The organism is Nostoc sp. DedQUE12b, assembly GCF_034530835.1.
In the GTDB taxonomy this organism is placed as follows: Bacteria; Cyanobacteriota; Cyanobacteriia; order Cyanobacteriales; family Nostocaceae; genus Nostoc.
This window is the reverse complement of sequence record NZ_JAVRCI010000042.1, coordinates 1-57,671: the sequence shown is the minus strand read 5'-3', so window position 1 is coordinate 57,671 and position 57,671 is coordinate 1. Positions and strand designations below refer to the sequence as shown.

The following is a 57,671-nucleotide window of genomic DNA, read 5'->3' as shown; positions in this document are numbered from 1 at the left end:
CCTCCAAAGCATCAATTGCATTCGCCAGTAGATTCATAAACACTTGGTTGAGTTGTCCTGCATAACACTCCACAAGCGGTAGGTCGCCATACTCTTTAACGAGTTGAATCCCTAGTTGGTTAGAGCCAGCTTTAAAGCGATTGTGCAAAATCAGCAGCGTGCTATCTAGCCCTGCATGAATATCTACTGGCTTCATTTGGGCTTCATCGACGCGGGAAAAAATCCGTAACGACTGAATAATTTCGCGGATGCGGTCAGCCCCAACCTTCATCGAACTCAGCAATTTGGGTAGGTCGTCACTCAGAAATTCTAAATCTATCGCTTCAGCCAGTTGTTGAATTTCAGGTAGCGGCGAGGGAGTGTACTTGGCATAAAGGTTCAAGAGGTCGAGCAAGCCTTCGGTATATTCATAGGCGTGAGTCAGATTCCCATAGATGAAGTTGACAGGATTGTTAATTTCATGGGCGACACCCGCCACCAATTGTCCCAGACTGGACATTTTTTCACTATGAACCAGTTGGCTTTGAGTTTCTTGAAGTTGGCGAAAGGCAAGTTCTAGCCGATTGGCTTGTTCTCGATAGCGTGCTTCTGATTCTTGCAATGCTTGTTCTGTACAAATTCGCTCTTGGATTTCCTGTTGCAGCAGCTGATTAGATTGCTCAAGTGCAGATGTCCTTTCTTCCACCCGTTCTTCTAACTCAGATGTCAGTTTTAAGAGGGCGTTCTCTGCCTTAGTTCGCTCTTGAATCTCCTGCTCTAGATGCACATTTTGTTCTTGCAGTCTCTTAGTCAAATTTCGTATGCTTAAATGGATTTTGACACGGGCTAAAACCTCTTCATGCTGAAGCGGCTTAGTGATATAATCAACCGCCCCAAGATTCAACCCTCTAACCTTATCCACCGTCTCAGAAAGCGCCGTCATAAAAATTACGGGGATGTCTTTAGTTGATTCTTGAGCTTTCAAATGCTGGCAAGTTTCAAACCCATCCATACCAGGCATGAGTACATCTAACAAAATCAGATCGGGGAGAGCATATTCTACTTGTTCAATTGCATCCTCGCCATCCTGCGCTACTAAAACTTGGAAGCCAGAATCAGCCAAGAAATCGAATAACACTCCTAAATTTGTCGGGTTGTCATCAACGATTAAGATAATGCCATTTTCAATGTTGGAAAGACTCATTAATTTACTCCTATATTTTTTAAAACTTCACGGATTTTTTTAACTTGAAAACCTTTAGCTAATTGACGCAACTCTAAAGAAAAAGGTGCATATTTCACATCCATTTCTTCCAATTGATTAACTCGCTCTACAATACTTTTGAGATCGCCTTTCATTGCTAAATTTAATAGAGTGGCTATTTCCTCTGCCGAGGGAGTTACCAATGATTGTTGAGAATTTTCTGCTTGATTACCTTTAGATACTTGAGTTTCCCCGTCATCATAAATCCATTCCAATTTTAAGTGATACTGTAACTTTTCTAAAAGCTCTGTTATACGGATGGGCTTAGGTAGAAAATCATTGCAACCCACCTCTTTACTTTTGTTGAGATCGAAATCAAAAACACTGGCAGAAGTGCCAATCACGATCGCATTCTTTAGTTCAGGCGATCGCCTAATGCGACGTGTAGTTTCAAAGCCATTCATTTGAGGCATCATCAAGTCCATTAGGATACAATCTGGATTTAATTCAAATGCCTTATTGAGACAATCTTGACCATCTACTGCTTCTATCATTTCAAATCCTAAAGGCGATAGCATCTTGACCAAAATTGCACGATTTTCTGCTCTATCATCTGCTACAATAACTTTCTGCATACTGCCTTTAAAACCTTGAATATTTCGTTGCTCTTTTTTGATAACATCAGCGTATTGAGAAACTTCAGTTAAATCTAAATCAAAGAAGAAAACACTCCCTTTACCTAAGTTACTCTTCACCTGGATTTCACCACCCATCATCTGAACTAATTGGCGGGTAATTGCCAGTCCCAATCCCGTTCCTTCTGCTTTACGATTGCAATCTCCTACCTGCTGGAACGGTAAAAATATCTCTTCTAATTGCTCTGGTGCCATGCCAATTCCTGTATCTTCCACCTGAAACCGAATTTTACCTTCCTGATAGCCGACTTTGAAAGCTACGCCTCCAGTTTCAGTAAACTTAACGGCATTACCTAGTAAGTTAATCAAAGCTTGTCGCAATCGTTTTTCATCAGCCTTGACACCTATAGGAAGTTGAGTAATCTGTTCAAAAATTAAGCAAATACCTTTTTGCTCGGCGCGGATACGGCAGATTTCGGCAATGCCTTCGAGAAAATCTAGGAAATGAAAATCCGTTAGGTGGAGTTCCATTTTTCTCGCTTCAATTTTAGAAAGGTCTAAAATGTCATTGATTAGGTTCAAGAGGTGGTCGCCACACTGATGAATAATATTTACACCATCTTTTTGTGAGTTAGTTAAACTTTTTTCACGCTTGAGGATTTGAGCATAACCCAAAATGCCATTAAGTGGTGTTCTCAGTTCATGGCTCATGTTAGCAAGAAAATCACTTTTAGCACGGTTGGCTGATTGGGCGATTTCTTCTGCTTTTTGCAGATGCACATTTTTTTCTTGTAACTCTAAAGTTCGCTCTTGTACTTTGGTTTCTAAGTTAGTGTTGGCTAATTTTAAGTCTTTATAAAGACGAGCATTCTCAATGGAAATCGCCGCTTGAGAAGATAACAGTTGTAATACTTCTAAGCGATCTGATGTAAATGCGCCAATAGTGAGATTATTTTCTAAATAAAGAATGCCACTAAGTTTTCCTTGATGGATGAGCGGTGTACATAAAACCGATTTAGGTTGATGGGTGACGATATATGTATCTGTGGTAAATTTTCCTTCACTACTTGCATTGCTGAGGACAACATTTTCTTTAATTCGGGCTACATAGTTAATCAGTGAAATTGGTAATTGCTGACTGGTTGATACTGGAATTCCTTGTAGCACAGTTACATCGTTTCTGTCTACTGCTCCTGATGCTTCTATTAGCAAGTTCCCTGATTTTTCTAAAATTAAGTACCCTGTTTGAGCGCCAGCATTTTCTATCACAATTGTCATTAATTTAGTTAGCAAATTGCTCAAAACTATTTCTCCAGAAAGAGCTTGAGATGCTTTCATAACTGTAGCTAAATCGAGCGATTCTGAAGCATTTTCGCTTGTAGAGCTAATGATCCGGGTTACGTTCGTACTGACAGTTTCTCGCTTCGATATCCGAAATAGTTGAGGATATCTTTTTTCCAAGTCTTTGACTTTTGCCTTCGCTCCCCAGCAACCATATCCATAGTAGGCATCGTTGAGATAGGTATTAGCAACTTTCTCTCTGCCACAAGCAAAATAGAACTCTGCTGCTAGTTCCGAGGCTAGGGCTTCTTCCTGAATATATCCATGTTCTCTGGCTCCAGTTATGGCTCGATCGTAAAATGCGATCGCTTTGGCATCTTGTTGCAATACTCGTGCTTTTTCTGCTTCCACTAAATCGTACTTATGCTGATAGTTGGCAGGAGAATGCAATGCCCATTGCTTCATTTTTTTCTGCTGCGCTACCACTTGGCTAAAATATTGTTGGCGTAGCTTGCCGCCGTAGGCATCGGTTTTTGATGCACTGGGATACAAAGCTAGGAGAGTAAGAGAGGAGTAGAATTTATGTTCGGCTCTATACATCAACCCTCGTCCACCTTGTTCATATTTTTCTGCCAGCAAGGCATCCTCAGCAGCGCGATCGTAATTTTTAAATAAATAACCCAGAATCAGTTTAGAAACATAGATCGGATAAATAGCCATATAATTATTGCTATTTATTAGAATTGGCAACATTTTATTTTCATCAAAACTTTCGCCAATTAATCGATATGGTTCCGATGTTTTTTTAATTAAATTCAAACCAGTTTGTCGGACTATCTGAGCATAAATAATTTGAAACTCTTGTTTGGTTCTTTGCATTAAAGCAATATAATGCGCTTGTTTTTGGAGAGCGACTTCTAGATTTTCACCGATAAAAAACAAGTGCGTACAATAAAAACAAGCTGAATAAGAAGCATATTCTAAATCTCCTGTTTCCAGCCCTCTTTGAACACCTTCAATTAAGGGTTCTATAGTATTAATAGCTGGTTCTTTCCAATGCCTGATAAAATAATTAAATGTTTCATAGATTTTCGCCGTCATTTCCTTAGCATTAAATTGATTTAACAGCTTTATGCCTAGCTGACCAAATTGATAACCAGAATCCATGTCTTCAAAAGCGCCACATAGCAACATTCCATAAAGTACATACGTATAAGCTGACAGTGGGGAGTTCCCATATTTGAGACAGAGATTGGTCATTTTAAAAACGACCTGGGGATAAAGTTCGGGAGCTGCAATATAAACCGGAGGAATCAGATTTATCAAAACTCGCAGTGCGGCTAATTTATAAACATCAGTCATTTCTGGCAATTCTGTTAAATCCTCAATTCGTTTTCCTCCTAAATTCAATCTAGTCAGTCTCGTCGGGGGGTTTTCTGATAAAGGCAACCCTAGCATTTTTAGCACTTGCATTCCGGTATTTAATGCGGCTTGCATTTGGTTTTTAGCAATATAAAACTGCATTTTTGTCTCATACACCTGGACTCGATCGAGCAGGGTTTTTGCCTGTGCCAAAACTATATCAGAAAGCATTTCTGCTCGCTCGAAATTAGTGTTGAGGAATTCTACTGCTGCTGTTTCTACATAGAGGTTGAGTGTCATGTCATACTGACACTGCCAACTATCTGCCGCAAGTAATTCCAAGCCTACATTTAAATATTTAACAGATGATTCATACGCTGTTGCTGCTTTTGCTTTCTGTCCAGCTATAAGATTGAGTTGAGCCAGTCTATCTTTTTGAGATTGTTGGGTAATCAATTCAGCACCAACATTCAGTTGGTTGACAATTTCAAAAATGTTTTCTTCAATGTCCGTTTCCGAGGTATGTATTAGTAGCAATTCACCGATTTTTAGGTGAGTCTGTTTTTTCTGGTCATCTGGAATGAGAGAATAAGATGCTTGCTGTACCCGGTCGTGTAAGAATTTATAGGTAATGGGTGATGGGGGCTGGTTAATGTGCGATCGCCTGTTCTCAGTCTCTATTTGTTCTGAGTCGAAAACAAGCGGTGTTTTGTAGGAATTGTTGAGGGGCAGAACCAAACCTGATTGCAGAGCCTCCCACAAATCGGCTGCTGTTTCTGACTGAGATGTTTTATTAATAATCGCCAATATATCTAAAGTAAATTTGTCTCCAATGCAGGCCGCAAACTTTAACACATTCTGTGTTTTCTCAGATAGCTTTTGAATTTGACTGACCATCAATTCAACGACATTATCAGTTATATTAACTCCCTGAATAAACTCAATATTCCATTGCCAAAAACCGCCTTCAAAGTCAAAGGATAAAAAATTATCTTGATAAAGAGATTTGAGTAATTGAGTTAAGAAAAATGGGTTGCCTTGGGTTTTTGTAAAAACTAACTCAGCTAACGGCTTTACTTTTAAAAGTTCGCTACGAAGAGTATCGGCTACTAACTGATTGACATGAGCGATATCCAAAAGCTGGAGGATAATGTTATTTACGATCGCACCAGTCTGTTGAATCTCCTCCAAGGTCTGAATCAAAGGATGAGTGGCATTTACTTCATTATCTCGATATGCACCAATTAGCAATAGATATTGGCTATCTGGGTCGGTCATAATTAACTGGATAAGCTTGAGGGAAGCTGAATCCGCCCACTGCAAGTCATCCAGAAACAAAACTAGCGGGTGTTCGGGTTGACTAAATACATGAATGAATTGTTGAAACACCCGATTAAATCGATTTTGTGATTCTGACGATCCTAATTGAGGAACTGCTAGCTGCGGGCCAATAATCCGTTCTAATTCGGGAATAACGTCTATAATCACTTGAGCATTGGAGCCAAGGGCATCTATTAGTTTTGATTTCCAAAGGGCTATTTGCTCATCGGTTTCTGTTAGCAACTGCCGCATCAAATCTTGGAATGCTTGAATTAGAGAAGCAAATGGAATATTCCGCTTGAACTGGTCAAATTTACCGGAGATAAAATAACCTCGCTGGCGCACAATCGGTTTGTGAACTTCAGAAACTAAGCACGATTTACCGATGCCTGAGTAACCAGAAACTAGCATCATTTCCGTAGTACCAGAACTGACGCGATCAAATGCTTCTAACAAAGTAGCAACTTCTATTTCCCGTCCGTAGAGTTTTTGCGGGATGGAAAATTGGCTGTATGAATCTAATTGACCGACAATAAAGTGGGAAATCTCGCCATCCGTCTGTAACTGAGTCAGACAGGTTTCTAAATCGGCTTTTAGTCCGAGAGAACTTTGATATCTATCTTCAGCAGTTTTAGCTAATAATTTCATTACAATGTCAGAAACCGCCGAGGGAATTTGGGGATTGAACTCTTGAGGCGCTATTGGTGTTTTGGCAATATGGCAATGAACAAATTCTAGAGAGTCAGCGGCATTAAATGGCAGCGCACCTGTCAGCATTTCATAAAAAGTAACGCCTAAAGAATAGAAGTCGGTACGGTAATCAATTGACCGATTCATTCGTCCGGTTTGCTCCGGTGACATATAGGCGAGAGTGCCTTCTAATAAATTGGGATTGCTGATACTTTGATTTTCTTTTTCTAACCGCGACGCAATACTGAAGTCGATAATTTTAACTTGTCCGGTTTTTGGGTTAATAACGATATTGTCAGGTTTTATATCTTTATGAATAATCTTGGCTTGATGCAGTTGAGTCAGAGTGGATGCTAGCTGAATGGCTATTGTGAGAAATTCGGTTAATGATAATTGGCGATCGCTAATATACTTTTTCAGAGATTCTCCACCAAAGTCTGCCAAAATTAGGGCTAGACCGTTATGATGATTTTCTAAAGCTAGGGACTTGACAATTCCTTCTATATCTACTAATGTCTCTGATATTTTATATTCATGTCTGAGTCGGGTTAGTTCTTCGAGGCTGGGATACTCGGCTTTCAGGGCTTTAACGATCGCAAGGCTTCGATCTGACTGCTTGGAAGCGCGATAAATAACGGTATTCACACCTTCATGCAGAGCTTCAATAAAGTTGTAACCGGGAAGGACAGGTATCATTTTTCTAAGCCTAAGTAGTACGATGAACTGGGCATGATGCTAATGAACGTTATCCACAACTGTCAAATAAAAGGACAATCAAGTGCTTTCTTTAGCATTCCCAGCCAGCCCAAAATTTCTCTAAGGCTAAATAAAGCTCAACATTTGGAAATATAAGCTTGGGTTAAAGGTTATTGGTGTAGATAATTGGTTTTAAAAGACGTGATGCTGCGCGTCTCTATATCTGGGTTTTGTTGCTCATTCTGAACTGTATAGACGCTGCGCTATCTGCTTTTTCGGTCAGAATACCCTTCTTGTATTCTGTATTGATAACGATCTCATATTTTTAATAGACATCTTGCAAAAGTTATTTTTACAAGATATTGAGGTGCATGTTAATGGGGGGCTTCTGCCTCTTGTCAAGCTACTGGAGGCGGAGCCTCCCAGAATGGATTCCCTGCCTAAAGGCAGGGAACCAGTCAGAACGAGTCAGAGCATGGGCTGTATCTTTTCTGTGCCATTCCCCTTTACCCCTTACCCTTTTCCCCCAATGCCAAGAAGTCTATCGATCAAAGCATAATCAAACCCAGTCGTACACCCACAGCAACAGCCTCAGTGCGGCTAGAGACACTGAGCTTTTGAAAAATGGATGAGAGATGAAATTTGACGGTATGCTCAGAAATATGCAAACGTTTTGCGATCGCTTTATTTCCCAACCCTGACCCAAGCATTCCTAAAACCTCTATCTCCCGTGGTGTCAAGCTTTGTACGGGATTCGTTACTACTTTTTCACGGATAGACACTAATTCTACAGCATCCGGGTGCAGCACCAGCAAACCAAAAGCGATCGCTTCCACAGCCGCAACAATTTCTGACTCTGTACTAGTACTGGGCAATATTCCCCGAATACCGGAACGTAACGCTGTCTCTAAGTCGATGCTGTCGAGTTCTTCAACAATGACGATTATTCCTAATGGGTATTGCTGTTCTTGAATAACCAGCAATTTTTCCCATACCGATTGTTGAAAATTCCCGCTCAAATCTACCAGCACCACATCCGGCTGTAATTGCCCGACTTCACTCGCCAATACATCCAAATCGGATGCACTCCCCACAACCGTCAACCGAGGATTGGTAGTTACCACAGTTGATAACCCTGCCCGCACCACAGGGGAAGTAGCAACCACCATCACTCGGATCATGTCGCCTCCACAGCAGTTTTATCGGACTGCACGGCAACATAAATCACGAATTGCTGTCTACCGCGTAGGAGTTGTAGCGGCACAGATCCTTTACTTTCATGGAGATATTTGGTTAAGTCATTTATGCTAGTGAATAATCGCCCCGAAACTCCAATTAAAACATCGCCGATTTGTACACCAGCATTTTCTGCCGCACTGTCAGGTAGAATTGACAGCACCAATAAACCCAAGCTACGCCTACCTAAAAGCACAGGTTGCAGTGTAACTCCCAGCTGCGGACGACTATTTCCCTGTAAAAAACGCTCAACGGTGTTACTGGGAACCGCCACAGCTAAACCATTAACAATCATCGTATTAATTCCCACAACAAGGCCTTGACAATTGGCAAGTGGCCCCCCAGAATTACCAGGATACAGCCGCAAATCGGCCATAACTGCTCGTGAATTATTTGCATGGATAATTCCAGTTGTCACAGCGCCACTGCCAGCAAAGGGATTACCCACCGCCAAGACTAATTCACCCACTCGTAGCGCTTCAGAATTGCCGATAGTTGCAGCAGTTAAATCAGTGGCAACAATTTTCAGGGCGGCTAAATCCTGCTGCGGATCGAATTGGGTACGCACTGCATCAAATACCCTTCCATCTGCCAATTCCACAGCTGCGCGGTTGCTGGTTGCCACATGGGCATTAGTGATAATTAGTCCGTCAGGTTGCCAAATGACACCAGAACCGACTCCTAGAGAGCCACTTTTTACTTTAACAGTGCGCTCGCGTAGTTTAGCAGCTACCTCTGTCAGTTCAGCAGCGACGTTAATTAATGTTGTGTTTGCCATGTTATACAATTTTTGAGCGTGTCAAAGTAAAATCAGTCAAACGTTCGAGCAAAAAGGTCGAAGTTTCCAGTTCAGAAGCTCAACATTCGAGCAAAAAGGTCAAAGTTCCGAGTTCAAAGCTTGAACGTTTGAGCAAAAAAGTCAAAATTCCGTGTTCAAAGCTTGAATGTTCGAGCAAAAAGGCCAAAGTTCCGAGTTCAAAGCTTGAATGTTCGAGCAAAAAGGTCAAAGTTCCGCGTTCAGAGGTCAAAATTTCGAGTTCAGAAGCTCAAATGAATAGAAAATTTAGATAAATCTTCACAAAGCTAGTTAAACCCATCCCAAATTGGGATTATTCCTCCTTTGTAGGTCGTTCGCCAACTGCGATCGCTAACTCAATTAAGACTCCACCCCGGACAACTTGCACGTTGACAGCTTTACCAATGCGATCGCTACTATTGAGCAGCGCCAGCACATCACCTGTATCGCCCACAGTTACGCCATCGAATGTTACCAAAACATCGCCAAGCAGTATACCTGCATTGTCAGCAGGCCCCGCAGCCTCAACGTTGACAACAATTACCCCAGTTGCAGAAGTTAAATTGAGAGCAGTTTTCAGGTTTTTTGGTAAACGTACAGGTTGCATTCCCACACCCAAGTAGCCCTTAGAAATGCGTCCTTTTGCTACTAATTGGTCAACCACGCGATCGACTGTAGCAGTGGGAATTGTCAGAGCAGTACCACGCCGCCCCGATGTATTCATGCCTACAACAAAACCAGCGGCATCTACAAGCGGCCCGCCTGCAAAACCAGAGTAAAGGGTGATATCTGGGCGGATAAATTGGTCAATATTCCCGCCACTCATACTGCGCCAAGTACCGCTAACCACACTTACTGCACCCATAGCCGCCCTTAAGTCACCTTCGCTACCTCTTGCCAGTCCTAGTACCAAATGACCAACTTTGAGCGTTTTAGCATCGCCAATTTTTGCCACAGGTATTTCTACATTTTCTAGCTTAAAAACAGCGATATCGGTGCTAGAGTCATGACCGACGAGTGTTACTGGTGCAGTGTTACCATTTGATAAGGTAATAGTGATATCGTCATAGCGCTGGAGGCACTCATCAGAGGTGATAATGATGCCATTACGCCAGTGAATGCCGCTTGGGGAAACACGAGTACCTCCATTTACTGCAACCACAGCGCTCCCAGCTTGTTCTACGGTATCAGCTAAACTGTTCGATAAAGCCAGTAATGAAGACATAAGATTTTCCGCAAATGTTTTTAGATATTCAGATCGTGCCGTTTTATCAATACAGATGACATCGGAAAAATGGGGAGTAACTTATCCTAGAAAAATGGCTAGGATTTACATCAGCTTTTTGGTCTTGCTGAATAGACATAGGAGTGAAATTAAATATGCGTTATCTAAAACCCTTGTAGAGACCTAGTAATGCTACATCTCTAGATTCTTTTTCAGATTTGAAGCGATGTACATGGTCGGTGAAAGGGAAAATTTCAAGCGTATTGCGTTCTAAGGTGGAATAGCAATGAAATGGGAGATGAACCAATGCACACCGAATCAAAAGAAATCAACCTGTTGACTCCATCTAGAAACTTACCTCTCTATGGCAAAAGAATTTTAGTAACAGCACCGAGAAATTATGCTTATAGGTTATCCGAACAAATCATTAAAAAAGGTGCTTTACCTGTTTTTATGCCTACCATCGAAACCTGCTATTTATCAAACTATACTCAGTTAGATGTCGCTTTAGCTCATATAGACGAATTTGATTGGATTGTCTTTACAAGTAGAAATGGCATCACTGCATTTTTTCACCGCATGAATGATTTACATATTCCCATCTCTGCGCTTGAAAAATGTCACTTATGTGCTTTAGGAAAAGACGCAGAAAGCTTATTATCTTTTTGTGGCAAGGTAGATTTAATTCCAATAGAATCTAGCCCAGCCGGAATTGTAGCTGAATTAGCGAAACTTCCGCAAATTCATGAGAAAAAAGTGCTGCTCCCGGCTCCAGAAGTTGTAGGTTTACCTGAGCCTGATGTTGTACCCAATTTAATTAGGGATTTGCAGCAATTGGGCATAGAAGTAACTCGTGTACCTGCATATATCACACAGGGTTTAGACACAAGTATCTACGGTATTGAATTAAATCTGATACGTCAAGGAATGATTGATGTAATTGCCTTTAGTAGCACGGCGGAAGTAGAAAGCTTTTTGACAATGGTCAACTCACAAAGCGATTATGAACATTGTGTTATTGCATGTTTTGGCCCTTATACAACTGCTAATGCCCAAAAGTTGGGTATGAATGTTGCGATCGTGGCTAAAGATTATAGTTCATTTGAGGGATTTGCTGAAGCGATCGCAGCATTTTTCCTTGTGTGATTTTCCTGTCAAGTTTCTGGTACATGTAAACTCGCTCCACTAAGCGTTTGAGAATCTAGAACAGTCAACTACAATCAACTCTAGACTAGCAGCACATAAACTCGTAGTATCGAATATGGAGTTTATTAGAACTAGGGATTGTTACATGGCAACTTATAAAGTCACATTAAAGACCCCAGAAGGCGATAAAACAATTAATGTTGAAGATGATGTGTACATCTTAGATGCCGCTGTCGATGACGAAGGCATAGACATACCCTACTCTTGTAGGGCTGGTTCTTGCTCTAGCTGCACCGGCAAGTTGATTTCAGGTACGATTAACCAAGACGATCAGAACTTTTTAGATGACGACCAAGTTAACGATGGATTTGTCCTCACCTGTGTTGCCTATGCTACTTCTGACTGTACAATCTTAACCCATCAAGAAGATGAGCTTTAGAGATCGCTAACGAGGAATATGATCTGGACTTGCCTTCTTCCTGTAGCGCTGGTTCTTGCTCTACCTGCACCGGGAAGCTGATTTCAGGTACAGTGAACCAACATGATCGGAACTTCTTAGACGACGAGCAAATTGACGCAGGATTCGTCCTCACCTGCGTGGCCTATGCTACTTCTGACTGTGTAATTGAAACCTATCAAGAGGAAGTGCTTAACGGTTAAGAGTGGGTGAGGATTGAGGGCATTGGTGTCAACTTAAGCCCAAACCCTTTTCAAATCTCGTTTCTCTGGGTGAAAATGCTGCTTATTGGGCTGCTGCTTCCGTTGCTGGTGGTAGCAGCCCCCCATTATGTTCGTCACCCTAAAAAATGTATGGCAATTAAGCTGCGATCGCAAATGAGTTTAGATGTGCAGCAACTTTTTGTTAATTTGCATTGTCTGAAAAATTAATCAAAACTTACAACCGCTCTAAGTCTGGATAAAAAAGGGAAAAGATAAGGGGACAAATGAGTTTGTTGTAGGTGCAGAATTATGGAATATAAGCCCTCACCCCAACCCTCTCCCAAAGGGAAAGGGAGTCAAGAAAAAGAGGAAGAAGAGAATAAATATCAACAAGATAAATCTTGTTCCCCTCTCCCTCTGGGAGAGGGGCTAGGGGTGAGGGTTTAAGAAATAGACGTTTGTTAAATACAAAATTTTGCACACAACATAATATTGGTAGATATATCACTGATTTTTATTGTCACGAAAAATTACTAATTATCATTATCGAATTAGATGGTAGTATTCATGCAAATCAGCAAGCTCAATATCTTATCAGGAAAACTGGTTAAAATCTAATCAATTTACAGTGATTCGCTTTAGTAATGAGCAAATATTTAATGATGTAGAATTACGCCCCTGGGTAGAGAACTTTTAGCCAAGACAATTGTTACAAGAATAGTTTTGCAGGTATGAAAATTGATTTTGGTGCAACTGCTACTGATTATGCAAAACACCGCGCTGGTTTTCCCAGTTCATTATTTAATAGATTGTCTGAATATGGTATGGGTTTACCAGGGCAGAATATTGTTGACCTCGGCACAGGAACAGGAACATTAGCACGGGGCTTTGCCGATAGAGGTGCTTATGTAATTGGCATAGATTCATCAGCATCACTTTTAGAACAAGCGAGACAGTTAAGCGAATCTATGCAACTGAAAGTAGATTATCGAGTCGCAACCGCCGAGAATACCGAGTTACCAGACGCAAGTGCTGATGTAGTCACTGCTGGACAATGTTGGCATTGGTTCGATCGTCCGCGTGCTGTCCAGGAAATTACTCGGATATTAAGAAAAAATGGCTTGATCGCGATCGCACATTTTGATTGGATACCTTTAAAAGGTAATGTAGTTGAAGCAACAGAACAACTGATTAAGGCTCATAATCCAGCGTGGAATCTGGGCGGCGGGAATGGTATGTATCCCTTGTGGTTACAAGACATTGGCGAAGGAGGATTCCGAGAAATCCGCACATTTTCTTATGATGTATTTGTATCTTATACACACGAAGATTGGCGGGGGCGAATTCGTGCTAGTGCAGGCGTGGGAGCCAGTATGACACTAGAAAAGGTTGAAGTATTTGATCAAGAATTGGCAACATTACTCGAAGCAAAATATCCTACACCAATTCTTCAGGTTCACCATAGAGTTTGGGCAGCGATCGCCAAATCACCGCTATGAAAAAGTATATATATAGTTATAGATTTATTAGCAATTGCTTCACAATGGCATCTTAAAACCATTCGGTTAGCTTGTTTTTCAAGGGGAGATACCCCCAACCATTGGTGTCAACTTAAGGTGAAACCCTTATAAAGGCTTGGGCTTGATATTAGACTTCTTGCAAAAGTCCCTTACACCCCACCCCCAACCCCTCCCCGCTCTTCGGGAGGGGAGCGTTTGTGTCAGCAAATGCGGGGTGGGGTTCTTTGCGTTTAATAAGTAATCAAGCGGAGACGATATGACTCAGTTTCTTGCAGAAGTCAGTATATAGCGATTGGCAGTAAAAATGGGAACAATATATATTGTAGGGATAAAAACTTTACCAGATAATTTATGCTTTTATCTCTTACTTTATCAAGGTGAAGTTGACTTATATCTTATATCTAACAATAGTTTTATACTCCAAACATGAAGAACTATGACACATTTATTTACCCGTAATGATAACAGTAAAAATACTATACTAACCGTATTTTTAAGTACAGTATTTTATGGAGGGATCGCGCTTAGTGGGGCGATCGCATATCGGATGATGGGGACGAGTGAAGCAGTTAAACCTCAGCCAGTGGTTGTAACTCCAGTGGTGCTGCAAGCGGTGACGGCTTTGGGGCGTGTGGAACCTGAAGGAGAAGTAATTCAAGTGTTTCCACCTTCTTCAACGGAATCAGCCCGCATTCAACAGCTACGCGTGCAGCAAGGAGATTGGGTGAAGGCGGGGCAAGTGCTTGCAGTGTTGGATAATTATACTCGTCGTCTGGCAACTGTGAATATGGCGCTAGAAGAAGTGAGAGTAGCCCAAGCGCGATTAATGCAGGTACGAGCGGGGGCGAAACAGGGAGATTTACAAGCTCAACAAGCAGCGATCGCTCGTTTGGAAGCGGAATTGAAAAATGCTCAGATGGAGGAGTCACGGTATCGCAGTTTGTACCATGAGGGAGCAGTTTCGGCTTCCCAGTACGATAGCAAACGCTTGGGGATGGAAGCGGCACAACGACAGGTGAATCAAGCTCGTGCCTCTTTGAATAGTTTGGCAGAAGTTCGTCCAGTAGATGTGCAGTTGTCTCAGGCAGAAGTGAAACAGGCAAAGGCAAAGGTGGTGCAGGCTCAGGCGGAATTAGCCTTGAGTGTGGTGCGATCGCCCCGAACTGGACAAATCATTAAGGTGCAAACCTTTCCCGGTGAAATGGTGGGGACGAAAGGCATCGTGAGTTTAGGTAATACGATGCAAATGGTGGTAGTAGCAGAGGTTTACGAAACAGATATCCCCAAAATCCATCTAGGCCAAACAGCAACGATTACCAGTCCCAGCCTCACTAAACCGCTCTTTGGAAAAGTATCCCAAGTAGGTTTAGAAATTGGTAAACGCGATGTTTTAGATACAGATGCCGCAACAGATGTGGATGCTCATGTGGTAGAAGTAAAAATTCTCCTGAATCGGGAAAATAGCCGTGTTGTAGCAGGAATGACAAATCTCAAAGTTGATGTATCTATAGGACTTAAAGAATGATTCGACGTTTTATAATTGAAATTCAAAAAATTCCCATTGCTTGGTTGCAATTGAGATATCAACGCAATCAAACTATAGCGGGAATTGTGGGAATTTTTTGCATTACATTTCTCATTTTTATGCAGCTTGGGCTGAGAAATGCCTTTTTAGAAGGGGCATTGCAATTACCTTTAAATTTTAATGCAGATATTGTTTTAGTTAGCTCTCTCTCTTCAACTGTACTGCAACCAGTAACGTTTTCCTCCAGACCTTTATATCAAGCACTAGCGTTAAAGAACGTTGAATCTGTCGCGCCACTTTATATTACTTCAACCCAATGGTACGATAGAAATCAATCTCTTTATCGTATTAGAGTTAACGTTATAGGCATTCCTTCTAATATAGAAACACTAAATCTTCCCGGACTTAAAGAGAATATTGAAAAACTAAACAAGCAAAGATTTGCTTTATTCGACCGTAATGCCAGAAATGAATTTAATCCCATCATTACTGAATTCAACGAAACAGGAAATTCATCGGCAGAAGTTTTAGCAGGAGCTACTGGATCGTTGCGAGAACTTAGAGTTGTTGGACTTTTTGAGTTAGGGGTTAATAATGCTTATGATGCTAGCTTTATTATTAATCCAACAACTTTTAGTCAATTATTTGGGCGGAGCCTGACAAAAATAGATGCTGGCTTAATTAAATTAAAGCTAGATGCTAATTCAGATGCCAATATAAAGCAAACTGTTGAGCAATTAAGAACTTATCTTCCGGCAAACATTAAAATATTTTCTAAATCAGAATTAATCGCCAGAGAAAAAATATTTCATGAAAGCAACTCACCGATGGGCTTCATCTTTCGGTTCATTTTGATTATTGCTATCATTATTAGTATTTTTATTTTATACCAAATACTTTATGTAAAGGTTACGCATAATCTTGCCAATTATGCAACGTTAAAGGCTTTGGGTCTGAACCACAATTCTTTAGTTTCTATAGTTTTTCAAGAGGCAATATTTTTGGTTATTGCCGGATATATTCCAGGTGCAATAATATCATGCTTGGCTTATGATTATCTAGTTAAAACTACAAAAATATTTATCCAAATGACTGTAGAATCAGGATTATTTGTTTTAGGATTAGTCTGCATGATTTGCATAATATCAGCAGGACTTTCCTTACTAAAGGTTAAAGATGCAGATCCAGTGGATGTTTTTAAGTAAAATTTATTCCTTAATTTTATAGGTTTATGAATCAGGTTATAGCCATTAAAAGGCTGAATCATTATTACCGGGAAGGCAGAAGTCAAAGACAAATCTTATTTGGAATCGATCTGGATATTTACCCAAAAGAAGTTGTTATTTTAACTGGAGCATCTGGTTCTGGGAAAACAACGCTACTATCTCTAATTGGCTGTATGCGTTCTGTTCAAGAGGGCAGTCTCAAAGTCTTGGATCGTGAATTGAAGGGAGCCAACGAAATCCAGCGAATGCAAATACGGCGAGGAATCGGCTATGTTTTTCAGCATTTTAACTTACTAGATTTTATGACTGTCCAGCAGAATGTGATGGTTTCTCTGGAATTACAGGATGATTTCACCCCTCAAGAAGCAAAAAGCCAAAGTTCGCAAATTCTGAAAGCAGTGGGGCTAGGGCAACACTTGAATGCTTACCCCAGGGATCTCTCTGGCGGGCAAAAACAACGTGTGGCGATCGCCCGCGCCCTCGTTCACCGTCCTCGATTACTTCTGGCCGACGAGCCTACATCCGCTTTAGATCGGCAAACAGGGCAAGAAGTCACCGAACTGATGACGACACTGGCGAAAGAACAAGGAAGTGCGGTTTTGATTGTTACCCATGACAGTCGGATCTTTGGGGCTAGCGATCGCATCGTGCGTATGGAAGATGGCAAACTGGATGTGGACTATGAGGGTCAGCTATCTGTTGCTTTACCAACCTTAACGGATAAGCAATTAATTCAGTTGATTCCCAGGTTAAAAATGTTGACCTTCCAGCCCGGTGAAATTGTTATCCGCCAGGGTGATGTGGCTGATAAATTCTATATCTTGATTGAAGGGGAGGTAGAAATCATTCAAGAGTTTTCAGGTTCGGAATCAAAATTATTAAACACATTGGGGCCTAATAACTATTTTGGTGAAATAGGATTACTGCACGAAACCACGCGCAAAGCAACTGTACGTGTGGCACATAACGCAGCGATCAAAGTTATTGCCATCGATCGTTCCGATTTTCATGAAATGATCGTCAGTTCAAAAATGACTCATGCACTTTTGGACTACCAAGCAATAAAATTGTTCTATCAAGACGAGCTACAGGGGCATGATGAATTGAAACTCTATGTTTCATCCAGAGAAAGCCATCACTAGCGACTGGCTATGATGGCTGATTTGCAGTAGATAGACGAATATTGCAATTATTAAAGCTAGTCGCGCTTGATAGGTTTGATTCTAGCGATCGCTTGTAGTAACATTTTTGGCAGCCAAAAAAGATAACAATATACTTGTTTTGCCTGACTATAAAGCGAGAATAACTTTCTTTCACTCAATAAAGTAAATGGCCGAACTGCTCTGAGAATTTCTGCAATTTTATCTTCCGCCGCAGTTTGAACTGAACCACTTACAAAATAACCTTGTAAATGTGGAGGTAAGCGCCAGTTAATATTAGGATCTGGTTGATGTATTACAGGCACAACATTCCCTCGCCATGCAACTCCCATAATTTGCATAGTTTGATACACCATTGTGTTCCACCCTTTCTCTTTTAAGTAGTCCAAACCTTGACCTACGTCGGGAGAAGCCAAATCATGAAATAAAATTAAAGCATCTGCTTCTGCAAGTTGTTCGCAAATAATTGTATCATTGAGCGGTGCTGGTGCTTCGTGATTACCATCTATAAATATCAATGACCATTTACGTTGAAATTTATTTGCTATCTCTTCTACTTTTTGAGGGCTAGATCCTGGTATGAGATTTACAGATTCTTTAACGCCTGCTGACTTTAGTGACTCTGTAACACTTTCATTAAATAATTGTTCAGATAGCATCGGATCGATTACATCTAGCTCTACTCCTCCTAAAGCCAGATGACAAGCTGACCAACCCATCCAGCAACCTATTTCTAAAGCTTTTTTTCCTCGAAATTTTAAGGCTGTATTGTATAGAATATGAGCTTCATCTCTGCTTACAAAACCTACCTTTTGCCGTCGCTTATCCACATACCAGTTATGAGTAATATCCCGCCGCAAGTAAAGCCAAAAAGAATCATATTTATTTCCTAAAGTTATATTGGGAAAATATGAATCTGGCTGAATAGTGGAAAATCCTGACGAAACATAATCTCCTTTTGGCAATAAGTTTCCTTTAATCACGCTTACTGTTTTTTCACTCATAAGTTACTCTCTAAGTATTTGAAATTTTAGGTTTTGGGGTGACAATGCAACTTCACCAACTTCTCGAAAAGCGTCATTGTCCCTACAGATGAACTAGTTAATTTTTTTTAAGCATTACGTCTTTTTTTTGTAATGCAAAATCATTAATAGCCCAGCAAAATAGTCCAGTATGGGGCTATAGCTCCATTCTGAAAACGATTTTCCATCTTAACTCTAGGACAATACTTTTGGGTATAAAGTGCTAAAATACTTACTGTATATACATTTTTGCAGCTTTCGCCCTCTTCTTTTCAGATTTTGTGAGAAATCCGAAAAAGCTGTCCGCACTATTGGCTTAAAAAACACTCGCACAATTTTAGGGAAGATAACCATGATCGATCTTTATTATTGGACAACCCCAAACGGTCATAAAATTACGATTTTCTTGGAAGAAGCCGGTTTGCAATATACCATAATTCCTGTGAATATTGGGGCTGGGGATCAATTTAAACCGGAATTTTTAAAGATTTCTCCTAACAATCGCATCCCCGCGCTCGTTGACCACGAACCAGCAGATGGAGGTGCGCCGATTTCGGTATTTGAGTCTGGTGCAATCTTGCTATACTTGGCAGAAAAAACCGGGAAATTAATCCCCCAAGATTTACGCGATGCCTCCGGCGGGCTACGCCAACGCACTCAAGTTTTAGAATGGTTGTTCTGGCAAATGGGAGGACTGGGGCCAATGGCGGGACAAAATCATCACTTTAGCGCCTATGCTCCTGAAAAGATTGAATATGCCATTAACCGCTATGTGAATGAGACGGGACGCTTATATGGAGTGCTGAATAAGCAACTAGCAGATAGAGAATTTGTGGCTGGTGATTATTCTATCGCCGATATTGCTGCCTATCCCTGGATTGTACCCTATGAACGCCAAAGTCAAAACCTAGAAGATTTTCCTCATCTCAAGCGCTGGTTTGAGGCAATTAAAGCCCGTCCAGCAACAATTCGTGCCTACGAGAAAGCTGAAGCATTGCAAACTCAGGCGCTCGATCCTGATAAGTCACGGGATTTGTTATTTAACCAATCGGCAAAGACTATTCAACCTTGAGCCTAATGAAATTGTCTTGTTACTGTGGCGATCGCTAAGTAAGCTCTAAAGGAGCAATTATGAGCAACAATTTCTCACTATCTTCCTTTCCTGAATTAGAAACAGAAAGGCTCCTTCTTCGTGAGACAACGTTGCAGGATACTGAGGCTATCTTTGCTGTATTCTCCGATCCAGGCGTGACTAAGTTTCACGATCTTGATACCTTCACTTCTATTAAAGAAGCGATCGCTGTAATTGAACGTAGAGCCAAGCGTTTTGAGCAAGGAGATGCTATTCGCTGGGGAATTGTCCATAAGCAAAACAACATTTTGATTGGTTCTTGTGGGTTTCGGGTAAACCCACAAGAACACTCAGCTGAAGTCGGTTATGAGCTTGCTAGTACTTTTTGGAGGCAAGGCATTATGACGGAGGCAGTGAGTACTATCTTGCAATTTGGGTTTCAAAAAATGGGTTTGCGTTTCGTTATTGCCCAAGTCATGCTGGAAAATATCGCTTCAAAAAAGCTGCTAGAAAAGTTAGGTTTTCACAGTCAGGGTGTAAAGAAACAGAATGGCTTCTTCAAAGGGCAATATCACGATCTGGAGCAATTTATGCTTAAAAATAATACCAATTTGGAAAAAGAATGCGACAAATAGGCCATCTGTAAAGACGCGATTCATAACATCTTTACCCAAGAATGTGTTGCAACCATTAATTGAATTAGTATTAGCAAGGGATACAGGATGATGTTGAGCTTAGTTTCTCCGTTTGAGGTTCCTGACTTGCGCCTGTAATTTTCCTTCTACTTGAAACGGTGGTTGATGATAGTTATTAGGTTCATATTCTGGTGTCACTTTCCAATCATATCGTTGCAGCAACATTGCCAAAAAAATCTTCATTTCCATCTTGGCAAACTCCATTCCAATGCATATATGTTCGCCTCCACCAAAACCAATTAAAGCAAAGGAGTCTTTTTTATCTTCTTCGCGGGGGGGAGCAAAGCGTTCTGGATTAAAACTTTCTGGGTTAGTATAAATCTCGCTCATGCGATGCGTTAATCCTTGAGCAACAATCACCACCCAACCGGGAGGAATGCGATAACCTGCGTATTCAATTTCTTTTACAACTCCCCGAAACAATACTACACCTGCGGGATTGTAAAGTCGTTCTATTTCTTTGAAAAAATAAGTCATTTGATTAAGTTGCTTGAGGTGTCCCAAATTCAAAGGTTCATCTTTGACAACTTCTGTAAGTTCTTGGCGGAGTTTGTCACGCCATTGTGGATGCGCAGCTAATTCAACCATTGCCCAGGTTAAGGATGTAGCAGTAGTGAAATGCGCTGCATTTAATAAGTGTATCAGTTCGTCTACGATCTGCGACTGGGCTAAACTATTTCCTTCTTCATCTGAGTCTAGCTTTAACAAGATCGTGCTGTCTCACGCAATCTTCCGAAAATTAGCGCTGGGCTGGAAATAATTAAAGGTTTGGGAAGAAATTGTTTTAGTTTGTCTGGTTGGGCAGCATTAATTCTAAAAGGTTGGTCTATTTGCATGACGACTCACACGCTTTTTTTCTAAATATAAATTAAGAGGTGTTAATTCCCATTGTCTATTTCCCAATTTATTGTGCAAAAGATGAGAAATCCTGGACGCAACCAGTTAAAATACGGTAAATCTTACGAATTACCGTTGATTTGTCCAAAACCAGGCTCAATTATTATTACTTGTTTGTATAATTGGAAACTAAAATAACTGCTTATGTCAGAACAATATCGTTTTGAAACCCTGCAAGTTCATGCTGGACAAGAGCCGGCTCCTAGAACTAATGCTCGTGCTGTACCGATTTACCAAACGACTTCCTACGTTTTTAACGACGCCGATCACGGAGCGCGGTTATTTGCTCTCCAGGAATTTGGTAACATTTACACCCGCATCATGAACCCGACAACGGATGTATTTGAAAAGCGGGTTGCTGCCTTAGAAGGAGGTATAGCAGCATTAGCAACCGCTAGTGGGCAAGCGGCGCAATTTTTGGCGATCAGTACCATCGCTCAGGCTGGGGATAATATTGTTTCCACTAATTTTCTGTATGGAGGAACATATAACCAGTTTAAAGTTTCCTTACCGCGTTTAGGTATTAAAGTCAAGTTTGTTGAGGGAGATGACCCAGAAAGTTTCCGTCAGGCGATCGACGATCGCACGAAAGCGTTATACGTTGAAACCATTGGCAATCCTCAATTCAACATTCCCGACTTTGCCGCTTTAGCTCATATTGCCCACGAAAACGGCATTCCTTTAATTGTGGATAATACCTTTGGTGCTGGTGGGTATCTAGCTCAGCCCATTGAGCATGGTGCAGACATTGTAGTAGAATCTGCAACTAAATGGATTGGCGGACATGGCACTTCCATTGGTGGCGTAATCATCGATTCGGGTAAATTTGACTGGGGTAATGGCAAATTTCCTCTATTTACTGAGCCAGCACCCGGCTATCATGGGCTAAATTTCCAAGAAGTATTTGGCCCTAATGGTTCCTTTGGTAACATTGCCTTTATTATTCGCGCGAGAGTTGAAGGGTTACGAGATTTTGGCCCGTGCTTGAGTCCATTTAACGCCTTTCTGTTACTGCAAGGATTAGAAACCCTCTCTCTACGTGTAGAGCGTCATGTGAGCAATGCCCTAGAATTGGCTCGGTGGTTAGAGCAGCAAGAGCAAGTATCTTGGGTTAATTATCCCGGACTTCCCAATCACCCATATCATGAGCGAGCGAAGAAATATCTTCGGCATGGATTTGGGGGAGTTTTAAACTTTGGCATCAAAGGTGGACTAGAGGCGGGTAGAGCTTTTATTAATCATGTGAAATTAGCGAGTCATTTAGCAAATGTTGGTGATGCGAAAACCCTCGTTATTCATCCTGCTTCTACAACCCATCAACAATTAAGCAATGACGAACAGCTTTCAGCAGGTGTGACACCCGATTTGGTACGAGTATCAGTGGGAATTGAACATATCGACGACATCAAAGAAGATTTCCAGCAGGCATTCCAGCAAGTTAGGATTTAGTTTTCAATTGGGCATTGGGCACAAGAGGCAGAGGGGCAAAGGGGATAAAACTTACTAAGTTGCATAAAAGCAGGGCTGATATTATGTCTGGTTGATTACTTATTAAACCCGAATCACCCCACCCCCACCCCCTCCCGAACAGCAGGGAGGGAAGCACAGCTTTGGCGGGGTGAGGTTCTTTTATTATGGGTAATTTGGCGGGCATGATATGAAGCCCTTACTACAAATGAATCTTTCTAGAAAAATGAATGACGATTAGCTTACAACTCCCCTGCTCCCCTGCTCCCCTGCTCCCCTGCTCCCCTGCTCCTCTGCTCCCCTGCTCCTCTGCTCTAGTTATGATCTACTCAAACTTCATCTCGCCGCAAACCCAGTTTTACCAGCTTACAGTACCATTTCAACTAGAAGGGGGCGAAACATTAATTGGGGTTCAGGTGGCCTATCGCACCTGGGGACAGTTAAATGCTCAAGGCGATAATGGGGTACTAATTTGTCATGCCTTAACTGGTTCCGCTGATGCTGATGATTGGTGGGAACCTTTATTTGGTTCAGGGAAAGCCTTCAATCCAGAACGCGACTTTATTGTATGCAGCAACATTTTGGGAAGTTGTTACGGCACAACTGGGCCAACCACTATCAACCCCATAACAGAAAAACCTTATGGCGTATGCTTTCCTAAGATTACAATCCGAGATATGATTCACCTGCAAGCTGTACTACTAGAATACCTGGGTGTTCAATCTCTGCGGTTAGTAATTGGTGGCTCACTCGGTGGAATGCAAGCACTGGAGTGGGCATTATTATATCCAGAAAAGGTAGAAGGAATTGCACCCATCGCAGTTTCTGGCAGACATTCAGCTTGGTGTATTGGATTAAGTGAAGCCCAAAGACAGGCAATTTATGCCGATCTAAACTGGCAAGGAGGGAACTACACCTTGGATGCGCCGCCGAACCAAGGACTAGCAGTAGCGCGGATGATGGCGATGTCTACTTACCGTTCTTGGGATAGTTTTACAAGCCGCTTTGGACGGCAGTATGATGCATCTGAACAGTTTGCTATAGCCAGTTACTTACAGCATCAAGGTCAAAAACTAACAGAACGATTTGATGCCAACAGTTACATTATCCTCACCCACGCAATGGATCGCCACGATATTGCACGCGATCGCACCAGTTCACATTTATCAGATTATGAATCTATTCTGCAAAGTATCCAGCAACCAACTTTAGTTGTCGCCATTGATTCTGATATCCTCTATCCTCCAGTAGAACAAAAAGAATTGGCAAATTTAATCCCTAATGCTCAACTGGCATGGCTGAATTCAACCCACGGACATGATGCATTTTTAATTGACATGGCTGCATTGAATGAACTGCTGATCTCTTTTCGGCAAACTTTAGATTTCTCAGCCTCCTAACTCAATAATCTCATTTTGTAGGGTGTGTTATCGCGTCAGCGTAACGCACCGTCAGAGATTTTCGGTGAGTTAGGAATAAATTGCATAACGCACCCTATTAAATTAAAGCTTGTGTATATGATAGAAAAAATTTATAGAGTGGCGACAGTCGCGGGAGTTGAGATTTTGCGACAGCGCCAACTAAAAGATAGTGTATCAGATTTGCGGTGGGTATCTGTGGAAACCTTCCAGCTTGGTTGTTGAGCGACTTGCCCTGAATTGTGCCGAGCAAAGCCGAGGTAGCGTAGTCGTACCACTTGCCTACGGCACGCTGCGCGAACGTGGAAGCAAGCTAGCGTCGTAGGGAAGGGAGTCGAAACATCTTTGTAAAAATTCTTTTAATCAGCCCTAGTCAACAGAAGTGGCAAAATATGGGTATTAAGATTAAAACAATTATCGGTAAGTATCACCCAATCTACAGGTTTTTTAGATGATGAAACAGAGATGGGCAAGCATATACAAATGCACTCAGCTACTTTGGAGTGTTTTGTTAGTGTTGGTAATTTGGAATCTACCCCAATACGCTCTGGCAGATGTCAATCCACAGGAGATAAATGCAATTATTCGCACACGGGATATTGCGCTGCAAGCCCTAAACACTCGTGATTTTGCCAAAATACAACCTTACTTGCACCCAAATTTCACAATCACAACAGTTGATAACCAGATTTTTCACAAAGTTCCTGAGTTTGAAAAGTACTGGAATCAGCAGTTTTCCAGTTCTATTAAAGATATCAAAATGCAATTAAAGGGAGATACTCTCAGAACATTTCTCACTCCAGAAATAGATATTGCCTCTGGAGAAGCGATCGCATCTTTTTCTTTCAAAGATGGCAAAGCGGCTGATATGGCGTTACGATGGACAGCCGTGCTGCAAAAGCTCCAAGATAAATGGACGATTCAATCGCTGCATTTCTCCTCCAATCTGTTGAATAACCCAGTGTTGAATGCTGCCCAACAAGCGGGACGAATTCTAGCAATTGCAGCAGGAGTCGGCGGTTTCCTTTTAGGAGCAGTGACGATGTTACTATTACGTCGCCGGACTAAGCCACGAACCGAAAGGATATAACCAATAAAGTGGGAAGAAGTACTTATCAGCTTAGTAAAAATATTAGCTTTCATCGCCGTCTCAAAGCAACCATAGTAGTTTTATTAGTTTGGTGTAGCGTGAGTTTGCTGCACTGGCTACCAGAAACACAATGGTTGATGCTGGTATTAACGGCAATCCTGACTGTGCAAACGTTAAGGATGCTGCTATCAAAACCAGTGGCGGCGGTGATGGAGAGTGAGATTAATTCACCGCCAGTTTCGATTTTAGTTCCGGCTAAAAATGAAAGTTCAGTCTTGGCTAATTTAGTTTACAGCTTATGCCAATTGAATTATCCTAGCGATTCCCTAGATATCTGGATTGTTGATGATGGTAGTACCGATGAAACTCCCCAGATATTGAGAGAATTACAAACTCAATTTCCATCTTTACAAGTTCATCGACGGGAATCAAAAGGTGGTAAATCAGGGGCTTTGAATGCGGTGTTTCCCTTTACCCAAGGGGAGATTATCCTAGTCTGCGATGCGGATGCTCAATTACCTACCAATTTTCTCCAGCAAACAGTACCTTTGTTTCAGAAGCAAGCGATCGGTGCAGTGCAAGTGCGAAAAGCGATTTCTAATGCTAATACCAATTTCTTAACCCGTTGTCAGCAGATGGAAATGTGCTGTGATAGCTTTTTACAAACTCATCGCATTGCTATCGGTGGAATGTCTGAACTGCGCGGTAATGGGATGTTAATTCGTCGGGAATTATTAGAAAAGTGTCAAGGTTGGAATGAGAACACTGTCACCGATGATTTGGATCTTTGCTTCAAACTCTATTTAGCAGATGCGGAAATTGAGTTTTTGACAGTTCCATCAATTCAGGAAGAAGGTGTAACTACTTGGAAAAAACTTTGGTATCAACGCTGTCGTTGGGCTGAAGGTGGTTATCAGCGTTACCTAGATTATTTTCCGCAAATTCTGACTTTAGGTTGGGCGAAAGAAATTGATTTACTACTATTTTTTCTATTGCAATTTCTGCTACCAATTGGACTAATTCCTGATTTACTTTGGACAATATTTTATAGTCATCATCCCGTTCTATTTCCACTGCAAACACTACTCAGTATCATTCTGACAATTGCCTTTATTGCTGGACTTTACCAATTTCAAAATTTACGAAGATGGTCTTTGATTTGGGCAACAATTCAAGGGTCATTATACATGGTGCATTGGATTCCTGTGATGATTATGACTACTTTCAAAATGTGTGTTCAAAGGGAGCGATCGCGCTGGGTTAAAACTGAGCATCGTGGTCGAATTACTTAGGTAAAGTTGCAGTATATTCTATAATTAGGTAGTAAAGTCTTTAACCAGTAAGCTTTTAAAGTAAAAAATCTCCGAATTCAATTTATAGCAAATGGTGTCAGCGATTCTTCATTTTTAGAAAGTAGGGAAGCAATACTACTGTTCCACTGGTGGCTAGTATTCAGAAAACCGTTGGATATGGAGGCATAATTAAAAGGCGATCTTTCGGATGCGTTTTCACACAGAGGGAAAAATATTATTTATTACTTTTACTCGTGTTGTAGATAAAATCGTTCAACTAGATCGACAATTAAATCACATGGATCTTCTCCTCTTTCCTTAATGAAGAGCATTTCCTTCAAATGCTCCTTCGTCATGAAGAGAATGACTCTGCGACGGCGACTGTAAATATTATTTCACTGGATATGAGCGCCATCGTTAGGAAGTTTGTTGCACACCATTATTGCAAGCTTACCCATAGGCTCTGTCAAGTAATTATCAGTTTGAATTACTTCCTCATGTCCAATATCTGTTGCATCATAATTTTTGAACTCAAATAGCACCAATCTTGCTTCCAGTTCACGAAGAAGCAAGCCCCAACTGTGTTTTTCATCAAAATTTCGATTTGGAAATACTGCATCGCGTCGATTTGTACCAGAGTATGTTCGTGGCTGAATAATTGGTCTTACCAACGGCGGGACAAATAAAAATTCAAGAATTTCTACACACATATCTTCAAATTCTCGCCAACCTTTCTGACCAGCAGGACAGTTATCAAGCCGATTGATAAAACCAGTAATTCCGCTCATTAAGCGTGACCTACACTGGCAGTAAAGTACTTGGAAACTAGATCGGTGTTTTGAAGGAGAAGCCGCTTTAACTCTGTTCCATCAACAACACGGATTGGGATACCAGTTAATTTTGGAGCATCGCTTACCCAATCAAGAGCAACAGATGTAAGATTTCCGTTTGTAACAAGCAGTGCCTTATCAATCTTTGGATCGTTCTTTACATAACCGATCAATTGCTTGAGTGTTCGCAAGTCAGCACGGGAATCACGGTAAAATTTTGTTTCAACTGCATATACCTCCCGATTTTCAGCACCAAAAGGATCTTTATGTCGGAATTCAACAATAGCATCAATACCTGAATCACTTTGTTTGCTCTCCGATTGCAGATTGATAAAACCTAGTTTCTGAAGAAGATCCGTAACCAGTTGTTCAAAGGTGTGTGGAGACAATTTCTCAAAATCAATCTCCACAGTAGAGCTAAGTGCGTTAACGAGCTTTTCTAAATTTTCCTCTATTCCACTTCTCATATCAAAAAACTGATATGTAGCAAATGATGATGGAATCTCACAATTCTCTAAAAGAACAGGTAAGAATGTGATATTTCGGTTTTGCAACTCTTTCAGTACAGCTTCAGTTTCTTTGCTTACCCAATGGGAGTTTACCAAATGTTTGGACAAGAGAAGCAGAAAATAGGCACTTGCTGAAACTGCGGAGCGAATAGATTCAGTCCAATGCGTTCCTGGATAGAGTTCATAATCATCTAACCATACATTGATATTCCGCGATCGCAGACCTTCCATAATTACTCGTGCAACTGCTTTATCGGCACTTGCATAACTTACGAAAACTTGTGGTCTTGTCTCCAAGTTATAAATATTGCTCATCTTCCAGTTTTTTGGCTCAGAAGCAGAAGAAAACTACTCATACTACTAACATAACTTATAGGTGTTAGACCTCTCTATTAGCAAAGAATCCGCTCTTGCTCTTTGACCGTTAAAATCCATTCTTCTATAAAGTTTCGCTTAGATTCGATATGTATGAAAGATTTCTCTTCATCGGTTAATAATTTTCCGTGTCTCCACCGCAAACGAATGTAATTTCGTATTGAAAGTGATAAGTACAATACACAGGCTCGTGTTGACAGCGACAAAAGATGCTGTTTATTAAGTGGATTATTTGAGCCTCCACCAGTAACGTTCTGAATTCCTAGAGGAAAGGAATGGGTGCTTGTTGAGAATAATCTATAGAGTGCTGACTGTGCTTCTACACCGATTGAGTCATTGCTTATTTCGCTTAGATTACGGAGAAATGCTTTGTCACCTTTCAACAATCTCTGCTTTAGTTTGTTATCAAGATTTTGATAAAAATTAGATTGCGTTAAATATAATGAAGTACATTGTTTTATCCATTTATAGAAAGAAGATGTACTATTGTCTGAATCAAAACCCAACAATTCTATTATCTTAAGCATGTCACATGATTGATGATGCGACAAAAGATGGATACGAAATTCAAACTCTTCTTCAGATAGTTTATCAATGCAGATGTACTTAAAGACAGAGAACGCCTCCATTACGTCTCTAGTCAAACTAGCAATAGATGAAACATCTATATCTATCCATCTTTCGTTACTAGCCTCTAAATTCGGTAAGAGACGTATAACACTTCCAGTATGTTGAACTATTTTTGTAAATAACATTTCACCATAATAGGTGCGGTTTGTAGTGCAATTTATTCCTGTTTCCAAAATAGAAATTTTGTATCCAATCTCGTATACATTGTGTAGTTTTTCAATAATCGAATATAACCGAGTCATTTTAGTAAGTTTTTAGATGTAGATGGGTTGCGCGATTGTAACACAAGCTATTGCTGCACTAGGCAACAGTTTGAAGCTTACACCTTGGTTGCACAGGATACTTTAAGCTTTGCCATTATACTATTGAGCAATCGGGGTTCAGGAGGTTATCGGTATGTTGACAATATTCAATCACAAGCGATCACCATTTACAATAAATTCCCAGCCTATAATTATTTTAAACAGATCCAATAACAACCAAAAGGCAACAAAGAATCATGTTGGATTTGCTGATTCAAAACGGATTAATTTTTGATGGTTTAGGATCTGCACCTGTTCGCGGCGATGTTGGGATTGAAAATGGACAGATTGTGGAAATTGCTCCATCTTTATCTGTTGAAGCTGCTGAAATAGTTGATGCTTCTGGGTTATGGGTGACACCTGGATTTATCGATATTCACACCCACTACGATTTAGAGTTAGAAATCGCACCAGGATTGAGCGAATCAGTGCGTCATGGTGTTACTAGCGTGGTTATTGGTAACTGTAGCTTGTCTGTTGCGATCGCCCAACCCCAAATCTTGGCTGATATTTTTCAGAGAGTAGAGACACTTTCCCATCGGCTGATTGCAAAATGGCTACAAAAGTCGGTTTCCTGGCAAACACCAGCAGAATATTTACAGCATTTGCAACAGTTATCCCTTGGCCCCAATATTGCCCCAATGTTTGGACACAGTGCTTTACGCGCTTATGTGATGGGATTAGAACGCAGTTTAACAGTTCAGCCGACAAAATTTGAACTAAAACTTATGCAGCGCATAGCCAGAGATGCAATAGATGCTGGCTTTATTGGCATTTCTATTGATATGTTTCCTTGGCATCGGATGAGTGGAGAATGGCAAGGCTGTACAATTCCCTCTCAACACGCCAAATTTAAAGAATATGCAATGTTGGCGGATTTGTGTCGGCATAGCCAACGTGTTTTTCAAGTCACACCCAATTTACAACGACTCGCTTCCTTTGTGGATATTCTGCGTATGGGTTCAGGGATTGGACAAAAACCACTGCGGCTAACTGTCCTCTCAGCCTTAGATGCCGTACACGATCGCAAACTATGGCGAATATTTTCCCCCCTACTTTTTATTTGGAATCGGCTTCTAAATGGTAATGTGCGCTTTCAAACCCTAACTGAACCTTTCACCATTTACTCTGATGGATCTGTAACTCCCTTATTTGAAGAATTCTCCACAGGCGCACAACTCAATGGCTGTCAGTCACGAGAAGAAAGACAACAACTATGGGCATCGGAAATATTTCGTCGTCAGTTTCGCCAAGAATGGCTGAGTAAACGGCGTAAATCATTCCATCGTCAGTTAGATTTGATGGAAGTTATTCACTGTCCCGAAGCAAGTTGGCAAGGGTTAAGTTTTGCCCAAATTGCTCGTCAAAACCAACAAGAACCAGTGGATTTATTTATCCACGCATTACAAAAATACGATACAGATTTGCGCTGGGTGGCGACAGGAGCGAACGATCGCCTAAAACCCCGTTTAGCGATGATGCAGAATCCTCATATTTTGCCTGGTTTTACCGATGCTGGCGCTCACGTCCGTAACCTGGGCTACTATGATGGAGCTTTATCTTTACTCAAACAAGCAGTTGCAACGAAGTTTCTTTCACCGGAAGCTGCAATTTGCCGCGTTACCGGAGAACCTGCTGGTTGGTTCCGTCTTGATACGGGAGTTATCAAACTTGGTGCGAAAGCAGATATAGTTTTACTCGATGCCAATGCTTTAAATCAGCCAATTAGCCCGCAAGTGCAGATATCAGATCCCGTTTTAGATGGTGAACTTCGGATGGTTAAGCGTGGTTCAGATGAGATTGTGCAAGGGGTTTATGTTAATGGGGTTCGGGTTGTTTGTCGGGGGAAAGTGAGCGATCGTTTGGGGCGTGAAAAATTGGGAACTGTTTTGTTTCCTTGTTAGTTCTACTTCAGGTATTGCTACTCCTATCTATTTATCATCCTAGATAGCAGTTGAGTTAAGATTGCGAGAAAGTTTATAACACTGTGATGACCAAGTTACCAAAAGGTACAAAGTCTCAGAGAATCGGCCAAAGTGCGGCGGACTTCCTCAAATCAGTTTTTACTAAATTTTGCATTGTTATTCCTGTTCCTCAAGAACTGGATATTGGCATTGATTTTATCTGTGAAATTACGCAGGGAGAGTACCCAACTGGAAAGTTATTTAACATTCAATGTAAAGGTACAGAAGAAGTTGAAGTAAAAGGCGATTCAATTACAGTTCCTATTGCAGTAACGACTCTTAATTATTGGTTGCTTCAGAAAAATCCCACATTCTTAATTATTGTTGACTGCCAAAATTACATTTTTTATTGGTCTTTTCCAAAAAACTTTCTTAGTTCATTTAATAAAAACTGGCAAAAACAAAAAAAGGTATCGATCCCAGTTTCTATTCAAAACTGTTTTGAGCAAGATATAAACTCTTTACCACCTCAATTAGTTTCAATAGTTAATTCACAGGCTTCTGTTACTCCTCAACATGGCAATTATCTTGGAACGTTGATTCTTGCAGATGCTATAGAGAGAGCTATTAATTCTGGATTAGATATAGTGATTGCACCCTTCCATCGTCCTTTCCAGTATATTGGAATGTCTATCACAGAAGCTGCAAAAGCGGTTGGGGGGAAGCCTAATGAAGTGGGTAACATTATCATTGACTCTGAGCAATCGCACATGGTACTAGAGGCAGAAGGAAACTTTATCAGCTATGTGGATGTTGAAATCAAAAAGACTGCGCCCTGGAGTCAAAGTCGCCCGTTCGATTCTGAGCAAATCTTGGGTGTACTTAGTATTAATCCGTCCGAGTTAGAACTAGTCCGCAAACAGACGCACTTTCACACCTATTATGACCACAAGAGGAAGTTAAAAGTCAGCATATCTTGCCAGTATGAGGGCGCACCTTTGTCAGTAGGATTCAGTAGTAAGTATTATGGAATGTAAGGTGTGGAATCTGGTCAAGTGCGATCGCTTTTCCCATACGCTACCTACGTTAACGAAAATATAACGCACCATTTTTATGAGAGTAATACCTACAGCAGGTGGAGCGATCGTTTTATTCAGGACAGTTATGACTTTGCTATATTAGATAGTGTCTAACCAATAATCACTCCTAAATAACTTGTAAAATTTAAACAGCAAAAAATCCCTACATTACTTATGAGTGAAAAACTTCAGACCGAAAAAGACAAGCTACAGGCAAGCATTAGTATAAAGATAAATCAAGAAACAGAAAATGAAAAAGTTTTATGTTCTCATTGTCAGCGTACTGCTACGAACGGTATTAAATGTAAAGGAATTTGTGTGACTGACAATGACTATTAAGGTAGAAATTATATTGATTCTTCATCTACTCTCTTATGATTAATATCAATTTTAATCTTAAACAAAAGGAGAGAAATGGAATTAATAATCAAATTATAGATCATCCTTTCACAGACTATTGGGATATTTTTGTTCTCAAACATCAACATCCAATTAATATTACTCTACACGTTCTGGGAATATTCTTTTTTTACGGTTTACTCTTTTATACTTGGAAGTCGCAAAATTTTTGGTTGCTCTTGGGCTTACCGTTAACTCAATTGCTTGGATTAACTGGGCATTTTATATTTGAGCGTAGCCATATTGATTTACAAGATGCTGTATTTTCTTGGCGGGCTTCTTATTGTTTAGGTAAAATGTTATTTAGAATTTTGACGGGTAAATATCGAGATGATATTCGCCAACGACAAGAAATATTAAATAATTATCTATCAAACAATTATGCAAATATTCAATAATTGGAATGTAATTGCTCAAGGCTGGTATATTGCCTGTCCTAGTCATGAAATCCCTAAAAAAACAGCAAAATCTGTAGAGGTATGCGGTCATAAAATTGCCATTTTTAGAGGTGAAGATGGGCAAGTACGGGCTTTGGATGCTTACTGCCCTCATTTGGGCACAGATTTAGGAATTGGGAAGGTTGATGGTAATTGGATTCGTTGTACATTTCATCATTGGGCATTTGATGAAACAGGAATTTGTCAAAATATTCCCTGTCAATCAGAAATTCCTACTCAAGCTAAGTTACAAGCTTATGCAACAGAGGAAAAGTATGGATTTATCTGGATTTATCCTGATACTGAAGCACCAGAGAGAGTGGCTGATTTTGATGACTTGAAGGGAAAAGAAATAGTTACACAAGCTGATATTGCATTTGAAAGAAGGTGCCATCATCATATTTGTATGATGAATGGGATTGATGCTCAACATTTAAAAACAATTCATCATTTAGACATCAAAATGGATCTATCGCTACATTGCAGCGAATCAGGAACGCAAATTGACTTTACAATGCGGGGACAATTCCCTCAAACTACTTGGAGAGAAAAGTTAGGTCAAAGATTTCTGGGTTCTACATATCAGTATTCAATGCGTTATGCTCACGGTTGCATTGGCTTGTTAACAATGATGAAAGATGTTAGGCTTTTTCCGCCACTGTATATGATATATGCTTATACTCCAATTGCACTTGGAAGAACTATAATTCAACCGATTTATGTAACTGAAAAACGTCAAGGTATTGTGGGATATCTGCTAAGTCAGTTTTTGCTATTCTGTACTCGCTTGGCTTACTATATGCTTAGAGATGAAGATGGCAAAATTTACGATAATATTTGCTTTAATCCAAATTTACTCCTTAGTATCGATCGGCCGTTAGCTGAATATATGAAGTATGTGAATCAGCTAAAACCGTCTCGATGGTCAAAAAATAGGGGTGTAGAATAGTAGGTTGGATTAGCGATCGCATAACCCAACAAAAGTTTTGGTAATGTTGCGTTTTGTTTCCCAATCTAAATACATCTTAATTATTTTGTAGAGTAGGCGATTTCCATCAACCCTTATTGAGAAGGTGCAAGATGTGAATACGGAATTGTAGCGTAAATAACCATTCTGGAATCTGTCACATTACACCGTAAATTTACCATAATGGTCGATAAAGTTTTAATTAAATATAATACAAATCGAGTTTAGGTAATTTCCGCGCAATGAAGAGTTTGCTGATTCCTGTTGAAAATTTGCAACAAAGCGATCGCACCGCCATGTATGCGTTGCTGCAAAATCACTTTCAAGGTATAACCTGGGATGGGTTTGAAATTGATCTAGAGCGCAAAAACTGGGTTTTGTTGTTGAGAGATGAAACATCCAATACACTCAAAGGATTTTCAACTTTGATGTTATGCCAAAAGACTTTTTTGGGAGAAAAAATTAGTGTGGTATATTCCGGCGACACTATCGTTGATCCTAGTGCTTGGTCGAGTACAACACTACCACGTAGTTGGATTGCCGCCATCAATTTTCTTCGTCAAAATTATGCAGAAAATAAACTTTACTGGCTGCTAATTTGCTCTGGTTTTCGCACTTATCGTTTTCTCCCTACTTTTTGGCAAGATTTCTACCCACGTTATGATATTACAACACCTGCTGATCTTAAGCATCTAATGGGTAATTTGGCACAGGAATATTATGGTAGCTTATATCAAGAAGCAACTGGTATTGTCCGGTTTCCGCATCCCCAAATTTTACGGGAAGGGCTGATTGAAATTCCATCAGGACGACAAACTAATCCTCATATCCAGTTTTTCGAGGAAAAAAATCCTGGCTATCGGTTAGGTGATGAATTGGTTTGTTTAACTGAAATTAATTATGACAATCTCACCCGTTCTGGACAACGGATGTGGAAGTCAGAATCATCATTAAAATTTGTGCAAGATTGTGTTCTTGTTTAACTTGTATGCCATCTACCAACCCACACTTAAACTTTAATAACTCAACACAATTTATAGAGGGATGGTACTGGACATTACCATCAAAAAAATTAAAGCTTGGAAAGGTAAAAGCTATAATTTTGCTAGGTAGAAATCTGGCAATTTATCGGGGAGTTAGCGGTCAGGTAGTAGCTATAGATGCTTATTGTCCACACATGGGCGCTCATTTAGCAGAAGGTAAGGTAGAAGGTGATGGAATTCGCTGCTTTTTTCATAATTGGAAGTATGACAGTCGCGGAATTTGTGTAGATGTTCCTTCTTTGGGAAAACCGCTACCTGTGTGTATTAAAACTTGGCACACGGCAGAAAAATACGGCATAATTTGGGTTTGGGTGGGAGAAGAAAAGCCAAGTTCGCTGCCTTTTATACCAGAACTAGAACAGGCAGATTGTGATTATATATTGGGGACTCGCTTTGTCAAAAATTGCCATCCCAATGTCTTACTAATTAATGCGATTGATGCTCACCACTTCAATACAGTACACAATCTGCCTTTAGAGATTGTATTTGATTCTCAAAACCTCAACCCCAATGCTATTACCTTCAGCAACACTACACGAGGAGGGGATGATTCCTGGTTAATCCGCCTGATTCGTCCTTTCTACCGCAACGAGGTTACTTATAGTATGTGTTATTGGTATGGCAGTACTGGCACTGTGACGCTAGGCCCGGATTTTCTGCACTTCTACATTATATTTACACTGCGAATGATCGAAGGTGGTAAAACTGAAGGGCAAACAATTCTTGTCACTCCTAAGCGTTCGGGATTTTGGGGATGGGTTTTAAATCGTGGTTTGTTATGGTTAACTCAACAGGTTGGTAATTACTTCGCTAAAGGGGATACACAGGTATTTCAAACAATTCAGTTTGATTTAAAGACTCCCACTAAAGCAGATCAATCTATTCTGGAATTTATTCAGCACGTTAATCAACAAAAAGCCTTAACCTGGGGAACTTGGGAAACTGTTAATTATCCAAATATTCAAACCCAAATTGAACAGGAAAAAAATGGATTTAAAATATAACATTGTCGGTTTTGATCTACCACACACAGATTCTGATAATCGTTTGCGACGGATATTAACAGCAGCGTTACCCAATCAGAGTAATTATGTTAATTACCCACAATTAAATTATTGGGATGCTGAATTTTTCAATTTACATAAAGTCAAAATTTTTCAACAATCTAATATTAATGAACAATCTACTATTCTGGAACTTACCAACCGCACCCTGTTAGAAGAATCATATTTCATTGAGAAAGCGGGCGTTGGCTATATGGCAAAAATGGTACTGTTAGCAGAAACAGTTGAAGAACGAATGCTTTATGGACTGTTTACGGCTGATGAAGCTACCCACCTTCACCAAATTAGCCATTTTTTACCAGAAATGGAAGTAACTAGCACGAACGATCCGTTTTTGCGCTTACTATCAGAAGTGGTTGAAAGTGCAGATAAAACAGTTTTGTTGTTTGTGCTGCAAGTAGTTTTAGAAGGATGGGGTTTAAGCCATTATCGGCGTTTAGCAAAGGAATGCCGCTATCCAGTTTTAGCAGAACTTTTTTCCAGTTTTTTACAATCTGAATCCCGTCATCACGCCACGGGAACCACCTTGTTTAATCAAATTAATGTTTCAGCATTCAGTCAAACAACAATTCTTGATGTATTGGCACAGTTTTTGTTTATGGTACAGGTGGGGCCGCAAAGTTTACTTGTAGCAATCGAACAAGTGAAAGGACATCTGACGCGATCGCAAAAAATCAAAATTTTAGAAGAACTAGATACACAAACTCATAGCGGAACGCGATTACAAATATTGCGATCGCTCATGGGGATAAAATCAGCCCAGTCTATCCTGCAAATTTTGGAAGAACGCGGAGCCTTTCAACCCCTCCCCGCCCATCAATGTGTGTAATCAATATCAATCTTATCTCTGCGTGAAATAAAAACGGATATGGAAAAAACTATTCATCGCAAATTACAAATTAACCACACCCGCAACAAACAGCAAGACCATACTGCTTTAATGGATGAAGCAGTTACCCATTTTCGTTACGAAGATTGTCAAAACGAGTATTGGAACCCAGAGGAATTTTCCCTGCTATATGGCACACCTTTATGGGAACAATCCAGCCAACCTCAGCGTATAATTTTGAACCAACTTTACTGGGTAGCTTACTACTCACAAATTGTTTCTGCGGAAATTGCAACTATCTTTTTCAATCAAACTAGTGCAGCCGGACTTTACGCTCAAGAGGATTTTCGCTTAATCTGCGATACCTTAGATTTGGAATCCGCCCAAGAGCGATCGCACATTAACGCCTTCCGCACAATTGCCAAACAGGTTGAACAAGCGTTATTTGGGGAACTTATCTTTACCTACCCCATGCGCGGCCCCTTTACAGAAACGATGGTTTATGCTGACACCAATGCCCTAAAAACTTGGTGGAAAAAAATTCAACTTCAATACTTTGGGCTGATTTCTGCGAATAATACTTTTTTGGCTTGTCAGTATTTTACAGTCCGGGGAGTGCGGACACTAAACGGCAAGTTAGTACAGCACAAACTCAGCAATTATTATCAAAAACATCCTCATCCGGAAGCTGCTCCAATTCCTGCTAAAGTCTCCTATTATCACTTCATGGATGAAAGTTTTCACTTCAATAGTTCGACTATTATATCTCATGATGTTGTCACTTGCCTTAAGCCACCGACTGCTTTTGAACGACTGGTTGCTAATTTAGGATTGCTGGGCTGTCAGCGCGATCATTTCCATTTTTCGGCTGCAATTAATGGGATTTTCTGGTACGATCCGGCGCTGTATAACAAGATTTATCGGGTGTTGCGCTCGCGCATTTTTGAGATGAGTGACAAAGATGCTAAAGAAATGATACGGCGTTGTTTTACGGAGGAGTCGGAAGGATTACAACGCAGTTTTTCAACTCATAAAGAGGCGATGAAATCTTATCAGGTGTATGTTGAAAAACTCGATTATCTTTGGCAACGGAATCGGGATATGTCACTGATGGCTACAAATTCAATTTCTCGATATTTGGCGACTCACAAAAGGGCTTTTGAAAGTTTTGAACAGCATTATACTGATAATTTATAGGGATTTGGTGCAAATGAATAGACTATTAAAAATAAGGGAAATTCAGTTGTGTAAATTAAAAGTATAACAACTTACACTAATTTGTTTGCATTTGGTAAAGAGAATAGTTTGTGTATAACGATATACAACCGATGAGGTTCAAACCCTCTTGCTTTCTGCCTATTGCCTTATCCTAACGATAAATATTCACGCCTACCTACTTATTGCTCTTTTATCACTTCTCATTTATCGAGGATAGCGTTTGTTATGAAAGTAAATGTAATCTAATATGTAGCTAATCCCTCTGTAGATCAGCAAAGCACCTGAATTCTCAGGATATTCGTGGCAATGCTTATTCACTACTTAGGCAGATCAAAAAGTTCTTTCACTTTCCACTCCTCGGAATTTTTTCCTATGCTCCAAAGACTATATATACACAACTTCAGATGCCTAGAAAACTTTGAACTGCCCATAAAGGGGATGTCATCTGCTCTGTTGATTGGAAAAAACGGTTCAGGTAAATCAACTACTGCTTCTGCATTAGAGGTACTTCAGAAGATTAGCCGAGGCATAAATAGAGTTGGTCAACTTGTCCAGTCGAAAGATTTTACTCGTGGAAGGACTGATGTTCCAATCCGCTTTGAAATAGAAGTATTACTTGATGATAAATTATACAAATATGTCCTTGCCTTGGAGTTGCCAGAAAAATTTAAAGAGCTTCGAGTTTCTGAAGAGCAACTGCTAGTTTCAGGAGATCCAATCTACTCTCGAAAGGAAGCCAAAGTCACTCTTCACAACAGTTCGCAAAATCGTGAGGCTCAGTTTTTAGTGGATTGGCATCTTGTCGCCCTTCCAGTAATTCAGGAGCAATCAGAAACTGATCCACTTCGTATTTTCAAGACTTGGCTTGCTCGCATGATTATTTTAGCCCCGATCCCAAGCTTGATGACAGGAGACTCCAATGGCGACACTTTGGAGCCAAAACAGGATGGTTCAAACTTCGGGGAGTGGTTTTCTGGGTTACTCAGTCGTTATCCTGCCGCATACACACAGGTTGTTCAATATCTCCGTGAAGTTATGCCTGATATTAAGGATTTTCTGAATGAACTAATCGGCAAAGACTCAAAAAGCATGATTGTTCGGTTTCAAAAAAATAATGCGAATCTCAGTGTTGATTTTGAAGCCTTATCTGACGGGGAAAAATGCTTTTTTCTTTGCTCTGTTGTCTTAGCTGCTAACGAATCATACGGCCCTCTTTTTTGTTTCTGGGACGAGCCTGATAACTATCTCGCCATATCAGAGGTAGGACATTTTATATCATCACTGCGAAGCTCATTTAAGAATAGTGGACAAATTTTGGTGACTTCGCATGATCAAGAAGCAATCCGGAAGTTTTCAAATGAGAATACCTTTGTACTTGATCGAAAAAGCCACTTAGAGCCAACTTTAATCAGATTGCTCAATGATATTTATGTTCCAGGTGATCTTGTAGACGCCTTGATTAGTGGAGATATAGAACTATGAGCATAAATAAGCATAGACCACACATTCTTGTATTGCCTGAAGACGATGCTAATCGTCAGATTGCAAACGGATTTATTCTTGATCTAAACCTCAATCGCCGCACTATTCAAGTCCTACCAGAGGCTCGTGGTTGGCAAGACGCTGTGGAGAAAATCACGACTAATTATGCCTCTACAATGCGACAGTATCCAGAGAGAATGATTGCTTTACTGATTGATTTTGATGAGGATAAAGACAGATTAATTTATGTTAAGCAACAGATTCCAGATGATTTAGAAAATAGAGTATTTGTTCTTGGAGTCTTATCTGAACCAGAGAGTTTAAGGAGAGACATTAACAAGAATTTTGAAAAGATCGGAGAAGCTCTTGCAAAAGATTGCTCTGATAACACGAATGAATTATGGGGACACGATCTTCTCATACACAATAAAACTGAGTTAGAGCGTATGATTTCATCTGTCAAACCATTTCTGTTTAATTTGAAATAATGTTGGTGAATAGTAGATGTACAACTTTGTGCTGCAATCGGCAAAACCCAAATATCAGTAGTGATGCAAAGGGGATCTGCCGCAGTTTAGCTTGACCGTTATACAATTACTATAAATACTCTCAGTGAATACTGTACAATATATGTCTGAGTTTTGTAATATATCTTTTCCGGGAACTGACTACCCTCCCCTGGCTCTGCAACCCCATAAAAATTTGTCTGAACATCTTACGATTCAGAATTCACCTGTTTTATTTGGTTGTCGGACTGGTATTTGTGGCACTTGTTTGGTTGAGGTTATTGGTGATATTCTTCCTGCCCAACCTGATGAACACGAAATGCTGGAGACGTTAGCAGCTAATTATCCTTATGCGCGGTTAGCTTGTCAGCTTGATGTTACAGGTAATGTTGAACTTCGTAAGGTTTAGATGATGATTAAAAAAACTAAAAGAGCAAGTATGGATTTGTGATATCGCCTTGCAAAAATTTGCATTATTGATATTTTTCAGTCAGATAGTTGATATAATCTACTTCAATATCTTCACTTGATATTTCTGTACCTTTTGCAATTCCTCGCAGTCGGGACAAGTTACTTTTTTTTAAATTCAGAACTAGTTTCTTGCTGTAGCGACTCCAAAAGTATTTGCACTAATGTCCAGCGATCGCTAATTGGTAACTCTAATACCTGCTTTTGCAATTGTTGTAATGTCACGATCAGTTTCCCATCTCAGGTTATCCCACCTTTAATTGTAAATTAGCTCTTTTGGAATTCGATAGATACAGCAATGCAGTTCTACCCAAGACATTGCCATAATTTAAATACGATCGCTCCTACCCACCATGCAATTTGCAGATTTCTGGTACATTGTCGCACTCAGCGAACAGTTACAACCTAACAAGGTATTATCACGCACCGTTTTAGGAGAATGGTTAGCGATATTTCGCGGTGAAGATGGACAAGCCGTAGCTTTGCGCGATTGCTGTTTACACCGCAATAGCCGTCTATCATCAGGTAAAATCTGTAACGGTGCTTTACAATGTCCCTATCATGGTTGGGTATATGACGCGGTTGGAAACGTGATTGCTGTTCCAGCCGAAGGAGATGATTTCAAACCTTCCCCACAGCGTCGAGCCAAGTGTTACGCTACCAAAGAACAAGATGGCTATGTTTATGTGCGGTTAGCCGATACCCCAAGTGTTGCCCCAAATCTTAATCTTGAACCCTTTTCTATGCCTCACTACGGAGAAATAGGATGGGAGACGGTACGGGTAATTAACCGTTTTGCTAACAATGTTACTAATTGTGCGGAGAACTTTATTGATATTCCCCATACGGCTTTTGTTCATCCTGGTGTTTTCCGTACTTCCCGCCAACAAAAGTTAGAGATGACTGTTGAACGCTGGGATGGTTCGGTTTTGGTGGAGTATCGCAACGAAAACAGTAATTTGGGATGGTACAGCCGTTTTCTGAATTTGCAGGGTGCAGAGATTAAACATAGCGATCGCTTTTATATGCCCAATACTACCTCTGTAGAGTATAATATGGCACACAATCGCCATTTGTTCATTACCAGTCAATCTATTCCAGAAACCGATAACTCAACTCTGGTTTACACCGATGTCACCTATAACTATGGTATTTGGAATAAATTAGCGCGTCCCTTTGTGCGGTGGACTGCTCAACACATTATCCGCCAAGACGTGGAAATTTTGGGTATTCAGGGGGAAGCGATCGCTAAATACGGGACACAATTTTATAATACGCCTGCGGACACAATTCATATATTTGTAGAGTCAATTATGGCAGCTATATCTCGTGGAGAAGATCCGCGTTTATTGCCAAATCAATCAGTAGAAGTTACATTTTGGGTTTAAAAATAATTCGTAATTACCCCTCTTGCAAAGGCTACCGTGTATACACAAGTCAAATTACCCCCCTTAATCCCCCCTTATAAAGAAGGGAAACCGGAAAATCTAGTTCCCTCCCCTTTATAAGGGGAGGGTTAGGGTGGGGTAAAACCTTGATTAATCAGCTATTTCAGACTTATGTGTACACCGTAGCTTATAAAGGGGGGAGATCGGAAAATCCAGTTCCCTCCCCTTTATAAGGGGAGGGTTAGGGTGGGGTAAAACCCATGTTTAAAATCAGTGTGAGCAATCAAAAGTGGAAATACAAAGCTTTGCACAATTACTAATTTTTGGTACTTTTATCGGATCAGTTGGTTGGAGTATTATCAATCAGATTGGACGAACTCAATTTAAACTAAAAACTCCTGAAGATTGGTTGCTAGATAGTACAGGATTAACGATTCAAGGAATTTTGATTCCCTTACTACAAGCAACTTTAGTTTATTCGCTATATCAACATTTATTCCCTGTGCAACAAGGAAGTTTAAAAATATCATTAATACAGACTTTTATTCTCAGTTTTGTTGCGGTTGATTACTTATATTATTGGAATCATCGTTTATTGCATACTAAATTGTTGTGGAAAGTTCATCAAGTCCATCATACTGTTACTCAAATGGATGTATTAGGAACTTCTCGCAACACAATTTGGACAAGCTTGTTAATTATATATTTATGGATACACACTTTATTTATATATCTGTTAGCCGATCCCACAGGTTATTTACTTGGAGTCAGCCTAACTTCTGCTTTAGATTTATGGCGACATAGCCGCTTGATGATTCCTGCAAATACCAAGTTATATCAATTTTTATCTTCTTGGCTAATTTTACCACAGGATCATGCTTGGCATCATTGCAGCGAAATCCACAATTATAACTATGGGGCTAATCTGAAAATTTGGGATAAGTTACATGGAACATATTATGAAAGCAAAAACTTGCCATCTATAATCGGAATTCCTAGCTCATTAAACTTGCTCCAAAAACTTTTTTTCCCATTTTAATGACAGTTCTAAGTAAAATTCTTTCGTTTTTTCCGACCTTTATATTATTGCTAACTGGGGCAGCAATAGTCTACCTCGCCTATTCACCTAACATCTTCAGTATTCTGGCGGTGTTCCTTTCTATTTATGGGCTACCAGTGCTAGTTTACCGCTTGCATGAATGGGTTTATCCTGTGCGCGAGGGTATTAGTTATCTACAAGGTAAGGAATATAGTCCTTGGTGGGGTAGTCATCAAATCCAGGTAATTTATATTGCAATTCCGGTGTTGGAAGCAGTGCTGCGACTGATTCCGGGGGTATTTTCTTGTTGGTTGCGATTGTGGGGTGCTAAAGTGGGGCGAGATGTATACTGGACAACAAGATTGGAGATTGCCGATCGCAGTTTATTAGAAATTGGCGATCGCGTCGTTATCGGGCATGGTGTCGGTATCTATTCTCACATCATTAAACCCCGCAAGCAAAATTTAATGTTGTATGTCAAAAAAGTCAAGATTGGCAGCAATGTTTTTGTGGGAGCTGGATCTAATCTTGCTCCCGGTGTAGTCATTGATGATGGTTCTTACTTACCAGCAGCCACCAACCTTTATCCTAATCAAAAGGTGCAATAATGCGTCCGATTATTCAGCTTTTTGGGCAAATTCTCGCGCCAACTGCGAGGCGATTTCATCAAGCTTTAGATAACCCAAAGTTAATGCAGACATCTGTACAGAGAGAGGTTTGCGATCGCCTAATTAAGAGTGAGTATGGTAAAACTTTGGGGATTCATTCTGTAGATGATTGGCAGCGTGTACCAATTGTAGATTATGATGCACTCGAACCCTGGTTAAATCAAAAACAGCAGCAAATTTACCTCACACCAGAACCGATTTTGTTCTATGAAAAAACCTCTGGTAGTAGTGGCGCAATAAAATGGATTCCTTATACTCAATCTTTGCGGCGATCGTTTAATCAGATGTTCTGCGTATGGGCGCATGATTTGATTGTACATGGCCCGAGATTTTCTACAGGCAAACTTTATGCTTGTATCTCGCCGCAATTAGATGTAGCTGATAATCAAAGTTTACAGAACGATTTAGATTACTTAGATGGCTGGTTGCGTTGGTTTTTACGTCCTTGGTTAGTGATGCCAAATAAACTTAATTGGCTGCATGACGCTAACCTATTCAAACATCAACTAGCTTTGGCATTATTAGAGGCTGAAAAACTAGAAATTATTTCTATTTGGAGTCCTAGTTTTCTGCAAGTACATTTAAAATATATTCAAGAAAATCAGGATTTCTTGCGAACGGAATTACACAACCGGATTTCACCTCATCGGCTGCAACACCTGTGCGAAAGTAATATTCCCTGGATGCAACTCTGGCCAAATTTGAAGCTGATTTCTTGCTGGGATAGCGCCAACGCAGCAGATCAAGCTCAGGGATTGCGTTCGCAATTTCCAGGTGTATTAGTTCAAGGTAAAGGACTACTAGCAACCGAAGCCCCAATGACGATTCCCTTGATTGTAGCTGGGGGATGTGTTCCAGTTCTGGATGAAGTGTTTTTTGAGTTCGAGGATGAGACTGCTTCCCTGTATGGTTTGCATGAACTCAACATTGGCAAGGAATACACGATTATTTTATCCCAAAAAGGGGGTTTGTATCGTTATCGAATTGGCGATCGCATCCGGGTAACTCATTACTATCGCCACACTCCCTGTTTAGAGTTTCTCGGACGACATCAAGCTATTAGCGATTTGGTGGGCGAAAAGTTGCAAGAAACCTTTGTAAATAATGCTCTGACTTTGTTGAACTTGCAAGAAACTAATTTTAAAAGCTTGATGCCCATTGCCGAGCCTGCACACTATATTCTATTACTAGATTCGGCAAAAGAAACCCCAGAAATTATCGCTCAACAACTGGATCTGGCTCTATCAGAATCGTATCATTACAAAAGAGCGCGATCGCTCGGTCAACTCGCACCACCACAGGTTTTAATTTCTAGTCAAATTCCTGAAATACTAGTTTCCCATCGTACCCGTACTGGAAGTATCTGGGGAGGTATTAAACATCCAATTTTGGCAAAATCACCCATTAGCACTGAACTTTTACAAGAATTGAAGTTGAAAATTCTCCAAAAATAGCTTACCAAGTATTAGTACCACACGGCGTCAATAAATCACCCATTCCAAATTAATGAAACGCTTACACTGTGTTCATGTTTAATTTTTAATTTTAAATTACAGAAAATAGGGTGTGGGGTTGCAGGTTTGGGGTGTAGGTTTAAAAATAAAAAACTTTAATTATGAGTTGAAATCTCATTTAAGAAAAAGATGTTTTTCGAGACGCGAAGCGCGATAAAAACGGTGTCCAAGTTTTCAATCCCACGTTTGAAAACGTGGATTACCCACACCCTACACCCTAAACCTGCAACCCTTTGAATTCCGCCTTGCGGTACTAGCCTTTTTAAATTTGATTATTTAGCGTGATTCTAATTTAGCAACTCGCTCCTCTAATTTATTGACTTGTTGCTTCAATTCAATCACCAAAGTTGCAAGCCGATCAAACATCGGATCTTGCTGTGATAAGTTCCTTCTAGAACCACTTGACTGTCGTGGGGTAAGTGTTGTTCTTGAAGATGGAGACTGCCGAGTTTTACCTAGCTGAGACTCTAGCTGATTTAACCGCGACTCAACACGATTCAAATCCGCTTCCAGATTGTAGATGCGGGACTCTACTTGCTGCGATGAGGCAGTTTTAGAAAAAAAACTGCCCCAGATTATTGTTACTAAAATCCCGGCGATTACTAGCACCTTGATTTTTTTCATACCAATAGCTGACTTGTTAGAACAGTCTATTTAATCAGACTTGATTGAGATAATTTACAGGCTAAAAATCTGTAAATATTTCATTTTTAATCAGGTTTTAAGTTAGAAAATAAACTCTGCCAATCGATATTGACAGTATTTTCTCCCTGTTTAACCTCAAATGTGACGTTAGACGCTTTTCCTAGTTTTAGCGCTTGTACGCAAAGTTCTGCCACATCCTCACGGCTGATTTTGCCTCTAATATTGTCACCTTGCTCAAATATTAATCCCTTACCCCCTGCGTCTTCAGTTAAAGCACAAGGCCTAATAATTGTATAAGGAATTCCGCTTTCTCTTAAACTATCTTCTCCCTTCAATTTCCAAGTTAAAATTCCTCCCAATTGATCGTTTAATTTCACTGCTGGGGGTTCTTCATCTAAATTAATGCCAGGGCGGCCGGGACGAGTGACACCTGCTGAACTGACGAGGATAAATTGTGGTAAAACTGTCCCCCCATAAGCTTTAATTGATTCCAACTCCAAAGCAAAACCACCTGGGGAAAATTTGGGATTTAAAGCGCCATCATGTTCAAATTTGCTCAACATCAGTTGGAATGAACAAATTCTACTTTCTTCAAGTGGCGGTGCATCTTTGACAATTTTTGCTCGAAATACGGGAATCAAATCTGCAAAAGGAATGTGAATATCTATCCAAGTATTAGCTACAGTATCAAAAGAATAGCTATAGCCAATACCATCCCATGTTGTATCTGTCCGTAGAAAGATTTTATAACGCTGACCGTCACCTTTGACGCGCAATTTCACTCCTTCATAACCAGATAAGTTAAAGGGTGGATCAAAATTTTTCGTTCTGACAGAAGCAAATCCGCCAGAATTAGCGGTAGAGACATTCCCAGCAAATAAAGCTGTATTTTCTACTAATTGGATATTACTGGCACTCACGCCACCCATGACAACATCATCCAGCGCTCCCCAGTTATCCTTTAATTCTGCTGATGGCTTGGTGAAATCAAATATTAGTTTTTCATTTGCTTGGGGTAAATATTTTGCCGCCGCTTCGACTAAGTTTTTGACTCCTTGATATTCTACATTTTCAGGAGTGTCACCAACAATTTCTGGCTGGTAAAATTTAACACCTTGATAATATTTGGCTCTGTCTGCTGTATCTCCCTCAACTGGTTGTACGCGTACTGCTGTACAACAAATTACAGCTTGGATATCAGCCATAACTAAAGGAGTTAAAGTTTCTGGTTGCGTGATATCCGCAACTACTAAATCGATATCATTACCAAGAATTGACCGCGCTTTGTCAATATCTCGAACTAGGGCGCGAACTTTATAACCTTGTTGGAGCGATCGCTGCACTACTCGTTTACCGACACCACCTGTTGCACCTGCTACTAATATTACACCCACATTTCTTCCTCCATTGGGTCTATATTGATTATCCTTAGGACGACCTTGGATTAATTGCTGTACCCAGTTAAGGAAAGGAATTACCTCAAAGTAAGTCAGGGTTTCGATAAACCTGCCTAAGTCCCATTGAGAACGATTTTTGTCAGTCATATTTGCGTCCTCATAACTTTATTTACTCTAACAATTTTGGGGAGAGTGGCGAGTCAATACTTTTCGGTTAAGGGGAAAAGGGGAAAGGGAAAGGGTTTGATATTTACCTTTACCCCTTACCCTTTAACCTTTACCCAGACCAAAAGATTATCCGAAAAGTGTTGAGTGGCGAGTAATGTAGTTCAACTATTTGAAAAGCGCTGTAATTTATTTAGAGCACAAAAGTATCAAAAACAAGGTGTAGGCTGTAGGGGAAGGACGAAATGGTAAGCTGAGATTGTAGTTATCTCCGACAACAGGCATCAATTAGTATCGCTACCAGAGCAATAAAGCAGGCAAAATATAGCTTCCGGGCAACAATGCAAAAACTCCTTTTTAATGACAAAGATAGATTTAGAGCGCAGGCCCTATTCCTTGGTAAAGGTATTAACTTAAAGACGTTGGATAATTACGTTTCCTTGGCGAGTATGCCACTAATGATTAGAGCCGGTGAAGAAGGCTACGCAGTGTTGCTGGCCTATGGTGCAGTTGTCCTGTTTAACCTTGAGCCTAGAGAAAAGGTAGCCTTTTTGACCAAACTATCTTCTCAAATTAATGGCCCTTTTGCCGACCCAGAAACAGAAGAGGTAGAAGTTCATCTCAGTATTAGTGAGAGCGAACGAGCTAAGGAAGGAAAAATTTTACTGCATGAATTGAGTATAGAGCGCTTGCAGATAGTGGCTGATATTCTCGCTAAGAGTGTTGTGCTGTCTCACTATGAAACCAGCCTAGCAACTGTATTCGATCAAATTGAACCGTTTGCAGCTAGTCTTCAGCGTGAAAACAGGAGTAGACAACAAAGCCGAGAATTACTGCGTCAACTTGGGACTACCCTATTAATTCAACATAAAATTGTCGGTCAAGTAGAGATTATCGATAAGCCGGAGTTGCTTTGGGAATCTCCACAGCTAGAAAACTTATATCTGCGCTTGGAGGATGAATACGAAATTCGTGAGCGTCACCATGCTCTGGAACGTAAACTAGACCTAATTGCCCAAACCGCCCAAACGGTGCTGGAGTTCATGCAGCATAGCAGTAGTCAGCGAGTAGAGTGGTATGTGGTGATTCTGATTGTGGTAGAGATTCTGCTGTCACTTTATGACATCCTTTTCAAAAGCTAATTTTACAGCAGTTTTCATGTATTTAGACCACAATTATGAGACCTAACCCCCAGCCCCTTCCCTACAAGGGAAGGGGAGAAAATCAAAGCCTCTCTCCTCGTAGGAGAGAGGTTTGGAGAGAGGTCTACTTGTGGTTCATTTACCTGAAAATCGCTGTAAATTTGGGGTTGTGAGATGGCAAGGGAGCGATCGCAACTACTCAAAATTCAGAGTGACACTATTAATAAGTTGCAAGCTCGGCTACGAACTGAAACTAGGCAGAAAAAAGCAGCGATCGCCTTGCTTGATAATGCTAAGTTGAAGTATCAATTCCTTCTCAAGTCGTATATGTCAGATATGACTAAACAAAATGACCGTACCCAAATTAACTTTAAAAGAATCTTGTTACTTGTTGGACTTGGAGGATTACCGCTTGGGATTTTAACTATTTTTATTCAAGTTCCACCAAGCTGTGGCTGTAATAATAGCAGTAAAAATACAATTGGAAGTTTTATTAGGGCACAACAAGCATATTTTTCTGAAAAATCAGTTTTTGCTCAATCGTATAGCTTGTTAGAGCTTGGAGATGGAGATAGACCAGCAGCTACAACCCACTATCGATATTCTGTAGAAATGGGTAAGAATAAGTCATTTATATATGCAACGCCTACAAAAGAGCTACTGACTGATTTATTGAAATTAGGTCTGACAAAAAAGGATTTTAACAGCCTTGTAGGCGCAGTTGCTTACGATACACAAAACAAAACTACTGTTTCAATAATGTGCCGTTCCGAGAAACAGACTTTAGATGAACCTCCCAAACCTGTTTTCAAGCAAGATAAGTTTAGCTGCCCTATCGGGTTTCAAACTATCAACTAAGATGGGTTGATGAAAATCGCTAATTCTATTTTTTTATTTGTTATAAACTAATGAGTGATATCATGTCCGCATAATTAGTTATGATTCCCACAATCATTGCACCCCGCCCCCAACCCCCTCCCCGCAAGCGGGGCTACCGTGTATACACAAGTTGAATTACCCCCCTTAATCCCCCCGATGCATTGGGGGGAAACCGGAAAATCCAGTTCCCTCCCCTTTGCAAGGGGAGGGTTAGGGTGGGGTAAAACCGATATTTACCACTACCCAGCAATGTTCTTGCTAACTTACTGACAAACTGGAATACGGATTTGAAACTCCGCTCCCTCGCCGGGTTCTGAAGTGCAAGAGAGTGAACCACCATGTTTTTCGGTAACGATTTGGTAGCTAATCGACAAGCCCATACCTGTTCCTTTGCCCACAGGTTTTGTGGTAAAGAAAGGATCGAACAGGCGACGGCGAACAGGCTCTGGTATACTCATCCCATTGTCTGCAATCCGAATTTCAATTTGATGAGCATCAATTTGTTCAGTGTGAATAGTAATGGTTGGAGTTGTAATTTGTCCTTGATTATCTGTTAATGACTCTTCCAAAGCATCGATCGCATTACTCAACACATTCATAAATACTTGATTTAGCTGCCCTGCATAGCATTCCACTTGGGGCAAATTGCCGTAATGTTTAACAAGCTCAATACCGGGACGATCTGACTTGGCTTTGAGGCGATGTTGCAGAATCATTATGGTACTGTCAATGCCCTCATGAATATTAACAGCTTTAATTTCGGCTTCGTCCATACGTGAGAAAGTTCGCAGAGAAGCGACAATTTGCCGAATTCGGTCTGCCCCAACCCACATAGAAGACAGTAGCTTCGGCAGGTCTTCTAGCACGAATTCTAGATCGATCGCCTCTGCTTCTGACTGAATCTCTGAATGGGGAGATGGGTAATGCTTTTGATAAAGTTCCAGCAGTCTTAGCACCTCTTGGGTGTAACTGTTGGCATGGGTCAGATTGCCAAAGATAAAATTGACTGGATTGTTGATTTCGTGAGCAACCCCAGCTACCAGTTGCCCCAAGCTCGACATTTTCTCGGTCTGCACAAGTTGAGCCTGAGTTTGTTGTAGTTTATACAGAGATTTTTCGATTTGTTCGGCTTTTTCTCGCTCTCGCGTTTCGGATGCTTGCAAAGCTTCATTTTTAGTTTCGAGTTCTTGTGATTTAGCTTCCAGTTGTTCTGAGTAAGCTTGCAGGTTGGTGTAGAGGCGGGCGTTGTCGATCGCAATCGAAATTTGTGCGATCAACAGACTCAGCACATTCACCCGTTCTGGGGTAAAAGCACCAGAAATAAGATTATTTTCCAGGTAAATAATCCCAGTAAACTTGCCAGAGTGAATCAGCGGCAAACACAAAATTGACTTGGATTGGTAAGTGGTGATATAAGCATCAGCCACAAAACGAGAGTCTTTAACAGCATTGTCTAAAACCAGATTGTTTCTAGTTCTTTCCACATAGTTGCATAAAGCAACCGGGAGTAAGAATGAATTAGTTTTATCCTCTGTGTTTACAACAACGCTAACCTCCTTACCTATAACTATTCCCGTCGCTTCTAATATCCATTGATTCTCGTGCTTGGCAATAAAGTAACCTTGTTGAGCGCCAGCATTTTCGACGACTATCCTCATCAATTTTTCGAGCAGGTGATTTAGCACCATTTCTTCTGACAGCACCTGTGCAGCTTTCATCACTGTCATAAAGTCAAGAATGTGAGCGTTTTCTGTAGTCGTAGAGCTTGTTTGAAGAGTGTGTAGGTAATTCGTTTCTGTTTTTTCTGTGTTTGACCGCAAAATTAATTGCGGATAGCGTGCTTCTAAATCTTTGACTTTAGCAACAGCACCCCAATGGCTATAGGCGTAGTAAGCATTTGTCATGTATGTTTGGGCGATCGCTTCTTTACGCCATGACAAATAGAATTTGGCTGCGAGTTCGTGGGCGAGTGCTTCTTCGTTGATGTATTGGTTTTGTTTGGCAAGTGCGATCGCCTTGTCATACATCTCGATCGCTTCGATTTTTTCGCCTAAAACCCGATGCCGTTCTGCCTCTACCAAATAGAATTTGTGTAAATGATTCATTGGGGCATAATCCGCCCATTTTTGCATTTTTTCTTGATTAGCTTGGACGCGATCGAGGATGGCCTTTTGCTCTGACTCTTGGCGATCGGCATATACTGCTAGCCGTACTAAAGAATCGTAAAAATTTAATACCGGAACAAAGGGCATTCCTACCACTACATCTAAATACTTCTGGGCTATAGCAAGATTCTCAATCGCTTGAGAGTAATTTTCAAACCAATAACAAAGCAAAAATTTGTTCAAATATATGTAGCCAACTCCCCCGTTGTCGTTTGCTTGCTGGTGCAGTGGCAACCCGATCTGTTCATCGCAGGCTTCACCCTTGAGCAGGCAGGGATTTTCACTTTTTCCCAGTAGATTTAAGGTAGCCTGCCAATAAATTTCTATATAATTAAGCGCTGTTTTTTGCTTAATTTTATGAATAGCATCTCTGTTTCTTGCTATTTCTCTTTCAAGAACAGTTAGTTCTTTACCGCTAAAGTAAGCTAAACAGGAGTACTGGAATAGACTATAGCCTGCATATTCTAAATCTCCTGTCTCCATTCCGCTAGAGTAACCTGACAGCAAAGGCTCTAAGCTTTCTTTCAGATGCTCTTTCCAATGTCGGATAAATAGATTTACGATGAAAACTGTCTTGGCTTTGATTTCTTGAGCATTTAACTTTGACACTAGATTTAAAGCCAACTGACCAAATTTATAACCTGAATCAATATCTCCCACAATGGCACACAGAAGAAAACCATAATTGGCATAAGCAAAAGGAGAAACGGTAGCATTACCATATTCGACGGATAATTGTACTTGTTTGCACACCGTCAAGGGCAACAGTGTAGGAGCAACAATATATGCAGGAGCAAAGATACTTGACAAAAGTCTAATGGCTGCTAATTTATAGCGATCGCTCATTTGAGGTAGTTCAATTAAATCCTCAATTCGCGTTCCACTCAAAATTGTCGCAGTGTCCGCCAATCCTTGCCCAATATCTGACGCGTTCGGTTCTTGAGGAAACTCCACCCCTAACAGCTTTAAAACTTGCAGTGCTGTGTTAACCGCTTCTAGTAGTCTGTTCTGCGCCATATAAGCTTGCATTTGGACTTCATACACTCTAATTTTGTCCAGTAGCGTCACAGCACAGTTTTGGACGATCTCAAACAATCTCTGCATTTCTTCAAAATCACCGCTCAAAAAAGCTGCCTCTGCCGCTTCTGAGTGCAGTGTTAATGTCAGTTCATATTCACACTTCCAGCTTTCTTCTGCTAACAGTCCCAAACCAACTTGCAAATATTTGATGGCGGAATCATGGGCTGTGGCTGCTTTTGCTCTTTGACCGGCGATGAGGTTTAGTTCTGCAAGTTGATATTTTTCTGTTTCAGATATCAGTAAATCAGTACCATAATTGAGTTGATTAACTAAAGCAAATATATTTTCTTTGCGTTCTTCTAGTGTTGTATTTTGTAGCAGTAATTGACCAATTTTCAGATGCGTTGCTTGCTTGCGATCGTCGGGAATCAGAGAATACGCCGCTTGCTGTACTCTGTCATGTAAAAACTTGTAATCAACCTTGACATCAGTTAAAGTAATTTCGTCAGATTCTTCCTGACTAAACACTAAGGGAATTTTGTAATCCTGATTTAACGGTAGAATTAACCCAGCTTGCAGGGCTGACCACAATTGCGCCGCAGTTGTAAGAGAAGATACTTCGTTAACGATCGCCAATACATCCAAGTTAAAAGTATTACCAATACAAGCAGCCAGTTTAAGAACTTGTTGCGTTTCTAATGACAGTTTGCGAATATTTCTCGCTGTCAGTTCAACAACATTCAGGTCAGTAATGCCAATTGCTTGAATATGTTGGATATTCCATTGCCATACTCCTGAATGGAAGTCGTATGTTAGTAAGTCTTCTTGGTGTAGGGTTTTCAGCAGTTGTGTTAAGAAGAAGGGGTTTCCTCCAGTTTTGTGGAATAGTAATTCTGCTAGTGGCTGACTGTGTTCTATGTGATTCAATGTATCGCCAATTAACGCTTCCACATCCGTTAACTGCAATGATGACAAGACGATGTTATTCACCACCGCACCAGAAGATTGAATTTTGGACAAACTCATCATCAATGGATGGGTGGGCGACACTTCATTATCACGGTATGCCCCGATTAGCAATAAATATTTGCGCTCAGTATCCGTCATCAATAGCTCAATTAAGTTCAGTGATGCCGAATCTGCCCACTGCAAATCATCCAGAAAGACAACTAAGGGATGGTCTTGGTTCGTGAATACCCCAATGAATTGCCCAAAAACGCGATTGAAACGGTTTTGAGATTCTGTCGCTCCTAATTGTGTTACAGGTGGCTGAGTACCAATAATGAGTTCAACTTCAGGAATCACATCAATAATGACTTGCCCGTTTTCTCCCAACGCAGTTAACAGTTTCTCTTTCCACCCTTGGATTTGGGCAACGCTTTCGGTGAGTAATTGCTGACTCAAAGATTGGAACGCCTGAATCAACGATGTGTATGGAATATTGCGCTTGAATTGGTCAAACTTGCCTGCAATGAAATAACCCCTTGCCCCAACAATCGGTTTATGAACTTCATTGACGACACTCGTCTTACCAATGCCCGAATAACCAGAGACGAGCATAAATTCGCTGCTACCACTTGCTACACGCTCAAATGCAGTCATTAATGTTGCTACTTCTGCTTCGCGTCCGTAGAGGTGTTGTCCAATCAAAAAATGCCCAGATTTATCCTGTCTCCCTGGTACAAAGTTTTCAATCTTGCCAATCACTTGAAGTTGAAACAAGCATTCCTCTAAATCCGCTTTCAGTCCCCAAGCGCTTTGATACCGCTCCTCTGCTGTTTTCGCTAACAGCTTCAAAATAATTGCACTAATTGCCTCTGGTACATCTTCTAGAACGCGGCACACGGTTTCGCTACAGGGTGCAACTGGCATTTTGGCGATGTGACAGTGGATCAACTCCATCGGGTCACTAGCATAAAACGGCAGCGTCCCAGTTAGCATTTCATACAAGGTGACACCCAACGAATAAAAGTCGGTGCGATAGTCGCACACTCGGTTCATTCTGCCTGTTTGCTCAGGCGACATATAGGCAAGAGTACCTTCAAGCAAATTTGGATTGCTCAAGGTGGGATTTTCTCGATCGAGGCGTGAAGAGATACTGAAGTCAATCAGTTTTATTTCTCCTGATTCGGGATTAATTAGAATATTGTGCGGCTTAATATCTTTATGTATAATTTTTTGGGCGTGTAGCTCTCCTAAAGTGTGCGCCAAATTAATCGCCACCTTGAGAAAAGTAATCAAAGTAGTTTTTTGAGTTGCAATCATTTCTTTGAGCAAGCAACCTGGTATATCTTCCAAAACCAAAGCCAAACCATGCTGATAATTCTTTAACTCGTAGGCTTTAACAATGCCAGGAATTTGCAGCGGCTCAATGATTTGATATTCGTGGCGCAGTCGAGCCACATCTTCCAGGGGTGGATGTTCGCACAGAAGAGTTTTGATCACTACAGAGACATTATCAGTTTCTCGCCGCCCACGATAAATGACGGTTTTATTACCGGAGTGAAGGGTTTCGAGGAGTTGATAACCAGATAAAGTAGCTGTCATTGTTTTTTCTTGCAATATAAGCATTCTTAATTTGCCCATGCAAGTTTAGCTTTGTAACATGTGAGACAAAAATAAGCATATTTTTACGAGATGTTACATAACTAATTTTGGTTAAAAGTGTATATTATGACTTAATTTGACGATGCTTTACGTGTTTTTCTCTTGTTATGAAGCTAACGCTTATCTGATCACAGCCGCAGGTGAAGAGATGACACAACGAATCAAAGCCAACGCCTATTTTCTCTTCAAATTGAATAATTTAGGGCGCACCAAGAGACTCCATGAGCTGCGCTCACAAAGAACAATCAAAATAATCTGGGAATGATTTTGCGTTGTTTCAGCCTCTATTTTTAAGGCAGGTTTATATATTGAATTATATTTACTTCATTACCTCTGGAAATAGTCGCGCCAACTTTGGGGTAAGGCTTCAAGTTGAGCAGCACGGCGAAGTAACTCTGGATTATCCTGCTCGCGCACATAAAGTCGAGTGATATCGGCAACCGTGATGTTATTATTATCTCGGCTCACCAACTCTAAAGTGTCTCCGGCTCCAACTTCGCCCTCTTGCAAAACACGAAAGTAAAATCCGGTTCGACGACTTGCGAGAAATTGCTTAACTATATCAGGTCGTCCAAAGCGAATCCCCAGTTTGTAGCAAGGTAAGCGAGGTTGTGTCACCATTAACCTGACATTGCCAATCTGAAAGCGATCGCCAATGTTGACTTCCTCTTCTTTCAATCCAGTGGTCGTAAAATTTTCACCAAAGATGCCTAGCGGCAGTTCTGTGTCAGGCAATTCACCCCGCCAATACTCGTAATGCTCGAATGGGTATAGATAAACTGCTTTATCTGCTCCTCCATGAACGGTTAAATCAGCCTGTCCATCCCCGTCTAAATTAAGCGATCGCACAGTAACGCGATCGCTAACTGGCTCTTTGAAAATTCCAGTGCTAACTGTTTTCCCTTTCCAGGTAACTTCACGTGGAAGTCCGACGTTGACAGAGATAAGTTTCATTTTCAGATAGATGACCCAGTATCCAGTGGTATTTGCGAATAAACAAGTGGATATTCGTTAATCATACAGTTTTCTGAAATGAGGCGATCGCATTCGTGCATTCTCCAGGTATGAATACTGCACCCAAACAAGCAGAAAAGGTGGATGTGTGGCATGAATATGTCGGATATTGTTTAATTCATCGGCAACAGTAAAACTACTGACTGCTAATTAGTTCCTTGATTTTCAGCTAAGTAATTACACAACTTCAGCAATTGCATATTTTAGAAGGATGCGAAAACGATGATTATCGTCATGAAATCCGGTTGTCCTCGACAAGAAATTGAATTACTATTGACAGAACTTTCGCGCTGGAAGGTTGTCCCAGAAATCTCTGTAGGTAAACACAAAATAGCAATTGGTTTGATTGGCGATACAACGGAAATCGATGTGCAGCAAGTGCAAAATTTAAGCCCTTTTATTGAGCAAGTGCTGCGGGTAAAGAAGCCATTCAAACGAGCTAGTTTAGAGTTTCGTTATGGTGAACCCAGCGATGTAAAGGTGTCTACACCCTCCGAAACTATCACCTTTGGTCAAAACCATCCTGTAGTCGTAATTGCAGGCCCCTGTTCTGTCGAAAGCGAAGAGATGATTGTAGAAACTGCGCTGCGAGTCAAAGCCGCAGGAGCAAAATTTCTCAGAGGAGGTGCTTACAAACCACGAACTTCACCCTATGCTTTCCAGGGACATGGAGAAAGTGCTTTAGACTGGTTAGCAACAGCTAGATCGGTTTCTGGCTTGGGTATTATTACTGAGGTTATGGATGGGGCTGAATTAGAAATGGTGGCATCAATCGCAGACATCCTGCAAGTTGGTGCCCGCAACATGCAAAACTTCTCCCTTTTGAAAAAAGTCGGTGCAACAGGTAAACCTGTGTTACTCAAACGTGGTTTATCAGCCACTATTGAAGATTGGTTGATGTCTGCTGAGTATATTTTGGCAGCAGGAAATCCCAATGTGATTTTATGTGAACGGGGGATTAGGACTTTTGACAGAGAGTATACACGCAATACTTTAGATATATCTGCAATTCCTGTTTTGCGTAGTCTGACTCACCTCCCAATTGCTGTTGATCCCAGCCACGGTACTGGGAAATCGGAATTGGTGACACCAATGGCAATGGCTGCTTTAGCAGCTGGTTGTGATTCGCTAATGGTCGAGGTTCACCCTAATCCTCAAAAAGCCCTTTCAGACGGGCCTCAGTCGCTCAATTTTGCCAGCTTTGAAGAATTTATGAGAGAAATGGCTCCCTTGGGCAAATTCTTTGGTCGCTGGCAAGAACAGAAATACACAAGAAGTATCGAAACTAATTCTCTACTCCCCTTAACAAATTGGAAGATTGGGGTTCTTTAACAGTGCTGAGTGTTGAGTGCTGAGTGCTGAGTGCTGAGTG

General features: G+C 40.7%; 49 protein-coding genes and 1 pseudogene (1 of these 50 running past the window's edge). 35 read left to right on the top strand and 15 right to left on the bottom strand.

What is annotated here, in order from left to right; all coding sequences use genetic code 11:
- From RMY16_RS20155 to RMY16_RS20135, 5 genes are all read right to left on the bottom strand, one after another.
- Positions 1-1,183, bottom strand: the 5' portion of a protein-coding gene (locus tag RMY16_RS20155; protein ID WP_322737899.1) for a response regulator. Its footprint begins 350 nt before the window's first position; the window shows 1,183 of its 1,533 coding nt (coding positions 1-1,183); the start codon lies at positions 1,181-1,183; the stop codon falls past the left edge of the window.
- On the bottom strand, positions 1,183-7,167 hold the full coding sequence (locus RMY16_RS20150; protein WP_322737898.1) for an AAA family ATPase: 5,985 nt from the start codon (positions 7,165-7,167) through the stop codon (positions 1,183-1,185). Before RMY16_RS20150 ends, RMY16_RS20155 begins: the two co-directional genes overlap by 1 nt.
- Positions 7,168-7,715: 548 nt before the next feature.
- Entirely contained in the window at positions 7,716-8,348 is a 633-nt protein-coding gene (locus RMY16_RS20145) for a response regulator transcription factor (protein ID WP_322737897.1), read from the bottom strand.
- The gene (locus RMY16_RS20140) at positions 8,345-9,181 is read right to left on the bottom strand and encodes a S1C family serine protease (protein WP_322737896.1); all 837 of its coding nucleotides are present in this window, start codon (positions 9,179-9,181) and stop codon (positions 8,345-8,347) included. Before RMY16_RS20140 ends, RMY16_RS20145 begins: the two co-directional genes overlap by 4 nt.
- Before the next feature lie 331 nt (positions 9,182-9,512).
- Complete coding sequence (locus RMY16_RS20135; protein WP_322737895.1) at positions 9,513-10,424, bottom strand: S1C family serine protease; 912 nt, start codon at positions 10,422-10,424, stop codon at positions 9,513-9,515.
- A 306-nt stretch (positions 10,425-10,730) separates the two neighbouring features.
- On the opposite strand from RMY16_RS20135, the gene RMY16_RS20130 reads away from it, so the two are divergent.
- From RMY16_RS20130 to RMY16_RS20095, 9 genes and pseudogenes are all read left to right on the top strand, one after another.
- Entirely contained in the window at positions 10,731-11,570 is an 840-nt protein-coding gene (locus RMY16_RS20130; RefSeq protein ID WP_322737894.1) for a uroporphyrinogen-III synthase, read from the top strand.
- Positions 11,571-11,715: 145 nt separating this feature from the next.
- Positions 11,716-12,009: a 2Fe-2S iron-sulfur cluster-binding protein gene (locus tag RMY16_RS20125; protein ID WP_322673686.1), complete on the top strand. Its 294-nt coding sequence runs from the start codon at positions 11,716-11,718 to the stop codon at positions 12,007-12,009.
- 5 nt (positions 12,010-12,014) lie between these two features.
- Positions 12,015-12,230: pseudogene (locus RMY16_RS20120) on the top strand (2Fe-2S iron-sulfur cluster-binding protein); the annotation flags it as partial.
- A gap of 75 nt (positions 12,231-12,305) precedes the next feature.
- A complete protein-coding gene (locus tag RMY16_RS20115; RefSeq protein WP_322737893.1) occupies positions 12,306-12,458 on the top strand; it encodes a hypothetical protein in 153 nt (50 codons plus the stop codon).
- A gap of 173 nt (positions 12,459-12,631) precedes the next feature.
- Positions 12,632-12,841, top strand: coding sequence for a DUF559 domain-containing protein (locus RMY16_RS33085; protein WP_416211687.1), 210 nt, complete (start codon positions 12,632-12,634; stop codon positions 12,839-12,841).
- A 120-nt stretch (positions 12,842-12,961) separates the two neighbouring features.
- Positions 12,962-13,729, top strand: a complete 768-nt coding sequence (locus RMY16_RS20110) for a class I SAM-dependent methyltransferase (protein WP_322737892.1) — start codon at positions 12,962-12,964, stop codon at positions 13,727-13,729.
- A gap of 457 nt (positions 13,730-14,186) precedes the next feature.
- Positions 14,187-15,275, top strand: coding sequence for an ABC exporter membrane fusion protein (locus RMY16_RS20105; RefSeq protein WP_322737891.1), 1,089 nt, complete (start codon positions 14,187-14,189; stop codon positions 15,273-15,275).
- Positions 15,272-16,480, top strand: coding sequence for an FtsX-like permease family protein (locus RMY16_RS20100; RefSeq protein WP_322737890.1), 1,209 nt, complete (start codon positions 15,272-15,274; stop codon positions 16,478-16,480). Before RMY16_RS20105 ends, RMY16_RS20100 begins: the two co-directional genes overlap by 4 nt.
- A gap of 26 nt (positions 16,481-16,506) precedes the next feature.
- The gene (locus tag RMY16_RS20095; RefSeq protein WP_322737889.1) at positions 16,507-17,643 is read left to right on the top strand and encodes an ATP-binding cassette domain-containing protein; all 1,137 of its coding nucleotides are present in this window, start codon (positions 16,507-16,509) and stop codon (positions 17,641-17,643) included.
- A gap of 56 nt (positions 17,644-17,699) precedes the next feature.
- Here RMY16_RS20095 and RMY16_RS20090 read toward each other — a convergent pair whose 3' ends face one another.
- Positions 17,700-18,665 carry a class I SAM-dependent methyltransferase gene (locus RMY16_RS20090; RefSeq protein WP_322737888.1) on the bottom strand — a complete coding sequence of 322 codons (966 nt, stop codon included), beginning with the start codon at positions 18,663-18,665 and terminating at the stop codon, positions 17,700-17,702.
- 370 nt (positions 18,666-19,035) lie between these two features.
- Here RMY16_RS20090 and RMY16_RS20085 point away from each other — a divergent pair, with 370 nt between their 5' ends.
- Both RMY16_RS20085 and RMY16_RS20080 read left to right on the top strand, forming a co-directional pair.
- Positions 19,036-19,755, top strand: coding sequence for a glutathione binding-like protein (locus RMY16_RS20085; protein ID WP_322737887.1), 720 nt, complete (start codon positions 19,036-19,038; stop codon positions 19,753-19,755).
- 59 nt (positions 19,756-19,814) lie between these two features.
- The gene (locus RMY16_RS20080; RefSeq protein WP_322737886.1) at positions 19,815-20,390 is read left to right on the top strand and encodes a GNAT family protein; all 576 of its coding nucleotides are present in this window, start codon (positions 19,815-19,817) and stop codon (positions 20,388-20,390) included.
- Between the two features lie 99 nt (positions 20,391-20,489).
- On the opposite strand, the gene RMY16_RS20075 is transcribed toward RMY16_RS20080, so the two are convergent.
- Positions 20,490-21,158 carry a cytochrome P450 gene (locus RMY16_RS20075; RefSeq protein ID WP_322737885.1) on the bottom strand — a complete coding sequence of 223 codons (669 nt, stop codon included), beginning with the start codon at positions 21,156-21,158 and terminating at the stop codon, positions 20,490-20,492.
- A 333-nt stretch (positions 21,159-21,491) separates the two neighbouring features.
- On the opposite strand from RMY16_RS20075, the gene RMY16_RS20070 reads away from it, so the two are divergent.
- From RMY16_RS20070 to RMY16_RS20050, 5 genes are all read left to right on the top strand, one after another.
- Positions 21,492-22,796 (top strand): O-acetylhomoserine aminocarboxypropyltransferase/cysteine synthase, encoded by a 1,305-nt coding sequence (locus RMY16_RS20070; RefSeq protein WP_322737884.1) that lies wholly within the window; start codon positions 21,492-21,494, stop codon positions 22,794-22,796.
- A 338-nt stretch (positions 22,797-23,134) separates the two neighbouring features.
- Complete coding sequence (gene metX, locus RMY16_RS20065; protein WP_322737883.1) at positions 23,135-24,214, top strand: homoserine O-acetyltransferase MetX; 1,080 nt, start codon at positions 23,135-23,137, stop codon at positions 24,212-24,214.
- A 190-nt stretch (positions 24,215-24,404) separates the two neighbouring features.
- Positions 24,405-24,557 carry a hypothetical protein gene (locus tag RMY16_RS20060; RefSeq protein ID WP_322737882.1) on the top strand — a complete coding sequence of 51 codons (153 nt, stop codon included), beginning with the start codon at positions 24,405-24,407 and terminating at the stop codon, positions 24,555-24,557.
- A gap of 126 nt (positions 24,558-24,683) precedes the next feature.
- Positions 24,684-25,322 (top strand): YybH family protein, encoded by a 639-nt coding sequence (locus tag RMY16_RS20055; RefSeq protein WP_322737881.1) that lies wholly within the window; start codon positions 24,684-24,686, stop codon positions 25,320-25,322.
- A gap of 8 nt (positions 25,323-25,330) precedes the next feature.
- Positions 25,331-26,614: a glycosyltransferase gene (locus tag RMY16_RS20050; RefSeq protein ID WP_322737880.1), complete on the top strand. Its 1,284-nt coding sequence runs from the start codon at positions 25,331-25,333 to the stop codon at positions 26,612-26,614.
- A 395-nt stretch (positions 26,615-27,009) separates the two neighbouring features.
- Here RMY16_RS20050 and RMY16_RS20045 read toward each other — a convergent pair whose 3' ends face one another.
- The 3 genes from RMY16_RS20045 to RMY16_RS20035 all read right to left on the bottom strand — a co-directional run bounded on the left by RMY16_RS20045 (position 27,010) and on the right by RMY16_RS20035 (position 29,200).
- Positions 27,010-27,402 carry a hypothetical protein gene (locus RMY16_RS20045; protein WP_322737879.1) on the bottom strand — a complete coding sequence of 131 codons (393 nt, stop codon included), beginning with the start codon at positions 27,400-27,402 and terminating at the stop codon, positions 27,010-27,012.
- Positions 27,402-28,268, bottom strand: coding sequence for a TIR domain-containing protein (locus RMY16_RS20040; protein ID WP_322737878.1), 867 nt, complete (start codon positions 28,266-28,268; stop codon positions 27,402-27,404). The genes RMY16_RS20045 and RMY16_RS20040 overlap by 1 nt, the downstream gene beginning before the upstream one ends.
- Before the next feature lie 77 nt (positions 28,269-28,345).
- The gene (locus RMY16_RS20035; protein ID WP_322737877.1) at positions 28,346-29,200 is read right to left on the bottom strand and encodes a DUF5677 domain-containing protein; all 855 of its coding nucleotides are present in this window, start codon (positions 29,198-29,200) and stop codon (positions 28,346-28,348) included.
- Positions 29,201-29,457: 257 nt separating this feature from the next.
- Here RMY16_RS20035 and RMY16_RS20030 point away from each other — a divergent pair, with 257 nt between their 5' ends.
- The 12 genes from RMY16_RS20030 to RMY16_RS19975 all read left to right on the top strand — a co-directional run bounded on the left by RMY16_RS20030 (position 29,458) and on the right by RMY16_RS19975 (position 40,597).
- Positions 29,458-31,164, top strand: coding sequence for a D-aminoacylase (locus RMY16_RS20030; protein ID WP_322737876.1), 1,707 nt, complete (start codon positions 29,458-29,460; stop codon positions 31,162-31,164).
- Between the two features lie 86 nt (positions 31,165-31,250).
- The gene (locus RMY16_RS20025) at positions 31,251-32,201 is read left to right on the top strand and encodes a DUF4365 domain-containing protein (RefSeq protein ID WP_322737903.1); all 951 of its coding nucleotides are present in this window, start codon (positions 31,251-31,253) and stop codon (positions 32,199-32,201) included.
- Positions 32,202-32,204: 3 nt separating this feature from the next.
- A complete protein-coding gene (locus RMY16_RS20020) occupies positions 32,205-32,357 on the top strand; it encodes a hypothetical protein (RefSeq protein WP_322737875.1) in 153 nt (50 codons plus the stop codon).
- Positions 32,358-32,617: 260 nt separating this feature from the next.
- Positions 32,618-33,040 (top strand): Mpo1-like protein, encoded by a 423-nt coding sequence (locus tag RMY16_RS20015; RefSeq protein ID WP_322737874.1) that lies wholly within the window; start codon positions 32,618-32,620, stop codon positions 33,038-33,040.
- Positions 33,024-34,028 (top strand): aromatic ring-hydroxylating dioxygenase subunit alpha, encoded by a 1,005-nt coding sequence (locus RMY16_RS20010; RefSeq protein ID WP_322737873.1) that lies wholly within the window; start codon positions 33,024-33,026, stop codon positions 34,026-34,028. Before RMY16_RS20015 ends, RMY16_RS20010 begins: the two co-directional genes overlap by 17 nt.
- A 260-nt stretch (positions 34,029-34,288) precedes the next feature.
- Positions 34,289-35,029, top strand: a complete 741-nt coding sequence (locus RMY16_RS20005; RefSeq protein WP_322737872.1) for a hypothetical protein — start codon at positions 34,289-34,291, stop codon at positions 35,027-35,029.
- 5 nt (positions 35,030-35,034) lie between these two features.
- On the top strand, positions 35,035-36,093 hold the full coding sequence (locus RMY16_RS20000; RefSeq protein ID WP_322737871.1) for an aromatic ring-hydroxylating dioxygenase subunit alpha: 1,059 nt from the start codon (positions 35,035-35,037) through the stop codon (positions 36,091-36,093).
- On the top strand, positions 36,077-36,982 hold the full coding sequence (locus RMY16_RS19995) for a ferritin-like domain-containing protein (RefSeq protein ID WP_322737870.1): 906 nt from the start codon (positions 36,077-36,079) through the stop codon (positions 36,980-36,982). Before RMY16_RS20000 ends, RMY16_RS19995 begins: the two co-directional genes overlap by 17 nt.
- Positions 36,983-37,021: 39 nt before the next feature.
- Positions 37,022-38,179, top strand: a complete 1,158-nt coding sequence (locus RMY16_RS19990; RefSeq protein ID WP_322737869.1) for a P-aminobenzoate N-oxygenase AurF — start codon at positions 37,022-37,024, stop codon at positions 38,177-38,179.
- A 393-nt stretch (positions 38,180-38,572) separates the two neighbouring features.
- On the top strand, positions 38,573-39,682 hold the full coding sequence (locus RMY16_RS19985) for an AAA family ATPase (protein ID WP_322737868.1): 1,110 nt from the start codon (positions 38,573-38,575) through the stop codon (positions 39,680-39,682).
- A complete protein-coding gene (locus tag RMY16_RS19980) occupies positions 39,679-40,170 on the top strand; it encodes a hypothetical protein (protein WP_322737867.1) in 492 nt (163 codons plus the stop codon). Before RMY16_RS19985 ends, RMY16_RS19980 begins: the two co-directional genes overlap by 4 nt.
- A gap of 124 nt (positions 40,171-40,294) precedes the next feature.
- Positions 40,295-40,597 carry a 2Fe-2S iron-sulfur cluster-binding protein gene (locus RMY16_RS19975; protein WP_322737866.1) on the top strand — a complete coding sequence of 101 codons (303 nt, stop codon included), beginning with the start codon at positions 40,295-40,297 and terminating at the stop codon, positions 40,595-40,597.
- Between the two features lie 161 nt (positions 40,598-40,758).
- Here the strand turns inward: RMY16_RS19975 and RMY16_RS19970 are convergent, their stop codons facing one another.
- Positions 40,759-40,881: a hypothetical protein gene (locus RMY16_RS19970; protein ID WP_322737865.1), complete on the bottom strand. Its 123-nt coding sequence runs from the start codon at positions 40,879-40,881 to the stop codon at positions 40,759-40,761.
- A gap of 128 nt (positions 40,882-41,009) precedes the next feature.
- Between RMY16_RS19970 and RMY16_RS19965 the strand changes: the two genes are divergently transcribed.
- From RMY16_RS19965 to RMY16_RS19950, 4 genes are all read left to right on the top strand, one after another.
- Positions 41,010-42,044: an aromatic ring-hydroxylating dioxygenase subunit alpha gene (locus RMY16_RS19965; RefSeq protein WP_322737864.1), complete on the top strand. Its 1,035-nt coding sequence runs from the start codon at positions 41,010-41,012 to the stop codon at positions 42,042-42,044.
- A gap of 289 nt (positions 42,045-42,333) precedes the next feature.
- The gene (locus RMY16_RS19960) at positions 42,334-43,083 is read left to right on the top strand and encodes a sterol desaturase family protein (RefSeq protein ID WP_322737863.1); all 750 of its coding nucleotides are present in this window, start codon (positions 42,334-42,336) and stop codon (positions 43,081-43,083) included.
- The gene (locus RMY16_RS19955) at positions 43,083-43,691 is read left to right on the top strand and encodes an acyl transferase (protein WP_322737862.1); all 609 of its coding nucleotides are present in this window, start codon (positions 43,083-43,085) and stop codon (positions 43,689-43,691) included. Before RMY16_RS19960 ends, RMY16_RS19955 begins: the two co-directional genes overlap by 1 nt.
- A complete protein-coding gene (locus RMY16_RS19950; protein WP_322737861.1) occupies positions 43,691-45,205 on the top strand; it encodes a GH3 family domain-containing protein in 1,515 nt (504 codons plus the stop codon). Before RMY16_RS19955 ends, RMY16_RS19950 begins: the two co-directional genes overlap by 1 nt.
- Positions 45,206-45,541: 336 nt before the next feature.
- On the opposite strand, the gene RMY16_RS19945 is transcribed toward RMY16_RS19950, so the two are convergent.
- A complete protein-coding gene (locus RMY16_RS19945; protein WP_322737860.1) occupies positions 45,542-45,889 on the bottom strand; it encodes a hypothetical protein in 348 nt (115 codons plus the stop codon).
- An 86-nt stretch (positions 45,890-45,975) separates the two neighbouring features.
- Positions 45,976-47,454, bottom strand: coding sequence for a CIA30 family protein (locus RMY16_RS19940; protein WP_322737859.1), 1,479 nt, complete (start codon positions 47,452-47,454; stop codon positions 45,976-45,978).
- A 359-nt stretch (positions 47,455-47,813) separates the two neighbouring features.
- On the opposite strand from RMY16_RS19940, the gene RMY16_RS19935 reads away from it, so the two are divergent.
- Both RMY16_RS19935 and RMY16_RS19930 read left to right on the top strand, forming a co-directional pair.
- A complete protein-coding gene (locus tag RMY16_RS19935; RefSeq protein WP_322737858.1) occupies positions 47,814-48,614 on the top strand; it encodes an RMD1 family protein in 801 nt (266 codons plus the stop codon).
- 336 nt (positions 48,615-48,950) lie between these two features.
- Positions 48,951-49,472 carry a type IV pilin-like G/H family protein gene (locus RMY16_RS19930; protein WP_322737857.1) on the top strand — a complete coding sequence of 174 codons (522 nt, stop codon included), beginning with the start codon at positions 48,951-48,953 and terminating at the stop codon, positions 49,470-49,472.
- Between the two features lie 284 nt (positions 49,473-49,756).
- On the opposite strand, the gene RMY16_RS19925 is transcribed toward RMY16_RS19930, so the two are convergent.
- A complete protein-coding gene (locus RMY16_RS19925) occupies positions 49,757-55,225 on the bottom strand; it encodes an AAA family ATPase (protein WP_322737856.1) in 5,469 nt (1,822 codons plus the stop codon).
- A gap of 387 nt (positions 55,226-55,612) precedes the next feature.
- The gene (locus RMY16_RS19920) at positions 55,613-56,239 is read right to left on the bottom strand and encodes an MOSC domain-containing protein (RefSeq protein WP_322666436.1); all 627 of its coding nucleotides are present in this window, start codon (positions 56,237-56,239) and stop codon (positions 55,613-55,615) included.
- 282 nt (positions 56,240-56,521) lie between these two features.
- Between RMY16_RS19920 and aroF the strand changes: the two genes are divergently transcribed.
- Positions 56,522-57,631, top strand: coding sequence for a 3-deoxy-7-phosphoheptulonate synthase (gene aroF / locus RMY16_RS19915; protein WP_322737855.1), 1,110 nt, complete (start codon positions 56,522-56,524; stop codon positions 57,629-57,631).
- Positions 57,632-57,671 lie beyond the last annotated feature (40 nt).

Excerpts from the sequence above, each read along its gene's own strand:
- RMY16_RS20150 (WP_322737898.1), bottom strand. The coding sequence starts at position 7,167 with ATGATACCTGTCCTTCCCGGTTACAACTTTATTGAAGCTCTGCATGAA.
- RMY16_RS20145 (WP_322737897.1), bottom strand. The coding sequence starts at position 8,348 with ATGATCCGAGTGATGGTGGTTGCTACTTCCCCTGTGGTGCGGGCAGGG.
- RMY16_RS20140 (WP_322737896.1), bottom strand. The coding sequence starts at position 9,181 with ATGGCAAACACAACATTAATTAACGTCGCTGCTGAACTGACAGAGGTA.
- RMY16_RS20135 (WP_322737895.1), bottom strand. The coding sequence starts at position 10,424 with ATGTCTTCATTACTGGCTTTATCGAACAGTTTAGCTGATACCGTAGAA.
- RMY16_RS20130 (WP_322737894.1), top strand. The coding sequence starts at position 10,731 with ATGCACACCGAATCAAAAGAAATCAACCTGTTGACTCCATCTAGAAAC.
- RMY16_RS20125 (WP_322673686.1), top strand. The coding sequence starts at position 11,716 with ATGGCAACTTATAAAGTCACATTAAAGACCCCAGAAGGCGATAAAACA.
- RMY16_RS20115 (WP_322737893.1), top strand. The coding sequence starts at position 12,306 with ATGCTGCTTATTGGGCTGCTGCTTCCGTTGCTGGTGGTAGCAGCCCCC.
- RMY16_RS20110 (WP_322737892.1), top strand. The coding sequence starts at position 12,962 with ATGAAAATTGATTTTGGTGCAACTGCTACTGATTATGCAAAACACCGC.
- RMY16_RS20105 (WP_322737891.1), top strand. The coding sequence starts at position 14,187 with ATGACACATTTATTTACCCGTAATGATAACAGTAAAAATACTATACTA.
- RMY16_RS20100 (WP_322737890.1), top strand. The coding sequence starts at position 15,272 with ATGATTCGACGTTTTATAATTGAAATTCAAAAAATTCCCATTGCTTGG.
- RMY16_RS20095 (WP_322737889.1), top strand. The coding sequence starts at position 16,507 with ATGAATCAGGTTATAGCCATTAAAAGGCTGAATCATTATTACCGGGAA.
- RMY16_RS20090 (WP_322737888.1), bottom strand. The coding sequence starts at position 18,665 with ATGAGTGAAAAAACAGTAAGCGTGATTAAAGGAAACTTATTGCCAAAA.
- RMY16_RS20085 (WP_322737887.1), top strand. The coding sequence starts at position 19,036 with ATGATCGATCTTTATTATTGGACAACCCCAAACGGTCATAAAATTACG.
- RMY16_RS20080 (WP_322737886.1), top strand. The coding sequence starts at position 19,815 with ATGAGCAACAATTTCTCACTATCTTCCTTTCCTGAATTAGAAACAGAA.
- RMY16_RS20070 (WP_322737884.1), top strand. The coding sequence starts at position 21,492 with ATGTCAGAACAATATCGTTTTGAAACCCTGCAAGTTCATGCTGGACAA.
- metX (WP_322737883.1), top strand. The coding sequence starts at position 23,135 with ATGATCTACTCAAACTTCATCTCGCCGCAAACCCAGTTTTACCAGCTT.
- RMY16_RS20055 (WP_322737881.1), top strand. The coding sequence starts at position 24,684 with ATGATGAAACAGAGATGGGCAAGCATATACAAATGCACTCAGCTACTT.
- RMY16_RS20045 (WP_322737879.1), bottom strand. The coding sequence starts at position 27,402 with ATGAGCGGAATTACTGGTTTTATCAATCGGCTTGATAACTGTCCTGCT.
- RMY16_RS20040 (WP_322737878.1), bottom strand. The coding sequence starts at position 28,268 with ATGAGCAATATTTATAACTTGGAGACAAGACCACAAGTTTTCGTAAGT.
- RMY16_RS20035 (WP_322737877.1), bottom strand. The coding sequence starts at position 29,200 with ATGACTCGGTTATATTCGATTATTGAAAAACTACACAATGTATACGAG.
- RMY16_RS20030 (WP_322737876.1), top strand. The coding sequence starts at position 29,458 with ATGTTGGATTTGCTGATTCAAAACGGATTAATTTTTGATGGTTTAGGA.
- RMY16_RS20025 (WP_322737903.1), top strand. The coding sequence starts at position 31,251 with ATGACCAAGTTACCAAAAGGTACAAAGTCTCAGAGAATCGGCCAAAGT.
- RMY16_RS20015 (WP_322737874.1), top strand. The coding sequence starts at position 32,618 with ATGATTAATATCAATTTTAATCTTAAACAAAAGGAGAGAAATGGAATT.
- RMY16_RS20010 (WP_322737873.1), top strand. The coding sequence starts at position 33,024 with ATGCAAATATTCAATAATTGGAATGTAATTGCTCAAGGCTGGTATATT.
- RMY16_RS20005 (WP_322737872.1), top strand. The coding sequence starts at position 34,289 with ATGAAGAGTTTGCTGATTCCTGTTGAAAATTTGCAACAAAGCGATCGC.
- RMY16_RS20000 (WP_322737871.1), top strand. The coding sequence starts at position 35,035 with ATGCCATCTACCAACCCACACTTAAACTTTAATAACTCAACACAATTT.
- RMY16_RS19995 (WP_322737870.1), top strand. The coding sequence starts at position 36,077 with ATGGATTTAAAATATAACATTGTCGGTTTTGATCTACCACACACAGAT.
- RMY16_RS19990 (WP_322737869.1), top strand. The coding sequence starts at position 37,022 with ATGGAAAAAACTATTCATCGCAAATTACAAATTAACCACACCCGCAAC.
- RMY16_RS19985 (WP_322737868.1), top strand. The coding sequence starts at position 38,573 with ATGCTCCAAAGACTATATATACACAACTTCAGATGCCTAGAAAACTTT.
- RMY16_RS19980 (WP_322737867.1), top strand. The coding sequence starts at position 39,679 with ATGAGCATAAATAAGCATAGACCACACATTCTTGTATTGCCTGAAGAC.
- RMY16_RS19965 (WP_322737864.1), top strand. The coding sequence starts at position 41,010 with ATGCAATTTGCAGATTTCTGGTACATTGTCGCACTCAGCGAACAGTTA.
- RMY16_RS19955 (WP_322737862.1), top strand. The coding sequence starts at position 43,083 with ATGACAGTTCTAAGTAAAATTCTTTCGTTTTTTCCGACCTTTATATTA.
- RMY16_RS19950 (WP_322737861.1), top strand. The coding sequence starts at position 43,691 with ATGCGTCCGATTATTCAGCTTTTTGGGCAAATTCTCGCGCCAACTGCG.
- RMY16_RS19945 (WP_322737860.1), bottom strand. The coding sequence starts at position 45,889 with ATGAAAAAAATCAAGGTGCTAGTAATCGCCGGGATTTTAGTAACAATA.
- RMY16_RS19940 (WP_322737859.1), bottom strand. The coding sequence starts at position 47,454 with ATGACTGACAAAAATCGTTCTCAATGGGACTTAGGCAGGTTTATCGAA.
- RMY16_RS19935 (WP_322737858.1), top strand. The coding sequence starts at position 47,814 with ATGCAAAAACTCCTTTTTAATGACAAAGATAGATTTAGAGCGCAGGCC.
- RMY16_RS19930 (WP_322737857.1), top strand. The coding sequence starts at position 48,951 with ATGACTAAACAAAATGACCGTACCCAAATTAACTTTAAAAGAATCTTG.
- RMY16_RS19925 (WP_322737856.1), bottom strand. The coding sequence starts at position 55,225 with ATGACAGCTACTTTATCTGGTTATCAACTCCTCGAAACCCTTCACTCC.
- RMY16_RS19920 (WP_322666436.1), bottom strand. The coding sequence starts at position 56,239 with ATGAAACTTATCTCTGTCAACGTCGGACTTCCACGTGAAGTTACCTGG.
- aroF (WP_322737855.1), top strand. The coding sequence starts at position 56,522 with ATGATTATCGTCATGAAATCCGGTTGTCCTCGACAAGAAATTGAATTA.